Here is a 57,671-nt window from a genome sequence, read left to right on the forward strand (position 1 = left end):
TTTCCTTCTCTTTAAATCTTCTGCTTTCTAAAATCCCTCCCCTACTTATAAGTATTTCACTCATATTTTTATTATAAATTGGACTCTCATATAAGAAATCACCCAGAATTTTATTGTACTCAATATTGGATTGATCATTCATGCCAATGTCATAATAGTAATTAGCCAGATTATATAAATATCCATTGTCGGTTACAGAATAAGAATTTAATATATTTCTAATTTCAAAATAATCACCAATAATGTGCAATAAACGAATCTTCAAATAATTCACTTTGTTACTCTCTGACAAATATAGAAGCTCGGCTCTATCTATTTCCCTTACATTGGTATCATCTACAATATTCTTTACACATTCTGCGATGTGACCGTTTAAGATTGAAGAATTGATATAATTCATTAATATAAATGGGATCTTTAAGTTTTTATAAGATTCATTAGCCCATTTATAATATTGTTTAACATCAGCTTTAGCAAATGTAAGAGATAATAAAGATTCGAGTAGTGGATTATGTGTTTCATTAATGTTCTCCAGCCATCTTTCTCGTAGATCTCCCAACACTAATTCTTCAGAATATTGTTGCGTTTCCCCATTCAAAATTTTAAGTAATTGTTCGCACCTTACAGTCCATGTATTTAATGAAACAAATTCATTCCGTAACTTCCAATCAACTTCTAGATTCAGTGATTTATTTAAAATTTGATTAAATGAATCAAAATCTTGACTTATTTTGATAGAATTCAGTTCAAGTATTAATTCAGGTATATTAGTTGCCACCACGGGTAAACCATTCATTACATATTCGTACAATTTTATTGGATTACAGTTTATGCTTAGTTCAGTATCATCTTTATAAGGTATAATTCCAACATTCATGTGTTGCAAATATGAGCTCAATTCAACATGTTTTTTTTCCCCGAGAATATACAAATTGTCTTCAGCATTGGTCAACATACCTTCTAACGTATTACCTATAACGACAAATGATTTATCTTTATTGCTTCTCACAAGTTTGTAAAATAGTTCCTCATCGAATCGTTCATTTACTGCGCCAATATAACAAATCCGGGGTTCGGGAATGCTAAGTAATTCAGTAGGCATGCTTGCTTCATCCATAAAATCTTCTATGTTAACTGCGTTTCTCATTAAATAGACATTCTCATTATTAATTTTTTTTGTTAAGTATAGAGCTGAACTAGTACAAGTTACAACTTCTGCCCTTCTCAACATCAACTTTTCATTTCCTTGTTCTTTTTTGCTAGTTTGATATGACGGTTCCAGATCAATCTGATCACCTTCGCAATCATAAACTACTTTGAAATTCCCACTCAATCTATCAATAATATTTATCTGAGATGGCAAGTAACAGATAATTATAACCTCTTCTTCTGACTTATCTATTATATTCTGAATAATTTCGTAATAGTTATCAAAGATTGAATTATCTATTTTATTTACAGAAATAGGGGAAATAATGTTCACTAAGTCTATATTTCTAATATTGTTGTTACTATAATCCATCAAATTAGCAATAGAAACATCTCTAATGGAAGGAGTAGCTTTAGCAACTGGTTGGATATATTCGACTGAATAGCCTAATCTAGATAATCCTTTTGATATATGATGAGACCTCTGTAGCACTTCTCCCCAGAAACATGAAGATAGCACTATGAATTTTCTGAACACACTTTTATTCAACAAATGATTATTTTGTATTTTAGCGCCTAATTCCTCTTTGCGGTGTGCATCTGTCGTTTTATGATAAGCGAGATAATTAAAATTAGAAGCCTTGGTGTTCTCTCCCTGAATTTCATATACGTATGCTAAATTAACAAAAGCATCACTATGATGTGAGCTCAAGTTGATAGCTTCCCAGAGCAGTTTTTCTGCGTCTTCTAGATTATTTTCTATAATAGATACAATAGCTTTCATATTCAAAATATCTATATCGTTTCCCTGTAGTTTTTTTTGGAATTCATTAATTAAAATTTTACTATTATCAATGTCACCCTGATTAATGAGGCTTTCAATCTGTCTCTTAATATAGTTTTTTTCTTGTTCGTATTGTTCATTGTTATAATTCATCTTCAATCACGCCCCTTGTATAGCCATTGGTTAAAATACGCGCTCCAGTTAAAACTTATTTTAACCAATGGCACAAATCAAATTTCTCTCGTATAACTTTGGATATACTTATTTTCTCAAATTGATTATTAGACTTTTCATACAAGTCATAAATCCGTTCATAAGAACTATACTCTCCACTTATTGTAAGTAACTTATTATAGAATAACTGTGCATCTTGTATATAATTAGTTTTCAGACAAATATCACCAAGTAACTTTATGATATTTACATTTCTTGGATATTGCTGAAACAACTTCAGTAATAAGTCAATAGAAATTTCACCAAAACCATAATCCGCCAGATGCTCACAAACTTTAATTTTAATTTCAACGCGACCATGCCATATATAATCAAGTATAGTTTCCATTACTTCGAACTCTTGTAAACGAATTAATTGAACTAACATTGTCTCTAAAATGCTTTCCAAATGAATTGTTAAACTCAACTTGTCGAGCGATTCATTCCGTACAACAATTGCTAGAATTTTCTTTTCTTTTTCACTTAGGTTAAGTAGTGGCACCGCCTTCTTGTATAACATCTCATCTTTGAGAAGAATCGCTAACAGCAATATATCTACTCCATTTTGCTCTTCATGATCAGGTAGACTTAACCATTTCTCTCGAGCCTGGCTATAATCCTTGGCGTATTGTTTTGCAACAGCCATAACATGCTCCTGAACCGTTATCTCATACAAGTCCAAATATTTCTGTAAGAGTGGATTTCTCAGCTGATAAAGCGCCTCTAGTATTTTCTCTAGCATTCTACTGTTGGTTATTGAAAATAAATGGTTAGCGTTTGTAAACGTCTCTTCCAGTGAAAGACCTGCTTTTTCTACAATTTCAAAATACTTACCTATCACGGGTAAAAAATCTTCTTTAATCTTAATTGCTTCTGTAATATGCTCATACGCTTTGTTATATTCATTTCGTGTTGTTTGCCACTCTGCAATCCTTAAATGTGCGATGTACGTACCATTACCTTCAGTGAATGAAATACCTTGATCACCAATCTCCAAACATCTATTCATACACGCCATTGCATCTTTATAATAACCAATTTCCATATAGAACAGCGCTTGCAGATGAGACAAATCAACTTCGAGCGGATATATATCTACAGCTTGTTCCAGAACCGCAAGTGCCTCTTCATATCTTTTCAGTTCACCAAGACTTCTGCATAAAGATGCAATCAACTCTGGAGCAATTGTAAGGTTTTTACATAATGGATATGCCTTTTGTAAATATTGAATAGCTTTCTCATGTTCACTCAGCCACATATAGGTTCTACCCATATTAAAAAGATTATATACAGATGGATTCTCCTTCACTTCCACTACCATAAGCGCCAAATTCCTTAAAGCCTTACCTCTGCTTTCCATAATCTCGTCAGTGTAGCCGGTATGCATAATCGTCAAATTGGAATAACCTGCTGTTAACTGATCTTCCTTTTCCCTTGTATTCAAATGTTCATGGAGCCTATTCTGATAACACAATCCTATTCTATTCCTGAAGATGCGGATAGCTAGGTGAGTCATCCCACGATCACCTGACATGAAATTAAAAATTTTCGTAAAATAGTAGTCTGCATTTGATTGTAACTCCTCAGCCAAATTCGTCGCCTGTTCCAAATATTCATCTGCGTCCAGCACAAGAATGTAATCTGTATTCGCATGACGTATGGACTCATTACGAGCCGCTGAGAAATCATTGGTCCACTCTATTTGAACAATATCTTTTGTGAACTCTTTAGCAATTGCGAGTGTATTATCAGTAGAACCTGTATCAACAATGACAATCTGATCAACTTTATCTTTTACGCTGTCCAAACATCTTCTAAGAAATTGCTCTTCATTTTTAACAATCATGCATAACGCAATAGTTTTCGACATGTATTCCCTCTCATTTCGCATTTACGAATCAAATCTATACCTATGTATATCGGTAAAAGTATCAACAATATTTAGAATTCTCGAAGTATTGGAATAAGTAAATAATCCCTATTTAAATACGTGCACAAAAAAACCATCGAGAAGTAATACTCGATGGCTCTTCGTACCAAGATTAACGAAGCAATTGCAGTACAGCTTGCGGTTGTTGATTTGCTTGCGCCAACATCGCTTGAGAAGCTTGTGCAAGGATGTTGTTTTTCGTTTGATTCATCATCTCTTTTGCCATATCTACATCACGAACACGGGATTCCGCAGCAGACAGGTTTTCCGAAGTCGTTCCCAAGTTGTTGATTGTGTGTTCCAGACGATTTTGGTTTGCACCCAGTTTGGAACGTTCCGCAGATACGGATGCGATAGCTGTATCCAAAGTAGCAATTGCAGCGTTCGCACCTGTTTGAGTAGAAATGTTTACTGATGCTGCAGCAACGCCTAGGGAGCCAGCTCCCATGTTACCAATATTCAGCGTAATATTTTGACCTGTGTTAGCTCCGATATGGAAGACTACAGAACTTGCTCCAGTACCGTTCAACAATTTCTTCGTATTGAATTCTGTTGTTGTCGAGATACGATCGATCTCTGCAGTCAATTCTGTTACTTCTTTTTGAAGTTCAACACGGTCAGCATTAGTATTTGTATCATTCGCCGATTGAACAGCCAATTCACGTACACGTTGCAGAATGCTGTGTGTTTCGTTCAATGCACCTTCTGCTGTTTGAATCAAAGAGATACCATCTTGTGCATTTTTGGAAGCCATATCCAAACCGCGGATTTGTCCACGCATTTTTTCGGAGATTGCCAATCCTGCAGCATCATCACCAGCGCGGTTGATCCGCAAGCCGGAAGACAATTTTTCGATCGCTTTGTTCGTGTTTGTTGTGTTCGTGTTCAGTTGGCGATGAGTGTTCATCGCAGCAATATTGTGGTTGATAATCATTGAGTGTTTCCTCCCTGAAATAAGTTAGTTCCACATCCTTGTGGTAAACATTACGTCTCTAAGGCTGACTTACCTTATCGGGCAACATCTTACTTTATATATCGACAGAAACATCAATACTGTTTATAGTGAAATGATTTTTTATTTTATTTTTTTGGAAAGTATTTTGTGACGGCTAGTGCTGTTGCTTCTGAGAGGAAGATAGTTAGAACAAAAAAAATAAAAGAACCTTCGGGATCCCGAAGGTTCTTTTATTTTAAAGATTAACGAAGCAATTGCAGTACAGCTTGTGGCTGTTGATTTGCTTGCGCCAACATCGCTTGTGAAGCTTGTGCAAGGATGTTGTTTTTCGTTTGGTTCATCATTTCTTTCGCCATATCTACGTCACGAACACGGGATTCTGCAGCAGACAGGTTCTCGGAAGTTGTACCCAAGTTGTTGATTGTGTGTTCCAGACGGTTTTGGTTTGCACCCAATTTAGAACGTTCCGCAGATACAGACGCGATTGCTGTATCCAGAGTAGCGATCGCAGCATTCGCACCCGATTGATTACCAATAGCAACTGTTGAAATACCAAGGGAAGTAGCTCCCATGTTACCAATGTTCAGCGTAATACTTTGGCCTGTGTTAGCTCCGATATGGAATACTACAGCAGTTGCGCCAGCACCATCCAACAATTTTTTAGTGTTAAATTCTGTTGTAGTCGAAATACGGTTAATCTCAGCAGTCAGTTCTGTTACTTCTTTTTGAAGTTCAACACGGTCTGCATCTGTGTTTGTATCATTCGCCGATTGAACAGCCAATTCACGCACACGTTGCAGAATGCTATGTGTTTCGTTCAATGCACCTTCAGCTGTTTGAATCAAAGAGATACCATCTTGTGCATTTTTGGAAGCCATATCCAAACCGCGGATTTGTCCACGCATTTTTTCGGAGATTGCCAATCCTGCAGCATCATCACCAGCGCGGTTGATCCGCAAGCCGGAAGACAATTTTTCGATCGCTTTGTTCGTGTTTGTTGTGTTCGTGTTCAGTTGGCGATGAGTGTTCATCGCAGCAATATTGTGGTTGATAATCATTGAGTGTTTCCTCCCTGAAATAAGTTAGTTCCACATCCTTGTGGTAAACATTACGTCTCTAAGGCTGACTTACCTTATCGGGCAACATCTTACTTTATATATCGACAGAAACATCAATACTGTTTATAGTGAAATGATTTTTTATTTTATTTTTCTGGAAAGTATTTTGTGACGGCTAGTGCTGTTGCTTCTGAGAGGAAGATAGTTAGAACAAAAAAATAAAAGAACCTTCGGGATCCCGAAGGTTCTTTTATTTTAAAGATTAACGAAGCAATTGCAGTACAGCTTGTGGCTGTTGATTTGCTTGCGCCAACATCGCTTGTGAAGCTTGTGCAAGGATGTTGTTTTTCGTTTGGTTCATCATTTCTTTTGCCATGTCTACGTCACGAACACGGGATTCCGCAGCAGACAGGTTCTCGGAAGTTGTTCCCAAATTGTTGATGGTGTGCTCCAAACGGTTTTGGTTTGCACCCAATTTGGAACGTTCAGCAGATACCGACGCGATTGCTGTATCCAAAGTAGCGATTGCAGCGTTCGCACCTGTTTGAGTACCAATGGCAACTGATCCAACACCCAGGGAACCGGATCCCATGTTACCAATGTTCAGCGTAATACTTTGGCCTGTATTAGCTCCAATATGGAATACTACAGCAGTTGCGCCAGCACCATCCAACAATTTCTTCGTATTGAACTCAGTTGTTGTCGAGATTCGATCAATTTCAGCAGTCAATTGCGTAACTTCTTTTTGAAGCTCAGCACGGTCTGCATCTGTGTTTGTATCATTCGCCGATTGAACAGCCAATTCACGCACACGTTGCAGAATGCTGTGTGTTTCGTTCAATGCACCTTCAGCTGTTTGAATCAAAGAGATACCGTCTTGTGCATTTTTGGAAGCCATATCCAAACCGCGGATTTGTCCACGCATTTTTTCGGAAATTGCCAATCCTGCAGCATCGTCACCAGCGCGGTTGATACGCAGACCGGAAGACAATTTTTCGATCGCTTTGTTCGTGTTTGTTGTGTTAGTGTTCAGTTGGCGATGAGTGTTCATCGCAGCAATATTGTGATTGATAATCATTGAGTGTTTCCTCCCTGAAATAAGTTAGTTCCACATCCTTGTGGTAAACGTCGCAACACTAAGGTCGGCCGCCCTTCTGAAACAACGTCTATATTATATATCGTCAGATATTCAAAAACTATTATAGTGGAATAGAATATTCACTAATTATCTTTTTCTTTAGTATCACGCACAAACTGCATAAAGGCTTCTACGTCGGACACAGGCGGTGCTGTAGATTCACGATTGGCTTCCTGAATAGAAGCGTACAGTTCTTGGCGAAAGATATCCACATGGTTAGGTGCCGAGATTCCTATCCTCACGGTGTCGCCATCCACAGCAAGCACAGTCACCTCAATATTATCCTGAATAATAATGGATTCTCCTTTTTTTCGTGACAGTACTAGCATAGTTAATCTCCACCTTTCACCGATTGCAGGTTATTTGACCAGATCCGATGTCTGGTTTCATATCCGGATTGGTGAAGCACGACTTGTTTGCCTTTTAGAGTAACAGGATTCATTACAAGCGGTGCCAACAAATTCATAGTTGATTTTACTGTTTCCGACTGAATAGTCACAATCGCATATACAGCTACCTTTTCTTCAAGCTTCAGCTCATCTTTGTCCTCATTACTCAACTCAAAACTATAGTCTTTCTTGAACTCAAACGGACTAACGATTACAAACGAAATTTCTGATTCATTTATAGATTGAAGATAGCTAAAAGGAGTTCCTTCCCATGGAATTAATGCAAAGTCAGTTTCCCGCTCAAATCCAGGCAATCCCTTTTCAAAATGATATACATCCTCTAGAGGTACATCAATTTCACCTAACATACTGGTTCTAATTAAAATAACAAACGCCCCCTTGGCAACAGTTTTGTACAAAAAAAGCTATAGCGGATGCCGAACATAACCGTCTACAGCCTATTATAGCCTTTATAGTCCTATATCTATAGCAGGTGGAGTGAACTGTATAGAAGCATACTGTTTAACGTAAATATCCAACTTACCACGTTGATATTCAATCTCTGGCTTGTTCACAATTACATTCATCTCGGATTCCGCTGCTTCGAAGCGAATGTCTGGTGCTTGCGTAAACACTCGTACATCCACATTATCAGAGGAAGCTGCCGTGCGTGTCTCCGGAAACGGCTTGGCTTGCCAATTCGTTCCTACAATATTTGCAATGGTATTGCCTGGTTTGTGGATGGCTGCCATATCATTCCCCTGTTGCACACGCTCAGCCATATTCTGCATGAATAATTGCTGAATACCCGAATATATTCGGGCATTCATATCGATCATATTCCCACCATGATAGGCAGAAAAAGCCTTGGATTGATCCACGTTCAACTCTATTGCATGGCTTTGCACCGTTAATTTACCAGGCTTGGTATGGAGCTGGACCTCTGCCTTCGGCTGGCGAATCGACTGCTGACCAATGTCTGCATCGATATACAGTACCGTTGGTGTCGTCTGAATCTGCACAATTGGAAGAGTACTCACCAGATAATCTCCCCTTTTATCTCAGAAAATCAACCAATGACTGGGATATAATTTTAGCACCAGCGGAAAGTGAAGCATTGTATATATTTTCTTGAATCTTAGACTTAATGGATAATTCAGCGTAATCTGCATCTTCAACCTTTGCTTGTAAATCCGTTAAGTTCACTTCAAGATCACTTAATCTACCTTGCATGAGTTCGACGCGATTGGTTTTCGCCCCAATCTCTGCACGGATCGCTAGCATTTTGTTTGTTCGAGTATCAATGTTCGCAAGCTGATTAGACACTTCCTTTTGATCCCCACTGGCCAGAGCCTGACTAATCGTATTAAAAATTACAAATAGATTATCAGCTTCCGTAGAATCACCAAATACTTCATTACCGGTTACGTTAATTGGTAATTGGATACTCTCACCCACGATAAAATTAATTTTACCGGAATCAGTAACGACGGAAGCAGCATTTGTTGTATCAAACGAACCGTCAGCACTGGTAGGAAAGTCATAAGGTTTCACATCGTAGGTTTCACCATTGAATACATACTTCCCGTTCAACGTACTGTTTGAAATATCAACAAGTTGCGCTTTTAATTGTTTGACCTCTTCGTTGATGCTATCTAGTGCAGATTGCGGGTTAGTCCCCGTAGCTGCCTGCACCGTCAGTTCTCTCAATCGTTGAACTACACTACCTGCTTGATCCATAACGGTATCATTAAAATCCAACCATGATACCGCGCTATCCACATTTTTTTGATACTGTTCATTGGAAGACAGTTCTGCACGATAGCGAAGGGAGTACGTAATCCCTACCGGATCGTCAGAAGGTTTGTTAATCTTCCGTCCCGTTGCCAGTTGTGTTTGTGTAGTATTCATCTGTTGAGCATTCCGGTTCAGGTTAAGAATCAATTGCGAGCTCAACATATTATTTGTAATTCTCATCGTCTGTTATGTCACTCCTTTCTATTATCTGCCTACTACGCCGGTAGAGTTAATTAATTTATCGAGCAATTGATCATATGTGGTCATAAAACGTGCAGAAGCACTGTAAGCATGCTGGAATTTGATCATGTTGGCCATCTCTTCATCCAACGATACACCACTAACAGACTGACGTCTGGTGTCTACTTGCTCTACCAAGAACTCTGAGTTTGAGGTTTGACGTGCCGCCTCCTGAGATTGAACACCCAACTGTCCAACGATCGCACTAAACTGAGCACCAATCGTTGCATTCCGCAAACCATCAATGGATTTCATCGGAGTATCCTTCAAGTTAGCTAGTAGATTAGCCAGTGTATTGTTACCTTTAATCACCGATTCTGCTCCTGAAGAATCCGTAGTGGTTCGGAGCGAAGTTGCAATCTTATTCGGATCAGCCAAAATTTCAGCATTCAATGAAATATTACCAGCTGTAATGGCTCCCGCCCCACCCGCTGCTGTAAAGAATGGTAATCCACCTGTATTGGTTCCATCCATACTGTATCCAAGCTGATGCAAACCATTTAGGCCTTTGACTGTAACTTTCAGGTCTGTTGCTAGTGTCCGCGCTGCACCTGTGTATGTAACACCATCCAAGACAGTATTATCCGGCAAGACAGAGCCCCCAGGAAGAGTGATTTCAATATCCCCATTGGCAAGTGTATTAGCTAAGTCATCCATTTGCTTCTGATAATCAGTCACCAAAGTGTCTCTAGACTTAATCATGCCGTGGACCTCACCGTTGGTGAGCGTGCCAGCTGTATACGCAGCATTCAGAAAAGCAGGGTCTACCGCAACTTGTACCGCCCCGCCTGTGACGAGTGCCTGTCCATTCATCTGAACTTGGTATCCTTGCGGAGTATCCGTAACGGTAACATTCATGATTCTGGACAACTTGTCCGTCATCAGGTCACGTTGGTCACGCAAATCGTTGGCATTGTCGCCAAGAGACTCGACTTTTACAATGGCACTATTAAGGTTCGCTATGTTACCGAGGTAGCCCTGAATTTCATTGCTTTTCACAGCAATGTTACTATCAAGATCCTCGCTAAGTGCATCCAGTTGACGGCTAATCTGATTCATCGCATCGGTCAGAGCCAACGTCGTTTCTTTTACGATCCGCCGTGCTGTGACATCCTCAGGATTTTTACTCAGATCTGACCATGATTTGTAGAAATTATCCATAACGGTTCGAAAACCAGTGTTTGATGGTTCATTTACAATAGCTTCAAGTTTCTCAAGAGTATCTCGTTGAATGGACCAACTCCCGAAGTTGGTATTTTCATTGCGATACTGGTCATCCAGAAATTTCTCACGCACACGTGTAATGGAGTCAAATTCTACCCCTGTACCGAGCTGTCCTGGTGTTGTACTATGCAGAAATGCGAACGGCTCCATTGGAATAGATGCCTGCATGTTTACCTTTTGGCGTGAGTAGCCTTCCGTGTTGGCATTGGCTATGTTATGGCCTGTTGTGCTAAGAGCTGTCGTCTGTGTGAACAAACTGCGTTTAGCCGTTTCGATTGAATGAAATGTAGATGTCACCTGGTTTCCCCCTAATTAATCAGGCACGCGTGTCAAACAGACCGATTCGCCCTGGATTACCGTTCTTATCAGCAGGATGCTGATATGTGGCATCCTGTTCTGGTCGAGAAGCAAAGATGTCCATAGATAAGTCAATAAACATCAGCGATTGCTCGATCAACTTTTGATTCAGTTGATTAATTTCTTTTAATTCATGCAGTGTTCCCGCCAGCTTTTTCTGGACTTCAAGCAATCGCAGTTTGTCAGCCGGATCAAAAATCAGCTTTGAGATCTCAGTAATGTTCAGGTTCAGCATAGATTTGATTCCACGCTCCTGTAGCAGTTCGTGTACTGCACTCTGCCGTTCGATCTCCAATGGCTCCTGTTGTTTCATGAAACGAGATTCTTTGTTGAGGAGGGCAATGAGTTCATCTACATCATTTTTGACAATAACCTGTCTCTTGACCTCACTGAGTGCCAGCATATCGCGGTGACTTTGTTCCATTTGCTGCAAAACTACAATCAATCTGTCCAGTGCTGCCATTACGTGATCACCTATTCCTTATCAAAAGACTTAAAATACGGCAGCAGCTTGTCAGCAAGCTTGCTACTATCTACCTGATATGTTCCCGAACTCACCTGTTCTTTGAGTTCCTGTATCCGTTGTATGCGTCCTGCATCCTGTGTACGACTTTGTTCCTCAAGCATCTTCATCGCCTCCGGAGAAATGGATACCTCGTCCTTACGGCGGCTCTTCTTGGCATCAGCCTGCTGATTGGATTCAACGTTCCTTTGATATGAATTGATGGCGCCAATTCTACTCGGTTCATTGATTTTCATTTAAAATGCACTTCCTTCCATGATTAGGAATTTATGTTGATATACGTTTTTCTTACTTCAATCTTTATGTTGTCAAAATGATTAGGATAATAAAAAAAACCGATAATCTTTAATAAGTTTATCGGTACGTTTCAAAACATTTGTTATAGCAAAACATGTATTTGAGCCCTCGCTCCTATTAATCGCGTAGTTTGTCGACAGCATTGTAGGTTCGTCCGCCTAAATTGTTGTTATCCTTCTGACCTACTTCACGAGCTGCTCCTGCCAAGTCTTTCGTTAAACGATTACGACAGGAGTCGCACATATGACCTTCACGAATCAATGTTCCGCATACTTCACAAGGATACATCATATTCGGGGCATTCTCGATGGAAATTCGTCCCTCACGGATGAACTTGGTAATGTTTTTAATTGAAACTTCTGTTGCATCAGATAGTTCCTGTATGTTGGTACCCTTGTTTTCGCGCAAATAATCTACACAGATCTGATATTCCTTCTCTATTTCCTTAATACAGTTTGAACATACATCTCGAAAATTCAACGCATATAATTTACCACAGCGAGGACAGTTACCTAGATTCATCGCTAAAACGCCCCTCTCAAACTTCCATTTCCGAATAGATAATAACTATACATTACCTTATTTTCTCTGATGAAGCCATAGTCTATTTGCAAAACAAAAGAGGGGAACAGGATGCACATATACGCAATCCTGCTCCCCATTATATATCACTAATTCAATGTTCTAATACTTAGTACAGATGACCATGCACTTGTGTTCTGATCGTTGAATGCCCGAATACGATATTTATGCGAACTGGACGGTAACAGATCAGAATGAATAAATGTTGCATCACTGACAGTCGCCACAATTTGCCCATCGGCTTCAATTTCGTAAGACGAAGCACCTATAGCCGCGTCCCATGTCAGAATAACGTTTGTTCTGTCCGAAGTTCCCTTCAGCACAGGTGTAGTTAATTGAGTCATTCCCGCTATAATTTCACTCCAAGCTCCTGCACCAGAAACATTTTTAGCACGAATCCGGAAAGTATGCTCCGTATTTGGTGCAAGTCCACTCTTCGTATAAGCAACTCCACTCACGGCAACCACCGTACCATCAATCTCCAGATCATACCCGGTAGCTCCGGTAACAGCACCCCATCTCAGCGCGATAGCCGCTGTTGTTGCTGAGTTAATACTTAAACCTGAGACACTGGCAGGTAACGTAGTTTGGGACAATATTGCTGTCCATGCACTAACATTAGTGTCGGTCAGGGCACGAATACGATATTTATGAATCGTTCCACCAAGTACCCCATTATGGACATACAAGAGATCACTTACTGTAGCAATCACTATGCCATCTGCCTCAATCTCATATTTTGTTGCACCAACAACTTCATTCCATGTCAGCGTAACTGCGGTTTCTTCAGGTACAGCTTTCAGCGTTGTTGGTACATTTAATTGGGTCGAGGCGGTTACAATTTCACTCCAGCTACCGACGCCGGCAGTATTTTTGGCACGAATACGGAATGTATGATCTGTATTGGCCAGAAGTGCTGCTTTGGTATAAGCCAAAGCGGTTACAGCGACTATTTTACCGTCAATTTCCAGATCATATCCTGTTGCTCCCGTAACTCCATTCCACTTCATAGCAATGGCTACTGTTGTTGCAGAATTCATACTCAATCCGGTCACAATGCCCGGGAAAGTGTTTTGAGTCAAGACCGTAGACCAAGCGCTACTGTTCTTATCCGTTAATGCACGCACACGATAGGTGTGCGATATTCCTGCAAGCAAATTACTATGAACATATGAGGGATCGGTTACTGTAGAAACAATTGTTCCATCTGCCTCAATTTCATATTTAGTTGCATCTTTAATATCAAGCCAATTCAAAGTAATAGCTGTTTCCTCTGATGTTGCTTTCAGAGCAGGTGTGTTTAACTGGGTTGTAACATCTGTTACATCTCCCCAAGCTCCAGCCCCAGCAGTATTTTTGGAACGAATACGGAATGTATGATCCGTATTCGCGATAAGTCCCGTTTTGGTGTAAACCACTCCACTAACAGGTACCACCGTACCATCAATTTCAAGGTCATATCCCGTCGCTCCTGAGACTGCGTTCCACTTCAGAGCAACAGCTGTGTTCGTTACACTTGTTACCGTTAGCCCGGTCACAGAACCAGGCAACGTATTTTGTGTCAAGACCGCAGTCCAAGCTCCAACATTGGTTTCGGTCAGAGCGCGTACGCGGTATTTATGTGCTGTTCCAGCTATCAGATTATTGTGAGTATAAGTAGGCACCTTAACAGTACCCACTAAGACTCCGTCCGCTTCAATCTCATATTTGGTTGCATCTTTAACTTCAGGCCATGTCAAGGTGACCGCTTGTTCCTCAGAAGAAGCCTTTAGCACAGGTGTGTTAAGTAAAGTTGTGCCATCTACAATCTCACTCCATATACTTGCACCTGCTGTATTTTTAGAACGAATACGGAACGTGTGATCCGTATTTGTCACAAGCCCACTCTTCGTATAAGCTACTCCCGTTACCGGTACAACTGTACCATCGATCTCAAGATCGTATCCTGTTGCTCCCGTTACTGCCGTCCATTTTAAGGCAATGGCTACGTTCGTAGTTGAACTAACAGTTAATCCTGTCACTGAAGCAGGTATAGTGCTCTGTGTCAGGATTGCTGTCCACGCACTTGTATTGGTATCCGTTAACGCACGAATACGATATTTATGGGCTGTTCCTGAAAGCAGTGTTGTATGAGTAAAGCTAGGTTCCCCTACTGTTGCTACTACTGCTCCATCGACTTCAATCTCATACTTCGTTGCGTCTGCTACCTCAGCCCACGTGAGGTTGATTGCAGTTTCTTCCGATGATGCTTTTAGTAAAGGTGTGTTTAGGAGCGTCGTTCCATTGATGAGTTCACTCCACGCTCCTACACCAGCTGCATTTTTCGAGCGAACACGGAAGGTATGGTCTGTGTTGGCTGCCAGAGCGCTCTTCGTATAGGCTACTCCCGTTACTGGGACAACCGTTCCATCAATCTCCAGATCATATCCCGTTGCTCCCGTCACAGCTGTCCATTTCAAGGCAATGGCTACATTCGTAGCCGAGCTAACAGTTAAGCCTGTCACGGAAGCAGGGATGGTGCTTTGCGTCAGGATTGCTGTCCATGCACTCGTATTGGTCTCCGTCAACGCTCGAATACGATACTTGTGCGCCGTTCCTGGTAGCAATGCTACATGGCTGTAGTTAGGTTCTTCTACTTTTGCCACTACTGCTCCGTCTGCCTCAATCTCATACTTGGTTGCGTCTGTTACATCAGCCCACGTGAGGTTGACTGCGGTTTCTTCTGATGATGCTTTTAATACCGGTGTATTTAGAAGTGTGGTTCCACTAATTAAATCGCTCCATGCCCCTACACCAGCGGCATTTTTCGAGCGAACACGGAAAGTATGATCTGTGTTGGCTGCTAGAGCGCTCTTCGTATAGGCTACTCCCGTTACCGGGACAACGCTACCGTCGATCTCCAGATCATATCCTGTCGCTCCTATAACTGCTGTCCACTTCAAGGCAATGGTTGCATTCGTAGCCGTGCTAACTGTTAATCCGGTAACTGAAGCAGGGATGGTGCTTTGTGTCAGGATTGCTGTCCATGCACTCGTATTGGTCTCCGTCAACGCTCGAATACGATACTTGTGCGCCGTTCCTGGTAACAATGATGTGTGACTGTAGCTAGGCTCTTCTACTGTTGCAACCACTGCTCCGTCTGCCTCAATCTCATACTTGGTTGCGTCTGCTACATCAGCCCATGTCAGATTGATTGCAGTTTCTTCTGATGTTGCTTTCAAGACAGGTGTGTTCAACTGCGTTATTCCGCTGATCAGATCACTCCATGCCCCTGCACCAGCGGCATTCTTTGAGCGAATACGGAAGGTATGATCTGTATTTGCTGCGAGACCATTCTTCGTGTAGGTTACTCCTGTTACAGGGACAACTGTTCCATCGATCTCGAGATCATAACCTGTGGCTCCGGTTACTGCTGTCCATTTCACAGTTACAGCTGCATTGGTCGCTGCACTGACCACCAATCCATTAACGGAATCAGGCAACGTATTCTGTGATTTCACTGCCGACCATGCGCTAATGTTATTGTCACTTATAGCTCGTACACGATACTTATGGGCCGTTCCAGGTTTGAGCCCTGTGTGCATATAGATTGAATCTGATATATCTCCAACGACAACGCCATCCGTCTCAACTTCATATGACGTTGCACCATCAACTGGTGACCAGATGAGAACAACTTCTTCTTGTGAAGGGTTGGACTGAATAACGGGTGTACTCATCTGGGTGATTCCTGTAGTTACATCACTCCAGCTTCCTGCACCACCAGCATTTTTAGGTCTGATTCTAAAGGTATACTCTGTATTGGCTGTAAGTCCAGTTTTACTATATGTGGTGCCGGTTACAGCAACATTAGTGCCATCAATCTCCAAATCATATCCGGTAGCACCCTTTACTGCAGTCCAAGTTACGGTTAGTTTATTAAATGTAGCATCAGTAACCTTCAACCCGTCGGCACGGTCAGGTACTGTTAACTGACTCACCAATTTACTCCACGTGCTCTCATTATTAGATGAGAAAGCTTTTAGCACATAAGTATGCGTTGAATTCGCTTCTAGGCCTTCATGCACATATGAGGTGAAGTTCCCGAGTTCAATTGGCGTCCCCCCATCAATCTGTAGCTGGTACCGATCTGCAAATTCAACCGCCTTCCACTGTACCGTATTCTTGCTTTCTTCTGAGGTTACGGTCAGAACGGGTTTCTCAAGCAAGGTTGTGATTGCAACCGGCTCACTCCACTCACTAGCCCCTAGTTGGTTAACTCCACGTACTCTATAGGTATATGTAGTATTGGGTATAAGTGATGAACTTGTATAATTAATTCCGTAAAAAGGCCCTTTGACTACGCCATTCTCTTCAATCTCATATTGGACAGCTTGTGGAGCAGAAGACCAATTGAGATTAATAGCTACATCATTGGCATCAGTCATTAAATTAGTTGGAACAGCTGGAACCGTAGTAATAGGCTGTGTTGGCCCCGGCTCTTTTACAAAACTGAATGATTCCGCTTTCCGTATGTAATACGGATTCAGGTTAGATACAAAATCGACTACCGCTCCTGTATCTGCGTTAATTACGAGACTTAGCTGTGTTGCCTCGTAGCTTTGCACATATCTTGGCGTAGTCATTCCAAACTCATCAACGGTGGAATTTTTCCATACTCCAACATTGGTTCCGGATTGTCTGTATTCCATAGTCGTGTAATACTCCCATACCTCAGCAAAGTCGACGATAAAGGCATTGGTAACTTTGCCGGTATACGTAGATGTGTAGGAGCCAAATGAAATCTTGGTTATGTCTCCAACTGCCCCATTGATCGATTGACTTCTCCTAAAAGAATATCCTGATGTTGAAATCTCGTATGATCTCGCCCAACTCAGATTAACTGATTTTTGATTCACCTGTAATTGGCCGTTGTTGTTGGTCAACACATATTGGTAATCATTACTTGATGAGACTATCCCGCTTCCTACTGCTGCATGTGCCCGGTTCCCCCCGTACACGCCAAACTGTCCGAATACCAGCATGAATACTAGTAGACGGACAGTCCATAAGTAAAATCCATTTTTTCTTTTTCCTGCGACCACTTTTGTTCTCCCCTTCAACAGATATGTTGTGCCACTCCCTATGCTGTCACCTGTGGTGAACGGCAAAACTATCTATTCTGCGCGAGAAAACCAATTCCTCTTTTTTACATGTAAAAAATTTCTTATTACGCTTTCATTATAATTTCATCAAACAACTATATTTCAATCGGTAAAAATGGAATGGAGACACGCATTAACGTACCAATGATTAATAAAGGACATACTCTCCTGTCTGCTATTAATATGAATGTTTAGATTCCCCACCTAGAGTGGCTAAGAATACTGGACCGTCATTTATTATTTAGATTCAGCTTCTAGGATCTTGCCAGTGTCAGTGTGTAAATCTCGACGGGAATCTCCATTCTGAAGCCAGCATTTAGAATACCCCGCCCACAAGCGTCCAACGTGCTCCCTGTTGTGTATATATCATCAATCAGCAGTATCTGTATGGGTTTGGCATGTGACATGCCCTTTTGTGTTGGCAGATGAGATCCCCTGTATAGCTCTTCAATTAGATGCATACCATCCGGGTTGATGGAAAAAGCGTTCTTCATCGTTTCAATACGCTCACCGCGTGATTTGAAGCTTTGTTTGGTGGTGTTGATCTGGCGCTGCAACAGATCCACGATGGGTAGGCGGCAGGCGGTGGCGAGCCCAGCAGCCAGCCGCTCCGCCTGATTGAAGCCACGCTCGGCCAGGCGCTCGCCGCTCACCGGGACATAGGTGACCACGTCAGGCCGCCATTGTGGCTTCGTTTGTTGAGCATGTGTGGCGGGATGAGCCACGGGGGCTGGGGGTTCTTTTGCCAAAGCAGAATTCTGCTCCTCACTCATCGCTTGAAAGGCATGAATCAACAAAGCGGTTAAGAGCGGTGCGTAGCGTTCATGGCCTCTGAATTTGTACATGCCTATCCATTCTTTCATAAGAGTGTTGTATTGTACGGCGCTGCGATTGGAGATAAAAGAACGGTTTTGCATGTGTGGACGAGCACAGTCCGGGCATCCGACATCCCGACCACAACGCAGACAGCGGATAGAACGAATCCATGGAATCTGCTTCACACAACGTAGGCATATGCCTGGATAGATAGAAGACAGAATCGCTCGAGTCCCACATGTCAGACAAGTCGCTCCCGGCGGGGCGAGCAGGTGGTGGAGACGTTGGGTCAGGTGTTGCGCCTGATCGGATATGTTACTGAGCCAATTGAACATAGGGGGCATACCTCCAGTCTCGGGAATGTATTGTGACATGTGGATACGAACATGGCAGATGGCAATTAGGTTTGGGATGGTGGATGCAGGTAACCTTTGCGACGAGCGATGGTGTTCATTTTTCGAATCTGGGCAACGGCCTTCACCTGTGAACGTGTCCGACGAGATGATGCAAAAACTACTCTACCTGCCGGGTCATCCATGGAACGCCCAGCTCTGCCTGCCATCTGAACCAGTGATGCTTCATCAAAGAGACCATTGTCTGCATCCAATATAAAAACATCGCTGCGTGGAATGGTCACGCCACGCTCCAGAATTGTTGTCGTTACGAGCAAACGAATTGTGCGCTCACGAAAGGCTATAACTTTACTAGCGCGATCGGGGTCCTGAGATGAGGTTCCTTCGATATGGATTCCGGGAAAAGTACGACGCATCAGATTCACAAACGCCTCAATCTGGGCAATGCGTGTTACAAAGACAAATACCTGAGCGTCACGCTTCAATGAAATTTGGATGTTAGTCCTCAAGGCAGAAGGAAAATTTCGTTTCTTAATACACTCAGCAACGGTAACCATTTTGATCAATCTTGGCACGGGCAAAGGATGACGGTGGAAACGTACTGGAACTTTGGCATGATTGAGTTTCCCCCGTGCTGCTTCCCTCTGCAGCCGAGCAGGCGGTGTGGCAGATAGATAGACAAAATTCCCGTCCGTTTTACAGGAGGATGCCGCCGCGTGAGCGAGCATGGGATCGTTGTGATAGGGAAAAGCATCCAGTTCGTCGATAATGACGAGATCGAACCCTTGATAAAAACGCATCAATTGATGTGTGGTCGCAAGCGTGAGCTGAGCGTCTTTCCAGCGTTCGTCACTGCCTCCGTAAAGGGTAGCGAGTGAGGTGTCCGGAAAAGCTTTGGCCAGACGCGGAGCCAGTTCCAGCACCACGTCTCTGCGCGGCGTAGCGACCAAAGCTCGTCCCCCACGATCCAATGTATGTTGGAGCAATGGAAAAATCATTTCGGTCTTGCCGGCCCCGGTCACGGCCCACAGCAAGAACCGCCCCGGCCCATCCCCTGCGGGTGGCCGGGCCAAAAACGCAAGCGCCGCGGCAGCTGCCGCGCTCTGCGCTGCGCTAAGCCCCCACCGGGCGATCCCGCCGCCGGTGGGGGCCAAGGCCATGCCACGCGGTGCTTCGCCGCGTCGTGGCACGGCCCCTTGCGCTGCACTGCGTAGCAGCAGCGCACAGGCACGGCTGCGCCCCAGCGCGAGGCAAGCCTCGCAGTAGGCGCACGCCGCCAGGCCGCAGGCAGCGCAGGGCACGCGCTGCCTGGCTTCGCTGCCACAACGGTGGCAGCGGGGCGCGCTCCGCGCGCGTCCAAGCCACGCGTGCCGGCGGCGCGTGGCAGGCCCTTCGAGGGCGGCTGTGATACTCAGCCGCCCGTGCAAGCGCGCGAGCTGCGCAGCCGCGCGCCACTCCTTTGGCGGCTGGGCGGTATCCGCCAGCAACGCCTCTGCCTCGGCCGCCAGTAATTGGCGGCCGCTGATCCGCTCAGCCAGCAGGGCCGCGTCCCGCTCCAGCTGAGCCCACTGCCCGGCGGGATACGGCTCGGGCATCCCGTCTACCCGATTGCCACGCACAGCGGCACTTCCCGCTTTGCCCGCTATACCTTTTCTGGCCTCTGCTTCCCCCGAGGCCAATTCATACACATCCAGCTTCCTCGAAAGATAGCTTTGCCATTCGCGCTCACCCCACTGATCCATGCGCCGCTCCATCTCAAAATGTTCAACCAACCAGGATGCCTGACTCAACGGCAACGCCGGATCTAACAGCAGCCAGCGCAGCACATGTCGCCCACTTCCTCCCTCTAGCCACCAAGCCACATCCACTCGAACATTGAGGGACAAGATCATACTCCACCCTTCCTCTACACGGCATACATATAAGGCAACTTTCATTTACTCTCCTCCCCCATGGTACTGTCTCCTGAACGCAAAAAAGCACATGCCAACCCGGCAGTTCGCCGGAGCATGTGCTTCATGTCCATATTCCATCTTCGTATGATTAATCTACTTATCACTATACCAATTGAACCTTTACATCACAACATTAGTTACACAACATGAGTCCATCATACAATTCTGCTAATAACCAGAATCTTTCTTTAAAATTGCGAAACTTTTTCCAATCTGAATCGTCTATACTTTTAAATTAAGAGTTCTGACTTCGAAAAGTTTATTTTAGTGTTCAAGAACTCCTCATACCCAGACAATAACCATAGATTGCATAAAAACCCATTTTTAATTTAAAAGCAGACTTGGCTACAATTACAAAAAAAGACTACAGCTTCTGCTGTAATCTTTTCACTGTAGATCTGCGAAATGATAATCCCATTTCCCGTTCACATGCTGATTTATTGCTCTGACTCACGCAAATCAATCAGGCGAAACGTGTGATCGGTCTGTGCTACCCGTTCAATATCAGCAGGGACAGCAGGCAGATAAGATGTCTCCATGCCTTGCCTTTGCATAAGCTTTTCAATAATCGTAATCGTTTCCGCTTCTGTACGATCAGCAACAACGGTTAATCTGAAGCTCTTACCACGATATAACAATTCCCGGCAAAGTTCTCTTACAATGCCTTCGATCCGCCCTGCCTGATTGGAAGGGATGAGCAGGATCTGCTCGAAACCTTCAGATTCCGGACGGGAAAGATGGCGCTGGTGCATGGCATGAACGGCCATTGCCGCCAGGAAGTATATGAGCAGAATCATAGTCAGATGAGCAACCATGGCAACTGCACCTCCTCGGAAGGTCATGCTCACCCATGGCGAACATCCCTGTATACAACAAGTATATGCTGTACTTCCTGAAGGGTTACACTTGCATTTCCTATCGCTCATATTCCACTCTGATCGACACCGGACGAAGAAAGACAGGCCAGGTCATTCATTCACGCCTAAGCTTGAACATATGTTCCGCACAACCTTACACTTTGCTCATTTGCAGTGATAAAGTCCATTAACCCGCAGACCAATCCAACATTCTGGAAAGGGCGCGAGTGAACACCAATCTATACTTCGTCTAGGTTGAATCAACCAATGGACTGACTTACCGTAAGAATACCGCTTTACGAAAAACATAAGGTATTAGAGCGTAACCCAACCATATTTAATCGAATTGATAACGGCTTGTGTACGGTCATCCACTTCCATCTTCTGCAGAATACTGCTGACATGGTTTTTTACTGTTTTTTCACTGATGAACAGGAATTCACCAATCATTTTATTGCTCTTACCTTCTGCCATCAAGCGAAGTACTTCAGCCTCACGACGTGTGAGCGGGTTATTGTCGCCAGCGACAAATTTAACGCCTGCTTCCTTCGAAGCTCCTTCACTCATTGCCCCTGTTTCATTAAGATACGTCATACGACGCAGCTGCATGATCAGTTTGCCGGTTACTTTCGGATGAATAAACGCATGTCCTTCATGCACGGAACGAATCGCATTGATCAGAGACTCGGCCTCCATATCCTTCAGCAAGTACCCGTTAGCCCCTTTACGAAGCGTCTCAAATACATAACTTTCATCATCATGGATGGACAAGATAATCACTTTGACATCAGGGAACAGCTCACGCAATTTCTCCGTTGCCTCAACCCCATTTTCGATCGGCATGTTAATATCCATCAATACGATATCAGGTTTATCCTGATTGCAGAATTCGAGCACTTGTATACCATCGCCGCATTCGCCGATGACCTCAATGTCGTCCTCCATATTTAAAATGCGTTTCAGTCCCTCACGGAACAGCTGATGATCATCAGCCAAAAGAACTTTAATCGATGCTTTACCAGTATCACGGTTTTCCATCATCCTGCTACTCCTTTCCCTTATCCACGTTTGTCGGGATATGAATCACTATTTTGGTTCCTTGATTTTCTCCGGATTCAATCTCTATTCTTCCTTCTAACAGTTCAACCCGTTCTCTCATCCCAATCAGACCGAAGTGGGTATGATCCTTGCTTTTCTTGGCAAGAAGCTCCGGTTTGAACCCAAGCCCATTGTCCTGAACGACAATTTTGACGAGCTGAGCCTGGTATGTAATCTCCACCACAACATATGTGGGATAAGCATGCTTTGCAGCATTCGACAGACCTTCCTGTACGAGGCGGTAGATCGCAGCCTCCATCGCGGAAGATAAACGGTGTTCTTTACCTCTTGTTTCAAAAAGCGACCGGATTTTCGTTTTTACCTCAAAATCCTGCACGTACTTCCGAAGCGTTGGAATCAGTCCCAGATCATCCAGTGCCATAGGACGCAGATTGAAAATAACTTTTCTCATTTCTTCAAGACTGGAACGAACCTGGCCTTTCAAATCTACTATTTCGGCCTGGACCATCTTAAAATCCTGCTTAATGAGCATTCTTTCTACAATTTCCGTCCTAAGCACTAGATTGGCGAGCATCTGGGCAGGCCCGTCATGAATTTCACGAGCAATACGTTTCCGCTCTTCTTCCTGGGCCAAAATTATTTTCAAACCAATCATTTGTCGATTTTTGGCAGATTCGATGATCCGGGTCACTTGACCCAGTTCACCTGACAGGTATTCGAGTACAACACCCATCTGCGAACCGATGGTCTCGGCACGCTCCACAGAAGCTTCCACATTTTTGGCACGCTTCTGCAGATCATCCCGACGGGCCTTCAGATACATTTCCTTCTCACGATAAATCATCAGATCCAGCTGCAGCTGTGTTGCTTTCTCATACGCCTGCTTGATATCATGCTCGGAATAACGGACAAAGTCGCGGCTAACCTCAGTCAGCCGGATCCGGGAACGGCGGTAGTTCAGCTCCAATTGATCTACTTTCTCGATCGTTTCCGCCGTTTCCTTCAGCACCGACTTTAACTCCTCGTTGAGTGTTTTCAGCTCATCGCGAGTTGCGTCCATAATTTCGAACATTTGATATTTGCTGTTTTCCATGACTTGTATGGCGTTTTTAATGACGCGGTCTATGGCATCGGCTTGTAAATCCACGTTTGTTCGACTCCATTTCTATCGTTTCCGGTATATATCATACCATATCACGATGAGATGGTAACGGTCTTCGTTTTCTGTTCCCATTTTACAGTCAGACCAAGTTGCTCGGAAACGAGTCTAAGTGGGACTAAAGTCCTGCCACCCGTTACGTATGGTGCAACAGTTGCGCTCTGTCTTTTACCATTCAGAATGAATTCTTTCTGCCCTACAACCAGATCAATCAGCTTGCCACCACGTAATACCGTGATTCGCTGATTTTTGCTATCCCAGCTTGCCTGACCACCAAAAGCGTCCAAAACATGTTTGATTGGCACATACGTTGTACCATTTTTCAGGACTGGTGCTGCATCAATCGCTTTTTTCGTTCCGTTCACCGTCATCGATTTCTGTCCAAGCACAAGCGAAGCTGTACCCGTAGGCAATCCTACTTCACTGGACTTGGAAGGCATCGTGAATGCGATATTGTCAAAAGCAACCGTGCCTGATTTCGCACGCTCATCCTGACCTTCTTCCACGTTCACTACATAGACCCGCTTCAGCTTCGCCGGATAGGCGATGTTCAGTCCGTTTAGGTCCACGCTCAGCTTCTTCCACCCGTTCCAGTCAATTGCCTTGGCGAGATCGGCATATACCGTTTTGCCATTGGCATCTGTGAATTCGGCACGTAGCCAGTTCAGACTTTTATCTCCCATAACATCCATTGACATCGATGTAGCTGCAGCAGATACCTCTCTACCGGTAGAGCCATTCAGTTGTGCATAAGCGTACATTTTGCCTGTTCCAGCAGTCATATCATAACCGAGTTGCAGTACATTGGAGCCGGCTTTCTCATCTGTTCCTACTGTAACGGTTGCCGTACCAGTTACACCCGCTGCATTCGTCGTGAAGTTGATCGGATAATTCACATTCTCGAAGTTCTCCCAGATCGTTTCGCTGGCAGATGCCGAGAGTACTACGACTGTGCTGTAACCATCATAGCGACCAATGGCATATCCCACTTGTGCACCAGAATTGACTGAAGATACCGTTAATTGGTCAGCAGTCACTTTACCTTTGAACCCGATAAATTCCCATGTCAGCGAGTCTGCCGGAACCGTAACACTTTGTCCACTCTTCGTTGTTGCCGTTACAGGAATGGACATCGTTGTGCCTGCATTGAGCGAACCGAGACCCGATCCTGCTGTCAGGGAAGCCAATTCACTTCCACCCAATACCGATACTTTAATAGAAGATGAAGCTCCATTGCTCGTTGCCGTCAGCGTTGCTGTACCTGGCTTCACGCCTTTGATCGTGCCGTTGCTGACACTCACGATGCTGTTGTTGCTGGACTTCCAGGACATGCTGATATCGCCTGTTGCAATCGGGTTGTAGTAGGTGTCATATCCTTTGGCTGTGTACTTGCCCTCTTGCCCCACCAGCAACGTTTGACTGCCACTCACGGCAAAGCCCTTCAGTTTACCTACAGGAGCCGTAGAGAACACACCTAGTGTGTTTACAACCTGACGTTGCTCGGTGCCATACTCTGTGTTGAACGTCAGACCAGCGGTTTGCTCACCCAACGGACGTGTTACCATTGTTGTGGAGCCGCCTCCATCCAGGTTCATGCCTTTCCAGACACCCACACTGGTCATAAAGGATTGCAGTTCCGTCAGCGACATCCCGCTGCTGTTACTGTTTTTCTCCGCTGCGATGATGTAGACATACCGACCATCCTGGGAGTACCCTACTGCCGTTCTTGCACGAATGCCACCAATGCCGGAAGATGCGATATCACGGGAAAAGGAAGCTGCCTTGCCACCGTTTACCAAAATGGTGTGACCGCCAATCATCATCTCCAGGTTACTGGGATCGACCGATTGCCCAGTTGTTTTAGCTTTCAGTTTGTAATCCGCATCCAAGGTTTGGCCAACGGATAGATGGCTCATGATCCATGTCGCCGCTGTTCCATGCGCACGCAAAATGTACCCATCCTTCGGCACCGTCATGTTTAGCGCTTTTTTATCCGAGATTTGGGTGATTACTCCGTTCTGCACGAGAACCTCTGTTGGAGTTGTGGAAGGATCATTTGGACGTTTGGAGGAGGTCCATGCCGGTGTATAAATATACATCGAGTTGGCATGACTATACTTCACCGCACCCGACTCTACCGTATAATCCTCTTTATTTATCCCACGCAAAGCGAAGGTTGAACCATCCTGCGCCTTCACTGTTCCGTCAAAGGAATACTCATCGATCATCGGTTTTCCATCTTTGGTCACCGTGAGGGCATACATACCCGACAGCTCAGAAGGTGTGGAGACCAGTACGCCATCGGAGACCTGTCCACCAATAGGGGCGAGCTCTCCGGATACATTGAAGTAATCGCCATTCACAGCGGCTACTGCACCATTTTCCTTAGCCATGGCACCTGTGCTCTGTTTGCTGTTTAGATTACCGCCCTTGCCTGTCATCACATCCAGCTTCACATAGGGGTTCTGCAAATCCACCTGGATTACATCCGCCAGTACGTTGACCTTGGAACCGGAACGTGTTGTTGTATATCTGTATTTCATGAGCTTCGCACCCGAAGTCAGAATTTCTTCACTCAACTTGCTTGTATTCGTAGATGCTGCAGCGGCCACCGATTGCCACGAAGTGCCTGACCACATCTGCCCGCCTGCGCTCATCACCGGTGCAATCCAGATCACACCCGCCAGCGTCACAATCGCCCATTTCTTCACCTTACTGCCCTTAACGTCTTCCAGCTGTTTCTCATGTTTCCCCAGCATGTCTGAAACGTCTCTCCCATCTTGTATATCAATCTTAGACATCACGAACACTGCCAAGTAGGCAGCCGATAGCGAGATCTCTAGTATACTCTTCTATTAATAGACTGCTTTTTGTGGAAAAAGTTACGCCCTCAGCCAAGATTGAGGTATATATTGGTTAATCAATTCCATACGATTCTGCTATGTAGTTAAACTAATCAAAAAATAGACTTCTGTTGTGCACGAGTAAGCACAACAGAAGTCCATTTATGATTCATATATTTCCTTCCCAAGGATTGGATGAAGAGTCTTGATAAACGAATGATAATTTTCGAAGTCGTTCATATAATACTTTTTTGAGTATCTTAGTAATGTTCAAAAAAAGTCATCCTTTCTATAAAACTTCAGCTCTCTTTAGTCCTTTATCTAATTATATAAAAAGAACACCTCAAGAAATGAGCTTCCTTGAAGTGTTCCTATTAATTTATAGATATCCTAATTTGTCCAGTACCCGTTTCAACATCACTGCTGCCTGAGCGCGAGTCGCGTTCCCTTGGGGTTCGAATGTTCTCGCTGTCATGCCTTGAATGATCCCCTCCTCCACCGCTTTGGCAACAGAATCCTTGGACTGGATTTTGTTGCTGTCCTTGAACTTGGATAGAGTGCTAGCAGCCGAAGATTGAAGAGAGACTGTTTTCCCACCGTAGTTCATCGCACGTACCATCATAAGTGCCATCTGCTCACGCGTAATGGGACGATCCGGCTTAAACGTACCATCGGTATTCCCCGTAATGATCCCCGCTTCAGCTGCAGCACCGATATAGGCACTTGTTACACTACCGCTACGAACATCCTGGAAACGACTTGCTGCAGTAGGTTCTCCATTCAGTCCTAGACCTCTAGCGACCAATTCAGCAAATTCCGCACGTGTAATGTTCTCATTCGGTCGGTAGAAGGAACCACCTGGTGTGTTAATTATCCATTTGGCAGAGAGCTCCTTAATGACCTCACTAGCCCAGTGTGACGCCGTATCCGGATAACTAACGATGTTGTTAACAGGGACTACCGACTGATTGCCATTCAGCTGTCCTTGAACAACTACACCACCTGTCGTATTTTTAAAGGAACTAGGTACATTGGATAACCTAAATGTAACTGGATCGATATACGTAAATCCGGATGTTACACTTGGGGTATTGGCAGCCAATTGCATGGCCAGTTGGCTTTTGACATTCTGATCTACACGTTGATCGTTTGTTCCATTACCGGTATACAAATATACGTCCGTATAGTTGCCAAGCTTCTGCGCTCCTGCACCTGCAATCAAGCCTTCCATCGTTCCCGATGAAGACACAGGTACCGTCTCTAACTGAACGTATAAGGATGGGACCGCTGCTCCTGTCGTAGTACTTGTGTTTGATGTTCCTACACTCCGACTCATAGCCGCCATATCTAAATTAGACAGTGGCACCGTCCAGAGAAGATCGCCATATTTCACACCAATAGTGCCAGTGCGATAACTTGCAGCAATCTGAGTCAGTGCATTTAATGGGAATCCAACATACGCAGCCGATTCACTGTCCGGAATCTCAAATACCACCGGCTGAGTCAATTTCCCGTTTGCTCCAGCGTATTCAAAGGACTGAATCAACTTGGTTGCATCCACGTTGAATTGACGAGTCGGGCGATTATAGTGGGACATCGCAGATACAGCAGAAGCCGTAGTGTTATTCATCACAAGTAAAGACTGACCATAGCTCGATGCATCCAATTCTGCCAACCAGGAAGGACGGTTTCCCGACTGATTATTGTTCGAACTATTATTCGTCTGTTGTAACGTAAGTGGGCCAAATGCTGTTATCGTGACATTCGACGCATCCCGCAACGGCAAAGCCCCAGGTACATAACTCACCGTTCCCGTCTGAGTAGCTGTCGATGTTACTGCTGAAGTATCCACTTTCAACGTCACCACAGAGCCAGAAGCTGAAGCAGACAATACAGTTGTGGTTGAATTACCAATCACTACACTGAACTGAGATGCTGTTAGTGCAGCCTGGGACTGGATTGAATCACGAAAATTAATCTGAACCGTGTCTCCCTGAAGCGTAGCCGAAAGAATTTTGCCATTTCCATATGTGTACGTTACTGGAGTCAGATTGAGATATCCTGCTGGGTTATTGTTCAGATCCGTTAATCGCAATGCTCCAGGTACATATGATAGCGATATATTTTGTGTATCCTTCACCGCTGAAGCCAGCGTTAACGTAACCAGATCATTTTCGATCTCGGAATCATTAACGAAGACTGGCTTACCATCGACCAGAACAGAATATTGGCTATTGAGCGGTTTATTCGTCGTGTTCAGTGGTTCATTGTAACGCATCCATAACTTGTTACCACTCACCTCAGCACTCTTAAACTCAGGTGGTTTGGTATCAATTGAATTGCGGACATAGAAGCCGCTGAATCCAGCAAGGGCCTGTCCACGTGTATCTTTTACAGGCCATGAACCTGGCGTGTATGCAACCTGAACGACTTCACCATCCGTAATGGATCGACTAAGATTCAACGTCACCACAGAGCTGCCATTGATCGATATGCTATTGATGCCTACAGCCGACTGATCCGCAGTTACACTGAATTGTCTTGCTGCATCACTTGAAGTGATATATACCGTCTCAGGGTAGTACAACGTCATTGTACTGTAATACACGTTACCTTCTCGCGGCTTGGACATGACAGAATCTAAACCGTTCTCCACATCTCTTGCGCCAAAAGCAGCCGCAGCATTGGAAGATTGATCTGTAAGACGATTACCTGTAGTACCGGGTGCATATGCGATCCGCACAACTTGCCCTACCGCTACACCCGTATCCAAGACAACATATACACTGTCACCTGAGATATAACTGGAACTAACGTTTCGATTCTCTCCATTCACGGTAACGGTATAACTGCTGCTCAGTGGGCTGATGCTACTAAGCCACTTGTCGTACGTTAGACGAATCGTGTTGTTACTATGCATCTTGGCACTCTTAATTACAGGTAATGTTGTATCTCTGCTTAAGGTTTTGAAAGCCCATGATGTAGATCCATTCAAACCTGCGAATGTATTACCTGCTTGATCACGAAACATATTGGCAGGAATATCGACAACATAGTTCATATTATTCTCTAATGTGCTTGTTGGCGTAATAATCAGTTGTCTGTTGTTCGAACTAAAAGTTGTCCTCGAATCAACCGTTGCTCCATTCGCTTTCTTGAGAATGGCTTGACCTGGGAAGCTACGGTCCAGTTCCTTGTTGAACGTCACTGTTAGGTTGCCCGACAAAGGCGCATTCGTGGTGCCATTGGTAGGAGACAAGGTGGACACCGTTAGGGAAGTTGGGTCCGACTGCACATTGAATCCCCAATCCATGCCGCTGATTCCACGGATGTCATTCCCCTGCTGATCTCGTAAAAAACCTTCAGGTATCACGATATAATATGTACTATTGTTATTGAAATTTTTTACAGGATCAATTGTAATCGTCTTAGTGCCAAGACCAGTAATTCGTGGTGATCCTTTAGACGTGATTGGAATTGCTTCAAATAAAGTTTCTGTTCCGCTCCCTTGATAAATTTGAAGTGTGCCTGCTCCAGCAACAACCGGTAGACTAAACGACACTGTCAAATGATCCGAAGGTTTCACCTGAACAGCTGCGTTCTGGGGTATCTTGCCTGTAACTGCCGGCAAGCCTATATTTTGAGTACTAAACGTCCACGCTTTGTTCAATAATCCTGGAAATAAAGTAAGATTCTCACCATCCATGTAAGCAAATGCATTTGCATCAATTTGAACGTAATATGTTCCACCAGGAAGAATATTTCCTTCTGGGAGTTGGATGCTTACAAATTTCCCTTCAGGTGGTGGTGAAGCTGTATCTTCTCCTGTAGACGGTTCGGTATCGTTCATAGGTACAGAAGGATTCGTGATTGGCCCTAAGCTTTCAATCGTTACCAGTTCACTGGATACGTCTACAGAAACAACCTCTGAATCATCGTTGACACGTTTAATGGATATCTTACTTTCCGGACCGATTACTTTTGAAACCGGTCTCGCAAATTCAATACGTAACGGCAATGATCCATCGACGTTTTTGCCGTTCACCGCAGGAACAGTATTCGTTATTCCATTTGCACTTAATTCATTGGCCGCATATGCTTCCTGCTCGACTCCACTCCAACCCGTAAGCCAACCTTGAGCCGTCAGCATAACAATTAAGATTCCGAGCATGCCTTTTCTTGCAATTCTCTTCAATTCCACTGATCTTCCCCCTTATCTGCATTTCTTCTCCTGTCTGATGTACAGACCTCATTATGTATTTCGGTTGGAGAAGGGATTTCATTTAGTTATTTGGGGATATATTCCATAATTTTTCCTTTGTCCATGACAAGCAGTGAAATCGATGGAAGCACAAAAAAGCCCTTAATTCCTTAACGGAATCAAGGGCTTCATTACTATTGCACCTAACTTACAGACCTGCTTGAGTTTTCAAAAGCTCTACTTTGTCCACTTGTTCCCAAGGTACATCCAGATCTGTACGGCCGAAGTGACCGTAAGCAGCGGTTTGTTTGTAGATTGGGCGACGCAGATCCAGCATACGAATGATGCCAGCCGGACGAAGATCAAAGTTGTTGCGAACAAGCTCAACCAATTTCTCTTCGCTGACTTTGCCAGTTCCGTATGTATCCACGTTGATCGATACCGGGTTGGCTACACCAATCGCGTAAGCGAGCTGGATTTCCACTTTATCTGCAAGACCTGCGGCTACAAGGTTTTTCGCTACGTAACGAGCCGCATATGCTGCAGAGCGGTCTACTTTAGTTGGATCTTTACCAGAGAACGCACCACCGCCGTGACGTGCATAACCGCCGTAGGTATCTACGATGATCTTACGTCCAGTAAGGCCCGCATCTCCCTGAGGTCCGCCAATAACGAAACGTCCTGTTGGGTTGATGAAATATTTAGTCTGCTCATCCAGCAATTCAGCTGGAACGACAGGCAAGATTACATGTTCTTTGATGTCTTTTTGGATCTGCTCAAGTGTAGTCTCTTCAGCGTGCTGAGTAGACACAACGATTGTATCCACACGTACCGGCTTGTCACCGTCGTATTCAATCGTTACTTGAGTTTTACCATCCGGACGAAGATATTCCAATGTACCGTTCTTACGCACTTCCGCCAGACGGCGTGCGATACGGTGGGACAAAGCGATTGGCAAAGGCATGAGTTCTGGTGTTTCGTTCGTTGCAAAACCGAACATCAGACCTTGGTCACCTGCACCAATGTTTTCTGTTTCACGAGCGACTTGTTCCGGGTCACGATTCTCAAGCGCTGCGTTAACGCCTTGGGCAATATCAGCGGACTGCTCATTCAGAGAAGTCAGAACTGCACAAGTGTTATAATCAAAACCGAACTTGGCACGTGTGTAGCCAATATCCTTAATTGTATTACGAACGATGGACGGAATGTCCACGTATTCAGAAGCTGAACTGATTTCACCGATGACAAGCACTAAGCCTGTGGCTACGGAAACTTCGCAAGCTACGCGAGCATTAGGATCGTTCGCCAGGAACGCGTCCAATACGGCGTCTGAGATCTGATCGCAGATTTTATCCGGATGTCCTTCGGTTACAGACTCCGATGTAAATAGATGCCGGCCTTTAACAGACATGAAGTTTCAACCTCCCATAACTAGTAGTATGGCGATTGCCCGAACAAAACATGACAGCGATTCGTTCACTGTACCCTCGAAGCTTTCCAAAATGGAATAAGGACGCAGGGTCCGCAGTACCGAAGATAAGGATTTTTCAGGTAATTGCCTCAAACGAAAATCAACCTTTCCCTAGTGGAAAAGGTTGCATACCTCAAGTGCCATCTTAACGTATTTGTCAAGACGTGTCAAACGAAATGGGGTAAGGAAAATGCCCTATAAGTGCTGTTCTGCCTGGCGAATTAGCCTTTTGGTGATCTCTCCACCAACCGATCCATTCTCGCGGGAAGTCAGATGTCCCCACCCTTTGTATTGCCCATAAGAGTGATCACTCACTTCACCCAGTTCAGATCCAAATTCTGTATCCGCACCAGCTAAACCTCTGCCACCATAACCTACATTGAGACCAAACTCTGCAGCAATCTCATACTTCATTTGATCCAGCATTTGACGACTTTCGGGTACCACCTTGCGATTGCTTCTAGCCATGATTCCTGCACCTCCATTAATTGATTGTCAACAGTTATAGAGTGAGCAGGAACAAGGTTGGCTAGCCGTATTAATGTTTGTTAGAACTGGGTAATCTGAGCAAATGAAATGCATGACTAATGAATAATTCCTTTAACAGCTACAAAACCTATTTCAGAGTATATCCACCACGTACCATTACGGTTAAGCTGTATTTGTTTCCTTCCAAGACCGTGATCCCCCGTCCGTCCCTTGGAAAAGAGAGCAGGTGATTGGTCGGTGCTGCCTGTCCATTCGTCAGGTCAATCCCGTCCGTCAGATCAGCTACACCATTCGTACCTTCACTGACGATCACAGCTTTGCCGCTACGTACAATGAACTCCGCGCCAGACTTACCGATCAGCTGTTGCCCCGGCTTCACGGTTACGATCTCAACGGCTTCAGAAGCGCCCGAGACCAGTGGAGGAAGAGAAGTGTCTCCACCTGTACTACCTGAGTTCCCGGTTCCCGTAGATCCGGAATTATTACCGGATGAGTTGCCAGAACCCGTGCTAACGCCACCACCCATTGCTTTTTGAATCTGCTGGTCTACATAACTCTTCGTTACAACCGGATCGTCTGCTGTTCCTGGCTGGCTTGTACCTGCACCGATGGCTGTATTGCTGTATACCGACCCAACCCATACGCCAACACCAATGGCAAGCGCGGCGAGGGATACTTTCATATAAGGTTTCATGTGAATCATTTTCCTCCTCTGGTAATCTATTAACTTTAACTATAGAGAAAAAATAGGGATGCGACAAGCAAAACCTCGTTTCCGTTGGGGTGGAAACGAGGTTTTGTGGATAATTATAGTGCTGCCTGTTCTATTTCAAAACCCATCCGATGGGAACGTAGGGAACTCCGGTTCTTCTTTTGGAAGCTTAGAAATGTCGTATCCATAACTTTGCTCTGCAAGACGGATACGTTGTCCTTGAAATTGATCATATACTGTCAAACGATAAGAACCACCACGCAACTTCTCGAAGAAGCTGTCTTCTACGCTCCAGCTCAGTGTCTGGTTGGTTCCCACTTTCAGATCGGTTCCTAAGGTCAGCTCTTTTTCATATGATTTACCTGCTTGATCGGTCATTGTAAGGATTAACTTGTGCTCGTTCTCACCCATCTCAATCTCTTCATTACGGGATAAGCTGTAATTCATCTCGATCTGTACAGACGAGCTGCCTGCCAGATATGCTCTTACACTGTTGGCAGTCCAGGAGTAAGGATAGAGATTAATATTGGTCAGCGTGCCTTGAACACTAATGGAAGTTGGCGGTACTTCGAATGCCAAAGCATTCACATAAGCAGTCGCTTCCCCTTCACCGGTTACAAACTTGCTGTCTGCAATGCCTTCACCCACTATTAGGCGCAGGTCTGAGAAGGTAACGGACTTCGGAATCTTAGCCCAGAACGTAACAATTGACTTCTGACCCGGCCCAGGCAGACGCTCTGCTTGTTTCGCAGTTGCTCTGTAATACTGGCCATCCGATGTTTTGTAGTAACCTACCAGTTTACCGAGACCACTTTGACGCAATGATTTGTTCGTCATTTCGAATTCGGTATATACGATGTCCGATGATGTTCCCGGATAACGAATCGTTCTCCGCACACCCATTTCCGTCTCTTTATCAGCAGTACCCGAAGTGTATGTCTTGCCGCTTCCAACATAAGATAAGGGTGGAATTAATCCGGACGTATTTAACGTGATCCACTCATTCGTCTCTTCTTCACTAACTTTCTCGTTCAAACTTAGTTCCAGACGAGATATACGCAATTCGGAAGGAATCTTGGTTAACAGGTAAGCCTCTGTTGTCATGCCGGCTCCAATTAACTTTCCACTTTGTGTGTAGATTAGCTTCTTGTCTCCTTCAATCTCAGCAGAATCAATCATAAACATCGCTTCAAGCTCAGGAAGTTGAACTGTTTTGTTACCTGCATTACGAATGGTCACTTTTGCGGCAATAATATCACTATCAAGCCACGGCAACCGCTGTAACGATCCAAAAGACACACCAAATGTACCTTTGTTATTCTTAATGACCGTTTCGGTCGTCAACCCATCTCCGCTGGATACCGATTCAGGAATACCATAGACACCTACAGGATAGGAGAAGACAAATCCATTCGTAGGAGAAGACGTTGTGGATTCTGTGCTTTCATTTTTGTCTACCGGACTCATTACATAAAGCTTGATTTTGCTTGTATTACCATCACCCTGAAGGGTTGTACTGAGCTTAATTGTCTTAATATCGCCTGGGTTCAACTTCAATGTATCCAATGCTTTGGTTTCGATTGGATAGACTGTTCCGTCTGTACTCCGTACCTCAAAGGTATACATCGGCACCTTAATGACTTTCTTGCCTTCATTCTTGAGCTTCATTTGAAGATTAAGGCTATACTCACCATCATCGATTCGGACTTTAGCGGATTCAAGCAATGTGGACAGTCGTTGTCCTTCAACTGAAATCATGTTTGGTTGATTGGCAGCGACTTCTACATTCGTTTTACTAGCCTCTGGCAATTGCAATGCAGCAACAGGCAGAACACTTTTCTCTTCACCCTGTTCCTCTACTAGCAACAGCTCAGACTTTTGCAGCTTCACTGACGTAGGAAGAGATGCGATCAGACTGAGGGCCTTATTAGCTTGAGCCTGGATACTGACACTCGTACTGTCTTTATCCGGAGTTAACGGATAATTGGTACCACTTGGTGTACGCAAGATCCATTTGATATTCGGATTTTCAAGCAATTTATAACTAATATTGTTTAAATTCACGCCAATTTTCACATACTGATTCTTATCTTCACCTGGAAACACTTTAATGCCAGATACTTTCACCTTCACCGCAGAGTCGCTTAGACGAACCGTCTTTGGTTTACCTATAGGTGTAGTAATACTATAGGATGCGGGCACGTTAAACTTACCCAGCGTACGTTCATAGTTAGCCTGACTGAAATCCCATTTCACGATGAGGAAGTTCAGATCACTGAGTTTCACCTCGCGACCCACTTTCATGACATAGGTCAACTCAACTGTTGATCCAGGCGAGACTGTTTTCTTTTCCTGATCTTTTGCGATCAGTTTGGGCGAGAATGATGTTCCACCCTTGGTTTTCACTTTGCTCCAGTAATCGAGCATCATCATTGGGGTGCTGTCATTGTTCTTGTAAGACAATGTATATGTAACCACATTCCCATCGTCCTGCGCCAAGATATTTACATCTGTTAACCTTACCGAACTTCGTGCTGTCACTTTAACAGCCGATAGGTTACCGAGTGTATGTACAACCTTCTGCATTGTTGTCGTTTTCTTCGATGTACTGCTATTTGAATTGGTGGCAGACGTTTTATTGGTTGTGCTCGCTGCCATGGTAATGCCAGCCGTTGAACTGATCAACAAGACACTCGCGAGCAAGCTCACAAACATTTTCTTTTGATTCACTCCCAAACCTCCCATAAGTTGCTTGTTGCTCTTATAGTATAAACGTTTGGAAAGGAGAGAAAGTTACGATGTTGTTGTCTATCAACAATTTAAAAGTTCTCTAAGTTAAATATAATCGAGAGGGAGGACTCTCATTAATTGAGTAGCCTACCTCTCAACTCTCGTACGTAGCATTCGGCATACGGTGATTCACCATTTGAGCGCAATCATCAGTACCTCAAGCGGGTGATTTCCTACTGTTAAACTATTTCAGACTAACCGCCAATTTATTACCCCTGCAAGGCGAAAAAAAAACAGCCTTGCATCTATAAAGATGCAAGGCTGTTTTAGTAAGATATAAATTACAGCTCTTTACCGAATGAGAACTCATCCAATGCATTGCCGTTTGCGTCGTTAATAGCTTTTGCTGCTTTGTTTTTAGCACCGTCGAATTTAACAGTTGCTACTTTTCCATCTGTATTACCAGCTACTGTTGCAGTAACTGTAATTGTTCTTGCATCAGTACCGATAGAAGCACCTGTAACTGTTGTAGTCACGCCGCTACCCGCATCAATGCTGAACAATCCTTGGATGTAAGCCGCACCATAGTTGCCATCTTGAGTAAGAGCTTCAGAAGCGTATACAGTTACTGTAACCGTGTTACCAGTTCTAACGATATCTTTCAAAGTTACCGTTGGAGCAATACCATCTTTTACGGTTGCAGTGAACGCTTGAAGTTTGTTACCGAAGCTATCTTGAGTGCTAGGGTTAGTAGCTTTCAAAGTATAACCAGCAACATCATTAGAGATTGTGTTGTCAGCAAACTTCAGAACTACAGTTTTGTTAGAATCAGCCATTGTGTAGCTTGTAGGGCGAATTCCGTTCAGATCGAAGTCTCCCAAGTTAACATTCGACAACGCTGTGTTGAATTTAACTTTAACTTCGTTACGGCTTGTAGCATATACATCGTTAGTTGTCGCAAGTACTTCGGAAGAACCAACGTTAGATCCTACAGTGTAGTTACCACTGTTGAAGTATTTACCTTCGGAATCTTTAATGTAGCTCGCGGATACTTTAACGCCTTGAGTCCAGTCAATGCTAGAATTATTTGTAACAGCGATTCTAACAGTGTTTGTTGAAATCAATGTGATGTCATTGTTTTCTTTAGCAATTTGTTGAGCTGTTCCAGTAGCAACACCATTAGCATCAACATTTACTGCCATATATTTAGCTGCATCCAGAGCATTACCGTCACCGGAAGTAGCCAAAGTTTTGTTGAATTGAACATACACGTAACGAACACCGTTAGTCACATCAGACCATACACGTGTCACACTACCGTTTTGAGCTGTGTTAGCGTTCAGTGTCGCAGTGTAAGGCAACAATACATTTCCGATGTAAGCAGTATCGATAACACCAGATACAGTCAGAGTGTAAGTTGCATCAGATTTCAAGCTGCTTCCCAGGTTAACTTTAACAGTTTTATTGTTATCAGTATAAACTGGTGTGATTACTGGGTGACCTTTAGAAGTCAATCCAGAAGCAGTTACAACTTTACCATCTGCATCTTTGAGAACATAGTTCTCTGGGTTTTGTGCGGAATCCAATTTCAGTGATTTGCTGAATTGAACTTCAGCAATGTAGTTACCATTTTCCATTTTGAATTTAGTATCTACAACTGTTGGACGAACTGTGTCCAATGTTGGAGTTACTTTAGTATCAACGGAAGCAGAGTTGTTGCTATAGTCGGATACTGCAGTCAAGTAAACTGTGTTTTCCGATACATTCAACGGATTGTTGAATTTCAATGTAACTTTGTTGTCGTTGATTTCAATGGATTGTGCAGTGTTGCCTGTAGTGTTAGCATATGCACTTGCAACGCTTTTCACTGTTTCGTCGAACTCAACAGTTACTTCTTTCAAGTCGTTGGATTTAACACCAACTACTTTAGGAGCAGCTGTATCTTCAGTTGCTGTGAATTTGCTTTCCACTGGAACGATGGACAGACCAGAGTAGTCCTGTACGCCGCTCACACGCAATGTGTGCTCACCAGCAGTCAGATCTGTAGTTACAATTGCAGTGTTAGGATAAACGTATTTTACAGAAGCTGCAATTACGTTGTTATCTACACGGAAAGAAGTAGCGTTTACAGATTCTGGTTTAACCGGCTCGCTGAATACTACTTTGAAAGCTTTTGTTCCCAAAGCTTTAACTTCTTTTACTTCTGGAACTGCAACATCAAGTGGAGTAAACTCTACTTTTTGTGTGAATGTTTTAGTTGCATCAGCATTTTTAACGTTGTTGATTTGAAGACTAGTGGATCTTTGGTTAGTCAAAGAAGTGTTACCTTCAGATACCAACAAAGTTACAGTAGTTTTGTCTTCAGACAATGTAGCGCTTTTGAAAGTCAATCCGCTAACAACATAGTTATTAGTGCTTTCAGCAGAGTTTGGATCTACAGTACCATCAAACTTAACTGTAATTTCTTTCAAGTTTGTAGCAGATACGGAAGATACCGCTTGAGCTACTGTAGTTACATAAGTAACTTTTTCAGTGAACTCTTTATCTTTGTAAGTAAATTTCACTTCAGTTTCTTTGTTAGCTTCGAGAGCTTTATCCAAAGTTACTTTTACTGTTTCGCCGTCGCTGATTTTGAACTCAACAACTTTACCAGCTTCAGTTACTGTGTAAGAAGATACTTTCAAGCTTTGAGCTTGATCGATTGCGAAAGCTGCACCTACCAACAATTCGCGGGAAGCGTTAGCTGTGAAGTTAGTGTTTGCATCAACCAAACCAGCGTTGATTGCTGCTTGAACATAACCTTTAGCCCAAGCTGGAGCAGTGTTGTTTGTTTCAGTTGGGATTTCAAGATCCAATGCACGAGTCAGGATTGTAGCCATCTCGGACACAGTCACTTTACCGTTGAAGTCGAAGATTTTCTTCTCAACGTTTTTACCTTCCATGATACCCGCAGCAGTTACTGCTTCGATGTAAGGTACAGCCCAGTTTTTAGCTGTGTAGTTTTTGTCAGTGTAAGAAAGAGTTCCAGTGATCTCTTTCAGACCCAGCAATTTAGTGATAACTTTTGCAAACTCAGCGCGAGTCATGTCTTTGTCAAGACCTGCTGTACCATCCGGATAACCGTTGAAGATACCTTTTGCTTTCAATGCATCAAACTGTTGTTGTGCGGAAACTGCTGTGTCACCGAATGCTACAGATGCAAACATTGAGAATGCCATTGCTGTAGACAATGCTACGGATAAAATTTTCTTCATAACCTTTTTTTCTCCTCCTTGGGCGTTCATAACATTTGAATTTTCTTTTTTAATAGGGTCGCTCGTATTCCTCATATATTGTTGCACCCCCTTCCCAGAGTTGTGAGCAAGTTAATATAAATGATGTCTGTGAGCATATCACAGAAACTTGTAAACTAGTTTGTAAAGCAGAATCACACGTAAATAGAGTAGTTTCCTAATCCTACCTTACGTATTATACAATGGGTCCCTCGTGCCGTAAAGCAATTTTTTCTAAAAAATAGACAAGATTCTTCACGAGGTCATTCTTGGTAACAGGCCCAATGTTTTCGACTCTACACTTTAAACGCAATAGATTTCAAAAAGTTGCGGATTGCACAAAAAAAGTTTCGATTTTTTTTATGTATAGGTACAGTGCGGGTATTGAAGCCATTCAAAACCTTTTCAAACCGTTGATACAGCAGTGAATCTGGAATTGTGATCTCTGGTTTGTCTGTGCTACCAACGTTTATTTATACCCGCAACTTCAACCTATGAAGCGACAAAATTCACAAAAAATAAAATAAAAAAGCACCCCTATTGGGATGCTTTTCCTGCAGTTCTGGAAATATAAGTTATTTAATCTTCATCGCGAGTTCAATAATTTGGGCACGCATATTTGGATCGCTGTTCAATCTCAGATACATATCGTCAATTGGTTGTCTGTTCTCACGGTACGTTTTCTCATGCTTCATCGTTGTATGAGACCATTCAATCAACTCATTCTCAGCCAGCACCAGATTGTTGTACGCATCATGGAAGCCAGTGGACTGTACAAGCCCTTCCATAACTTCCTGAGAGATTTCCTGAGTCTTACGTGTATCTTCCAACTTTTTCTCCAGAATGACTGCCTGCTTCTCAAACTGTGTCTTTGCCTTCATGTAGCCCAGCTGGGCTTTTGAATAAATCGGTTTCATTAGCTAACTTCACCCTCTAGATCATTGTGTATTTACCGTTATTGTATCTTATACTCTAGCAAATTACAAAAATAGTTATTGGTAAAAATTCTGTTTCTTCTATTATAGAAGTACTCTATGTCAATTCATTGACAGCCATGAAAAGGACCTGCCCCTTTAGAGTAAGGGACAGGTCCTTCCTAAATTGCATCGATGTATCAAATGAATTAACTCAAGGTTTTAGGGAATACTTTTGTGCTCTTTTTAAGCAATTCAACTGCAATTTTACCCGCTTCTGCACGTGTCAGATTACCTTTCGGGTTGAATGCATATTGCGGCTTCTTCTGTCCAGCCACTGTAACCGGAGAACCCTCCATGATCTTGGCTTTCGTCACAGCTTGTACCGCTGGTCCAGCATAACTCTCCATGCTGCCGGAATCGATGAATGCCTTAGCAAGTGCACTTTGAAGCTTGCTATCATTAGCAACCATTTTCAGTTCTAGTGCCCGAGCAATCATCACTGCAGCCTGTTCACGTGTCAGCGGACGATCCGGTCCGAACACACCATCTGTCAGGCCAGTAATGATACCCGCTCTCGCTGCGGTCTCGATACTGTCATAATCCCATGTAAATGAACTTGTACCTGGTGCAACATCCGTGAATGTTCTTCTGCTATCGGACGTAATTGGTAAATTCAAACCTTTCACAAGAAGAGTCGCAAACTCTCCACGCGAAGTACGGTCATCTGTACCGAATTGTTCAAAGCGCAATGGAGCCATGAACCCTTTAGCATAGAGTGCATTTAGAATATTTCTTGCCCACCCATGGTTGGTGATATCGTTATAACTTCTTCTCAGCTTCATTACTTTATAATAACCAAACTCATCAAAAGGAACGGTCACTGTATGCTTCTTCGAATCCACTTCGCCGCCAATCCGTCTCCACTCTCTGCTTGGAGAATAGTAAAATACGGAAATGGTTGAACCAGCATCATCTACTACATTTGGATCATAAGCAAGAGTTAATGTACCCCGTTGTGAAGGCTTGATTTTTCGCTCTGCAGGCGTCAAAGGATTACCGTATAAGGAATCTACAGTATAAGGGCCAATTCCATTCGTTGGCTCTTTGTAATTATTATCTCCTCTTGTACCGGACTCCCCAAGGCCGCCGCTTACCCAGTAAATTTCGGAAACTGGACTAAAGTTTACAGAGTCCCCTACAATTGCGGAGAACCTTCTATAATAGTCATCGGGAACGCTTAATGGATTCGGGTCCTCTGCTTCTGTTCTGAAACCAACGATGCTTCCATAGTCGTTCTTCCGCTCCACAATTCCTGTGTTCGGGTCAGCAATACCAAACAGCAGCTTGTTGTTTGGATAGAATTTAGCAATCCCGCTGAGGTCCGTGCTTTGCATTACCGTGCCTTTCGGGAAACTCAGTTCCAGCTTTTTATTGAATGCTGAATATTTGTTGGCTACCTTAGGCGCCATATACTGAGAGTCAACACCAGTGTTGCTTGTATAGTACACTTCCACTGTATCATTTGTTTTGACACCATTTCGATCAATCGTCAACTTGATTTTATTCACTTTGTCAGCCTTGAGCCCCACATAATCCAAAGCAAAACGATCTGTTTCTGTGCCTTGAAGCTTTTTAGCCGTTTCTTTGTCAATAACAACGGAAGTAGCTCCTTCAGCCTCAATATCAAAATGAACAAAGTTTTTGCTTACAACAATTTGGCTGCCTGAAGTAGGACGTGGAGCCAAGATGCGATAACCCGCTGCTTCTCTGACCACTTCTACCTTTTGGCTCGTTTTTGCACCTGTTTTGTTATACAAATCCAGTGTGTAGATATATGTTCCTGGTGTCTCCGCTTTTAAGTCTCTTAACCGCACCACAAAGTCCTTCTGACTTCCGGAACGATCCACAATAACATTACCATTGTTCAGTGCATACTCAGGAGAGATTATTGGATCTTGCCAAGTTGTATTAGTTGCCGATCCATCTGGTATGTTCAAGTCAAAAATCGTTTGAGTACCCATACTCAAGCTCATTCGAGTCGCCCCTGCACCACGGATAGCCAAGTCAAAGTTTTTCAGGCTGGTCGTATATTTCTTGTCCGCAAATGTGAAATCCGTGGAAAGGTTAAACAGGTTTTTCACCCATTGGTCATCCGGATTATATGGATCAAGGAATGTCGAGCGATTTTTACTTGGTGCAGGTTGAAAATTATTGATTGTAGATACATTGTTATCATTGATGTAAATACGCAATTCTTTAGTTACTTCATTCAGTTGGCCTTTATCTCCAGTTCCTGTTCCCGTTAATACAATACGGTTTTCCCCAAAGAATAATGGTCCTGTGTCCCCATCGATATCAATCTCAACATCCTCGAAACTTCCATCAGCACCCAAAGTCAATTGTTTTTGCTTTGTGTTCGCTGCAGGATGTGTTGAATACACTTTAACTCCGTTCGCAAAAATCTCTGCTACAAAGTATTTGCTATCTAATGTGGCAAAATCAACGTACTTACCTTCAAGCAACAATTTATCTGTTTTTTTGGAATTCATATCATATGTTTGGCCATCCGTCAGGTTGCTCACAAAAATATAGTTTTTGGACGCAAACGAAATCGTTGCGTTTTTGCTTGATTTTGATCCAGTAAATTTAAACTGAACCGTTTGATTTCCGTTTTTGAAACCTTTAATTTGATAAATATATTTCGTTGGAGATACCTGTATAGGCGTTGTTGACAGTTCAATTGGGCTTGTGCTCCTTGGAAGATATTCCGCTGTCAACAGGCTTCCATTAGGATTTCTGCTAGTCTCTACAAGGATATAGAAATCTGCAGAAGTGACACTAGAACCCGAAAGTGGTACCCCTTCTGGTGCATCACCAGAACCGCTGTAGTCTTTAAGGTATCTTAAATCCGTAATTACCGTTTCGTTCTCTAGATATTGAAAATTCATGTTTGCACTGGCTGTGTTTTTTCCATATTTGACAGTCAACGAATGATTCTGTAAAGAATCAATCGAAGTGACTGGAGGTGTGCCAGTTGCTGATTCTGTAAACTTCAAAGATGGAATTTCGAATGAAAACAGAGAATATGAAGGTGTGTTGATCCCCACACTAGGAATGGGTTCAATCTTGGGAACAATATTAGTCAACACACCATCCACAGAGATTTCAGGAACAGCAGTGGTTTTATCATCCGGCAAAAGCAATTCAACCATTACACGGGCTTGTGCAGGATCCCCCCCATACGTAGGCCGATCAGTTAACATACTCTGAGACAGCCCATCTGAGCCCTCTTTCAGATCGAGTTGAGAGAACGGATTTTCTTCATCATAGTAGAGCAGAGAATACGTGAATTTATTTTTGTCTACGCCGCTTTCAATCGTTACAACCAGATCATTCTTACCTGATTTTAATCGAAGCATAGGTGAGAAGAATGTACCATCTTGTGTCGATAAAGATGTTGGTAAAGCCTCACCATTATTCAGTGTTACTGTTACTTTGGAGGAGTTGTGAGCTACACCTTGAATCGTCACATCACCTGTATCCACAACAACCTGCGATCCTTCATTTAGATCGAGATTATCCGCTCCACCCAAAACCTGCAGTTTCTCAATGTAAGGTATAGAGTCATACAAAATATAAAAACTTTCGGAACGCTCACTTGGACCTTGGGAACCGGTAAACGTTACTTTGTTCATTCCAGGGAACAAAGTAAGTGTTGCGTTAAAGCGATTATCCGGGCGATTAGGATCAACTGTGACAACAGCTGGTGCTAATCTTGAACTGTCTGGAACCCATGTTCCATCTTTTAAATTCAATAGCTGTACGTTGGCACCTAACGTAGAGCCAGTAACATTCGTAAACGTGCCTGTTACAGCTTGCTCCGCGCTAGTTACCACAAAAGCAGTCGAACGAGAAAGAACATCAGAGCCTGTTCCAGTCATTTTGAGTCCTACTGTACTTTTCAATGGAACGTTGGCTGTATTATCAGGAGTAAAGTAACTTGTCTGTCCCGCCGCCGATGCGACTGGTGCAAGGCCAGCTGGTATTAGAGATACAACCAGCGCCACCATCATCAGCCAGATTAACGGCTTCTTCGTACGTTGCATTCAATCATCTCTCCTCTTTTAAGTCAGTTACCTTTATATATCGGCAAAAGGTTCCAATTATTTAGTAAAAATCTCAAAATAAACAAAAAACCTTATCCACTAGGGATAAGGTTGGGTCTGGAATAATATTCAAGAATAGCTGTAACCATTACATTTATCTATTTATGATTTCGAACGGGTCTCCGGATTCAACTTGACGCGCATGCGCATCAGAAAGTTAATAACCGGTCTTCTCGTTTTGCTAACAAGTCCGATGACTTCTGCTCCCACCTGGAGGAAGAACATCATGATACAGATGACCACGAACGTTACCCAGTTCGCTTCGAACATGGCAGCGGATGATTGGATAATCGCCAAAACTCCGAAGAATGCGGCAATTCCATAAATGATCAGTACCGTCTGGCGGTGACTGAATCCAAGTTCACGCAAGCAGTGATGCAGGTGACCTTTATCCGGTGCGAAAATCGGTTTCCGTTGTACCGCACGACGGATAATCGCGAAGAAGGTATCCGAGAGTGGCACACCGATAATGATCAGCGGTGTAATAAAGGACACGATAGCAATTTGTTTGAATCCCAGCATGGATAGCATCGCCAGAGAGAAACCAAGGAATAGCGATCCGGTATCCCCCATGAAGATCTTGGCTGGGTGGAAGTTGAAAAACAGGAATCCAATGATGCTACCCAACAACACAAGGCACATCAAGGCAATCATCATGTTACCCATCAGGAAGGACATCACGGCAATGGTACCAATTGCAATACCAGATACACCGGCAGCCAGACCATCCAGGCCGTCAATCAGGTTAATCGCATTCGTTACACCAACGATCCAGAAGATCGTCAGCGGAATGGATACCCAAGCTTCGAGTGAAGAATAGGAATCCTGAAAAGGAATGTTAACGAAATCTACCCGGATGTTAAATCCGAATACAACGACAGAAGCAGCAATAATCTGACCAAGCAACTTCACTTTGGCCGACAGTTCAAACCGATCATCCAATGCTCCAATCAGCACGATAATTGTTCCACCAATCAGAAACGCACTGACAAAACTCATGTCCCGAGTTGTGAACCATGCCGATACAAACGGAAGCAATGCAGCAACTGTAATAATAAAGGCCAGGAATATCCCCAGACCACCAAGACGAGGCATAATCCGTGTGTGTACTTTACGTGCATTCGGCGTATCCATTGCGCCAATGCGGACTGCGAACTTTTTGACAAGTGGTGTCAGGGCAAGAGCCAGTCCCATTGACACGATAAATCCAATGATAAAGATCGCTACCATTTGAACATTCGACCCCCAATTATAATACCTGTACGAAATTATAAATCCCCTGATCTCTTTTTATATATAAAAATTATTTGTTAGTCACTTTTGATGAAAAATGCAATTTGCACCAGAACGGAGAGGGCAGAAATAACCTGTAGAAGCGAAGCGTTCGCCTTTATCGCGGGATTTCAACCTTGTAAAGGTGGATAAAAGAAATCCAGAGATAACAGCGATCAAAAGGTTATTCTGACATCGAAGTGGCCGTGTGCAACAACTTCCGTTTTTCATGGAGTGGCACACATGTAATCCGGAATGAATTATACGCTCATCACACCCGAAAAGCCATCCTCAATTTCTAGCAAAAACACGCATTTATCTCGCAATTACCTGTTTTTAACGGACTTTCGTCACGTTTTCTTTGTCACGCATCACCTTAACAGCGAATTTCGGAAGCGCAAGCATCCGGCCTGCCCGGCTTGGTTCACGCAATAAGCGATAGAACCACTCCAGCCTTAACTTTTGGAACAGCATAGGCGCACGTTTGGTTTTGCCCGAAATCACATCAAAGCTACCGCCAACGCCCATGGTTACGGGAACCTGTAATGCATCTTTGTGCTTGTGAATCCACGGTTCTTGGGTGTCCGTCCCACGTGCTACAAACAACAGATCAGGTGCCGCTTCCCGAATGGAAGCGATGACCTGTTCATCCTCAGCCGGACCAAAATAACCGTCGCGATAACCCACAATTCGAATCGCCGGATATTGCTGTTGTAACCGAACTGCCGTTTCTTGAATCACCTCAGGGGTGGAACCAAGCAGATATACGCCCCATCGATAGTTTTCTCCAACACGCAGCAATTCATGTAAAAGCTCAAATCCCGGCACTCGCTCAGCTACAGGATCTCCACAATAATTCGCAGCCCATACGACACCTGTTCCATCAGGAACAATTAATTCCGCAGCTTGCATGACTTCCATGATTGCGGGATTTTCCAATGCAGCCATGACCATAATCGGATTGGCTGTAATGACCTGATGTGGTGTCTGCTTGGACAGCACAGCTTCCTGGAGAACCTTCACCGTTTCTTTCATCGTCAGTTTGGAAAAAGGAATGCCGTAGATCGAAACGGTAGGTATTGATCCGGTCTGACTCATCTTTATCTCATCCTTTGCGGCCTAAATAGTTGATAATCTGCTGTGCAGGCACTCTGGCTTCCTGCTTCAGTTGGGTGATGCCTTCTTCATGTTCCTTCAACCATTGTGAACGTTGATCCAGCAGTCCAACAACAGTCTTAGCGAGTTTGTTGCCATCGAGTGTATCCGTATTGCCTGCTGGTTCACTATCCAGACGAAGCAGGAATTGATCAATTTTCGGATCATACGAGATACCCACCGGAGGCACATATTGCGAAGCTGCATAGATCAGACTGTGCAGACGCATACCGATGACGAGATCACACTTGCTGACTTCCTCCAGCATAAGCTGAGGGTCGGTCAGATCTTCTGTGATGCTAATCTCGCTGCCTTTGCTGGTCACATCACCGAGCATTTCAATAAGGAATCGTGATGCCTGTTCATCATTCGGCAAATGAAATGGTAGAAAACGCAAGTGCACGGCTCTTTTGGAGCACAACTTTTTCAATCCTGCAGCAATAGCCGTAAGCTCCTTGCGGTCTGACTCCCAGAATCGTACCGATATGCCGATCACAGGAAGCTTGGTATGTCCTCCAGATGAAGGTTCCACTCGATTAGCTTGAGTAGCAGCATCTGCTGAGACAGCACCTGCGCCACTCTCCACTTTTGCTTCAGGTAATGGCAAGCCCATTACTGGGTCGGGTACGACATGGATCTGATTCCACTGTAACCCGAGCCCACGCAGGTAGTCCGCAGATTGTTCATCCCGAACGGATACATAGGTGCAGGCCTTGAAGACCGATTTGATCATTGGATTGAAAATTTTACGATTCACAGGGCCAATCCCCTGTGCATAGATAAACGTTGGTTTTTTCAACCACTGGGCCAGCTTGATCACACCCAGATAATAAGGAATGGATTTCAGTCCAGTTACATCCTGCAATAGACTTCCTCCACCACTGATTAATCCGTCACTCTCCTTAAGAGCTTCACGGACTTCCTTCAGTTTCATACGATGCACAGAGCGCACACCGTACATGGAGGTTGTCCACTCGGGATCACCCGAGAGTACAATCGGTTCAATAGTGACGTTTGACCGTTGACTTTCCTCTTCCAGCGCTGTCAAAATCGACTTCAGCACCGCTTCGTCTCCGCTGTTGCGGAATCCGTAATACCCCGAGATGACTAACTTTTGAGAAGTGGTGACCATTTTTTCCAACATCCTTCCGCTACTTGCCACACACCCACAGCAATGATACCGAAGATTAAGCCAAGTCCCAATCCCATCACTCCACGAATGAGTGACAATACAGCCGGCGTATGGATATGCGCAAACGTATCCACCATGGACAACTGTCCAATCGCTGCAATAATGAGCACAAAGACGACTTTACGATATTTTAAAGCGGCGAACACGCCAACGATAAACAGCGGGTGTCCCAGCATAAATTCTTTGAATCTCGGCCGTACACCGAACGTATCTTCCAGCGTGGTACGCAGGAACATCTCGAACGGGGTAACCGATCCTGCATTACCTGTACGGGTTAAATAATAATAACCAACCGCGGCAGCAAATACACCTAACACAACCATTAATACATTAATCGGTGTACGCAGCAGATCCTTGACTTGCTTGATAGAGAAGGAACCCGAACCACGATAAAACACAATGTAGATCGCTACCAGTGCCATAGGTGCAAAGTGCAACAGACTTACGCCGCGGAACTGGTTAATGACCAGACTGTACGTAATACTGTTAAGCAGCGCGATGACAAAAGGTACCGCCAGGAACGACAGAATTGACGTTCTTACATATAAAATTAAAGTCTGCTTCAATCGACGACCCGCAGATGCGTCGGGTTGACGCTGCTGCTGATAGTTCACTGTACGAACAGCCAGCACCATCGCGATGGTCGGCGCAGCTATCGCCACAAGCAAGGCAATTCCTTGCTCCAGCAGCGTTGGTTTCAAAAGGAACAATCCGGCACTGCCCACCAGAGCAACTACAAATGCGATCAATGTCAGTAGTGGGACAAAATATGAAACCATAAGTGCAATCATGGCAATCGCACCAACGAGAGCAACCAGCTTGGCATAACGCTGAATCGAAGAATCCTTAACTGTGAATGCTTCAGCCTGTCCAAGTTCAAATCCATGCTTTGCCATGCGTTCTACCGCATGCCCCGGTTCACCCAGGCTGTTGATCAGATTCTCAATTGGATCTGTAATCATAGCCTTTGCTGTATTCCGGCTTGGTGATGCATTCATATAGAGCATACGAATGTTGCGATCCTTGGTTGCGAGAACAAAACGGTCAGCAATCGTATCTACGTCCAGATTGGCATCTCCATCACTAAGCGAGTACAGACGCGTAACGTTGTAATCCGTTTTATACGCAAGAGTCTGGAAACCAGACTGTGGTTTCTTCAAGTTCTCGATGGCTGCAAGACCAATATTGTGCTTGTTCAGCAACTGTGCGAATTGGTCGAGACTTTTCATCTCTTCATTATCATTGTACCCTTTCACAGCATCACCATCAAACAAGATGCGCTTTACGCCATTCTCTTCGAAGAAGGTAAGCAAGCGCTCCATCGATTCTTGGCTGTATGGCACACTGTCTGAGATCCGCGGCAAAATGTAGAACCCTTTATCACGCAGCATCTTCACGGCAACCGGATCGGGCTGCAAAGGCTGCATGTTGGCATTCTCCGGAGGAGTCTGCAATATTAAGCCGCTACGACCTTCATATTCCCATGGTACAACCGGAATCTGCCGATCAGCGAACGTTTGTTCAATAATAGGGGTATACGTCTGTGCGTTTTCCTCTGATGTAAATAACACATACGTGTAATTTGCATTAGAAGGGATCACATCTTTGGTCAGGTTCGCGAGATCCTGGCCGTTATATACCATTAGTCGGCGTGTCTTTCTCAGCTCGTCCAATGTACTTTCGAACACAGCCATCGTTGTTACGCCTGCATCTTTTAGACGAGTCAATTGTTCATTCATGAAATCTTGCGGATGTGCCTGATACGCTGAGATATCCAGTAGTCCTCGATAGTTAAAGACAAGCTCCACCTTTTTGGCAGAAGATTCTGTCTGCACCCGATCACTGATTACAGGGATGGACGCAACCAGACCGATAATAACGACGAGCCACAACCACTTCCGAGAAGCGTTATTCCAATAAAGCCATTTTTGACGCACTACATGTACCTCCTCAAGTGTTGGAACCAAATGCACGTTCAGCTCAAGTAATTCGTTCATTTAACATTCATACAATAATAGGATACAAACAGCTTGTGTCAACAAGCCTTCTTATATGCTAGAACCATCTACACTTTTATTTCAAAGAAAAACCCCTCCGCCAACCAACCTTACGGTGCGGAGAGGCCTTCTCTTGTCCTTGTTCATTGTTGCATTCGTATTATTGTGCGTCTACACGCGACATCACTGTAGTCACCAGACGATCGATCCGGCTCTCCGCATCTTCCAAACTCTCTCCACGTACGGCGAAGTATACTTTGATCTTCGGTTCTGTTCCTGAAGGACGCAAGCAGAACCATGAACCGTCTGCCAAAATGAACTTCAGTACGTTCTCCTTGGGAAGACCGTCCAGACCAAGGGAGTAGTCCAGTACATCTTGTACCGCAATTCCCGCTACTTCTTGTGGCGGATTGGAACGCCAGTCCGTCATTTTGGCTTGAATCTGAGCCACGCCGTCTTTGCCTTTTAGCGTACGGGACTCCAGCTTCTCCAAGAAGTATCCGAATTGGTTGTACAGCTCTTGCAAGACATCATACAGCGTCTTGCCCTGGCTCTTATAATACGCAGCTGCTTCAGCAATCAGCATCGAGGCAAGGACAGCATCCTTGTCACGGGCATAGTTACCGGAAAGGTAGCCATAACTCTCTTCATATCCGAACAAGAAAGTATGACTGCCTGTTGCTTCGAACTGGTTCATTTTTTCACCGATATATTTGAAGCCTGTCAGTGTGTTCATCACTTCTGCACCGTAATGTTCAGCAATGACAGCACCCATCTCACTTGTTACGATTGTTTTGACAACTGCACCGTTACTTGGCAGTGTTCCGGTCTCTTGAAGACGGCTCAACAGGTAATGTACCATAATGGCACCAGACTGGTTACCGGACAAGACGAAATATTTGCCATCGTTGTCTTTCACCACAGCACCCATACGGTCTGCATCCGGATCTGTTCCGATCAGAATATCAGCACCAACAGATTCTCCTAGCTTCATTGCGAGCGTAAACGCCTCGCGTTCTTCCGGGTTAGGGGATTTCACGGTAGAGAACTCAGCATCCGGCTGTTCTTGTTCAGCTACAATATGCACTTGCTCGAATCCGATCTGCTCCAGTACGCGACGTACAGGGATGTTACCTGTCCCGTGCAGCGGTGTGTAGACGATCTTGAAATCACGGCCTATGCCGGATTGAATCAGTTCGCGGCTCAGACTGCGGCTTGCTACGATATCTACAAACGCTTGGTCTTGGTCTTCACCCAACCAGATCAGGAGCCCTTGAGCTTCTGCTTCTTCTTGCGTCAGTTTCTTCACGTCAGCAAGGGAAGGCACTTCCTGGATGTACTGAATGACCTTTTCCGCTTCAGCCGGTACCAATTGACCGCCCTCATGATTGTAAACTTTATATCCGTTATATTCCGGTGGGTTATGACTCGCCGTTACAACGATTCCGCCAGTTGCCTTCTGATGACGCACTGCAAATGACAACTCAGGAGTTGAACGCAGGGATGGGAACAGCTTGGCTACAATGCCGTTTCCAGCCAGTACAAGCGCAGCATCCAGTGTGAATTCAGGTGAGAAATGACGGGAATCATGAGCAATGACAACAGAAGGTTTGCCTTCTTGGTCACCATGCTGCTCAAGCAAATAACGCGCAAATCCTTGCGTTGCCCGACCTACGGTGTAACGGTTCATCCGGTTGCTTCCGGCACCAATGACTCCGCGCAATCCCCCTGTACCAAACTCCAGGTTTCTGTAAAAACGTTCCTCCAGCTCTTTCGGCTGATCCTGCAAGTCACGAAGCTCCTGTTTCGTTGCTTCATCAATCGAAGCATCCTCCAACCATTGCTGCAACGTCTCTGCTGCTGTTGTGCTTAACTGTTCCATTCCGATAAACCCCTTCCGTCTATATAAATTCAGGTGTGCTGAGTTACTTCAGCATCTCGCATCATTCGGTCCATCTACGTTCCTGCATGATGTCAATGCTCACGTATGTAATCAGCTTGGGTCAGACAGTGCAAACATAATCTCGCCTTCAGCGACCACTTTGTCGTTCACTCGGGCAGTTGCTTTACCTTTACCGATAGAACCCTTCAGACGTGTAATCTCCACTTCCAGAATCAACGTATCTCCGGGCACAACTTGTCCACGGAATCGGAAGTTGTCCAGTCCCGCCAAAAAGCCGATTTTTCCTTTGTTGCCTTCCAAATTCAGAATGGCTACCGCACCAACTTGAGCTAGTGCTTCTGTAATCAATACACCCGGCATTACCGGATACTCTGGGAAATGACCAATGAAGAAAGGTTCGTTGATGGTTACGTTTTTCAAACCAACGGCACGTTTGCCATCCTCAATCTCTAGAATCTTGTCCACCAGCAGAAACGGGGGACGGTGCGGGATGATCTCTTGAATCTGTTTGATATCGAGCACAGTGTAATCTCCTCTCAGGATGTTTATATGAGCGTTCTTCATCATGGATTTTTCATGTGCGCATAGGTGACCGTTACGGTTACGGATCGTTCTTTCGATCGCTGTTGTTTCCTAATGTTTCTGAACTATTTTTCAGATGGGTAACATTCGGAAACAAAGGCGAGCGCTTCGCTTCTTTCGAACGATTCCGTTCCCTTCACTGACTTTAGTGCGGACATGGAAAACCTGATTATGATCAAGTCGAAGCTCATATAAAAGGTTTTTAATTTTAAATTTTGTATGGAAAGCATATTTTCGGTTAACACTAGTTATATCCTTCATGACTGCAGTAGTGAAGGTTAAGATAAGGGGTCTCTCTTCGCGATGACGAATGTCTTTCGCAGGGGAGGCCTCTTTTGCTATGAAACGTCATCCATCATTATACTGTTTTCAACGTCAAAAAGAAAACTCCTGCCTGCGCAGGAGTTTTCGCTTAACTCGTTACATTATGGAGCGAATACCAGATTATATACATGTTCCCATGTACTCCATTGCCATACGGAACCGATATCCTGTTTGCCCAGTACCACATATCCAGCTACCATTCCGCCAGCAAGGGCAAGAACAAGCAGGACCGGAACCAGGAACCATCTTGCGATGCGCCATCCACTCTTCTTCTTCTTGACTTCCTTTTTCTCCGGCTTACTGTTCTGCTGCTGTGTTTCTGTCATCACATTCACCTTTTACGCTCTCATATTGTTGGCAAGACCCAACATGGAATCACTTGAAGTTAGCGCCTTTGCCGCCAGCTGATATGTCCGCTGTCCTTGCATAAGCAAAGACATCTCCTGTGTCAGATCAACATTGGATTGCTCCAGAAATCCTGGTCGGATCAAGGCCGCTGCTTGACGTGTAGCTGCATTAGCGCCAAATACATCATCCTCAGTTAATCCCGCATCCAGACCAAACAGGTTATCCGCATACTGTACCAGCCCCTCAGGGCGTTCAATGTCTACCACTTGCATCTGTGCTCCAATGGTTGCGTTTGCCGCATTACCGCGTCGGATTAACAGGTTGCCATTTTCATCAAAAGCAACTTTGCTATTATTCGGTGCCGTAATACGATTGCCTTGACGATCCAGGGCAAAGTGGCCTTCGCCATTGACCATCACCATCATATCAGGTGAATTCGGAGTAGGCTTAGGTCTTGTATCAGGTACAAAATGAAATGCACCCTGACGTGTCCACATTTTCTCCCCATTCGCTTCAACTGCAAACATCGCATTTCCTTCAATGGCCAGATCGGTCGGAAGACCAGTCTCGTTCAAGGGGCCTTGAGACATATCCTTCGTTACATCTGCCAAGCGAGCACCAAAACCGAGGTTATATCCCATCGGTGTGGAACGCCCATCCAGTTTGTACTTGTCCGGTTGTTGTTGAACCCGGGTGAGCACATCCTCGAAGGCCGCTTGCTTGCTCTTATAGCCTGCCGTATTCACGTTTGCAATATTATCGGAAATGACATCCAGACGCTGCTGTATGGCAGTCATGGAAACCTTGGCACTAATCATGGAATTATTCATTGGTGGTATACCCTCCCTTGGTTCCTGTCCACCCTCCCAAACCCTCCCTAGTAGGGAGGGCCCCAGATGGCGCTGCCCTCTGGACTCCCGAAACAGGCGGATTAGGTAAGTGGAGTACGATCTTGCTAAGTGGCGGTGGTGTGTGCGCCGCGACTGCCGTGCTATGATTCCCGCCATCGTTTCACATGGCTGAATCATAGCACGGCACGCTCTTTATGCGGCGTGTAGCTCCGCGGGGTCTCTTCCCTGCTTTTGCTCCGCAAAGGGCTGTCGAGACCGTCGCTTCGCTCAGGTACTGCTACGCATTCCTCGCATAAGCTCGGCTGCGTCTAGGCTCTTGAGCTCCGCGGGGTCTCTTCCTTGCTTTGCTTCGCAAAGGGCTGTTGAGACCGTCGCTTCGCTCAGGTACTGCTACGCAATCCTCGCATAGGCTCGGTTGCGTCTAGGCTCTTGCGCTCCGCGGGGTCTCTTCCCTGCTTTGCTCCGCAAAGGGCTGTCGAGACCGTCGCTTCGCTCAAGTGCTGCTACGCAATCCTCGCATAGGCTCGGCTGCGCTTTGTTTGCACTTCGCGTGAGCCTCTCTGCTTTGCTGCGCAAAGGACGCTTGGCTCTCCGCTGCGCGGTTATATTTAAACGTCGGCGTTATACACGCCCGACTTCATTGACGGCTTTATCCAGACTGCGGTCGTAGAATTGTACGATCTTCTGGTTCGCTTCATACGCACGGAATGCGGCGTTCATATCAACCGTTGCCTGTGAGGCATCAACATTGGAACCTTCCAGGTATCCCTGACGGATCTGCACATTATCTCCTGCAGCCATCATCCGGGACGTTGCCCCGTTTGCATCGCTGAGACTGAAATTGCCATTACCTTGTCGAACCAGTTGATTCGGCTGGTCAATGACACTAATGCCAAGAGTAACTCCTGTTGGTGCACCTGTTGCTGCATCCACCAAACGGCCTTGCTCATCCACTTTAAATTGCTCTACGGAACCTGTCAACACTACAGGTTGTCCATTATTATCCAACACTTGTGAACCTGTTGAACTCAGCAATTGTCCCGTTCCAGTGATCTCGAAGTGACCATCGCGTGTATATCCGGTGTTACCTTCTGCATCCTGAACTGTAAAATACGCCTGGGGCTGGTAAGTCACCGTGCCGTCGGCCCGTACAAATTTGCCTGATGCGTCAAACGGGATAGGTTGTCCAGTCTGCGGATCATTGACCGTCATATTGGATGAAATGGAAAAATCATTTTTCTGCCCAGTCTCCATAATGGTCCCCTGCAAATTCATGGACAAACTCTCTTCCGCGAACACCCCCGTGTTCAGCTTGCCCAGCCGCTTTGTTGGAAGATTTGCATCTCCGCCTACCAAAGTAATGAGCATTTCCGGGAAGGAACGGCTTACGCTGTTCACCTGTTTGTATCCCGTGGTGTTCATATTTACGATATTCTGTGTTGCTGTGTCATGGCGGCGTTGTTGCGTAATCATTCCCGCAGTAGCGGTGTACAGACCTCTTAACATGAATTAACCCCTCTCCTCAAGCGCCTGAACTGCATTACAGGTTGGCTGCTTGTCCGTTCTGCTTTCCGAGCATGGCGAACCTTTGCTATTTATATCGGCAGATTAGAACTTTTTCTTAACCACCTGATCCAAATTATTAAGCATTATGCCTGTCCCCTTCACGACACAGTGCATTGGATCTTCCGCCACCCATACCGGTACATGCAATTCATTGGACAAAAGCTCGTCCAGTCCGTTCAGCAATGCACCTCCGCCAGTCAATACAACACCACGGTCGATAATGTCCGCTGACAATTCAGGCGGTGTACGTTCCAATACCGATTTGGCTGCCACGATGATGGATTGTACGGAATCCCAAAGCGCTTCCTGTACTTCATTTCCCGATATCGTTACGGTAACAGGAAGGCCGGATACCATATCGCGTCCGCGAATGTCCATCTCCGTTTGATGTCCACCCGGATGTACGGTACCAATCGCAATTTTGATATCTTCAGCGGTCCGTTCACCGATCATGAGCTTGTACTTGGCTTTGATAAACTTGATAATGGCTTCGTCGAACTTGTCCCCTGCGACTTTAATAGAAGAGGCGGTGACCACGTCGCCCATAGAAAGGACTGCAACGTCAGTCGTACCGCCGCCGATATCCACGACCATATTGCCGCTCGGCTGAAAAATATCCATTCCCGCACCGATCGCTGCCGCTTTCGGCTCTTCTTCCAGAAACACTTCTTTGGCACCACTGCGTTCTGCCGCCTCACGGATGGCCTTCTGCTCCACGGAAGTAATGTTCGTTGGTGCACAGATCAAAATCCGAGGGTGGCTGTACCAGCTTCTTGCACCCACACGATTAATGAAATGTCTGAGCATCGCTTCTGTAATCTCGAAGTCCGCAATAACGCCGTCACGCAGCGGTCTAATGGCAACAATGTTACCTGGAGTACGCCCCACCATACGACGCGCTTCTTCCCCAACAGCAAGGACACGCTTCGTATCTCTTTCAATGGTCACGACGGAAGGTTCATCGAGGACAACCCCACTTCCTTTCACGTGAATAAGCACGTTGGCCGTGCCAAGATCAATACCGATATCCTTGCTAAACATAAAAGAGCCCCCAAAGTGATATTATTTGGTCAGCGTATCCTGTGAAAAAGAGTCCCTTATCACGTCACCGCTCGTTCGACAAAGTGCAACATATATATGTAAAAATCGGGCTGATAAGATGTCATAATTCGATCCTGTACCAGCATTTAACATATCATACTTCAGGGGAGGGATTCAATGCATGTGTGAGCTTTTTGGCCTACGTCTTTGTGAAGATGCTTACGATTTGGCGGAAGCCAGCACCTCACGTTTCTTGCCACTCGTTTTTTTGTATTTGATTTTGGTCGCCTCACCGCCCCGCAAATGGCGGATCGACTTGTGATACTCCAAAATGTGTTTCACCTGGTCAGCAAGATCAGGGTTGATTTCCGGCAGACGCTCCGTCAGATCCTTATGCACAGTACTCTTTGACACGCCGAATTCCTTGGCAATGGTACGGACCGTATTCCTCGTCTCAACAATGCAGCGACCAATTTTGATGGTCCGTTCCTTGATGTAATCGTGCACGCTCCCGCCTCCCTACTGTGTGGATAGTTTGGTACATTATATGAGGAGCATGCCTATATATTCGCGGTTTAGAGGTGTGACAAGCTTCGAAGGTCCCATTATTTTCTGAAAAGCACAAAAAGAGCAGAGGTTTAACCCCCTGCCCGTCATGTT

39 protein-coding genes (1 of these 39 cut by a window edge) are annotated in these 57,671 nt (G+C 44.6%); all 39 read right to left on the reverse strand.

All coding sequences use genetic code 11. The annotated features are described in order from the left end of the window. A protein-coding gene (locus NST33_RS28160; RefSeq protein ID WP_221823973.1) for a glycosyltransferase crosses the window boundary here: on the reverse strand, positions 1 to 2,086 show its 5' portion. Its footprint begins 1,232 nt before the window's first position; the window shows 2,086 of its 3,318 coding nt (coding positions 1-2,086); the start codon lies at positions 2,084 to 2,086; its stop codon lies beyond the left edge, outside the window. 55 nt (positions 2,087 to 2,141) lie between these two features. Beyond that, the gene (locus tag NST33_RS28165) at positions 2,142 to 4,016 is read right to left on the reverse strand and encodes a glycosyltransferase family 2 protein (RefSeq protein WP_221823971.1); all 1,875 of its coding nucleotides are present in this window, start codon (positions 4,014 to 4,016) and stop codon (positions 2,142 to 2,144) included. 172 nt (positions 4,017 to 4,188) lie between these two features. Beyond that, positions 4,189 to 5,010, reverse strand: coding sequence for a flagellin Hag (gene hag, locus NST33_RS28170; RefSeq protein WP_100528427.1), 822 nt, complete (start codon positions 5,008 to 5,010; stop codon positions 4,189 to 4,191). A gap of 263 nt (positions 5,011 to 5,273) precedes the next feature. Next, the gene (locus NST33_RS28175) at positions 5,274 to 6,089 is read right to left on the reverse strand and encodes a flagellin (RefSeq protein WP_339305875.1); all 816 of its coding nucleotides are present in this window, start codon (positions 6,087 to 6,089) and stop codon (positions 5,274 to 5,276) included. Positions 6,090 to 6,351: 262 nt separating this feature from the next. Further along, entirely contained in the window at positions 6,352 to 7,167 is an 816-nt protein-coding gene (gene hag, locus NST33_RS28180) for a flagellin Hag (RefSeq protein ID WP_221821794.1), read from the reverse strand. A gap of 143 nt (positions 7,168 to 7,310) precedes the next feature. Beyond that, a complete protein-coding gene (gene csrA, locus NST33_RS28185) occupies positions 7,311 to 7,556 on the reverse strand; it encodes a carbon storage regulator CsrA (RefSeq protein WP_221821796.1) in 246 nt (81 codons plus the stop codon). Positions 7,557 to 7,558: 2 nt separating this feature from the next. Beyond that, positions 7,559 to 7,984 (reverse strand): flagellar assembly protein FliW, encoded by a 426-nt coding sequence (locus tag NST33_RS28190; protein ID WP_221821799.1) that lies wholly within the window; start codon positions 7,982 to 7,984, stop codon positions 7,559 to 7,561. 102 nt (positions 7,985 to 8,086) lie between these two features. After that, positions 8,087 to 8,656 (reverse strand): DUF6470 family protein, encoded by a 570-nt coding sequence (locus tag NST33_RS28195; protein ID WP_221821800.1) that lies wholly within the window; start codon positions 8,654 to 8,656, stop codon positions 8,087 to 8,089. Between the two features lie 16 nt (positions 8,657 to 8,672). Beyond that, positions 8,673 to 9,593 (reverse strand): flagellar hook-associated protein FlgL, encoded by a 921-nt coding sequence (gene flgL / locus NST33_RS28200; RefSeq protein WP_221821801.1) that lies wholly within the window; start codon positions 9,591 to 9,593, stop codon positions 8,673 to 8,675. Positions 9,594 to 9,617: 24 nt separating this feature from the next. Beyond that, positions 9,618 to 11,174, reverse strand: coding sequence for a flagellar hook-associated protein FlgK (gene flgK, locus NST33_RS28205; RefSeq protein ID WP_221821802.1), 1,557 nt, complete (start codon positions 11,172 to 11,174; stop codon positions 9,618 to 9,620). 19 nt (positions 11,175 to 11,193) lie between these two features. Beyond that, entirely contained in the window at positions 11,194 to 11,697 is a 504-nt protein-coding gene (locus tag NST33_RS28210) for a flagellar protein FlgN (protein WP_221821803.1), read from the reverse strand. An 11-nt stretch (positions 11,698 to 11,708) separates the two neighbouring features. Further along, positions 11,709 to 11,993 (reverse strand): flagellar biosynthesis anti-sigma factor FlgM, encoded by a 285-nt coding sequence (gene flgM / locus NST33_RS28215; RefSeq protein WP_047840678.1) that lies wholly within the window; start codon positions 11,991 to 11,993, stop codon positions 11,709 to 11,711. 178 nt (positions 11,994 to 12,171) lie between these two features. Beyond that, complete coding sequence (locus tag NST33_RS28220; RefSeq protein ID WP_047840679.1) at positions 12,172 to 12,576, reverse strand: TIGR03826 family flagellar region protein; 405 nt, start codon at positions 12,574 to 12,576, stop codon at positions 12,172 to 12,174. Positions 12,577 to 12,725: 149 nt separating this feature from the next. Further along, positions 12,726 to 17,660, reverse strand: coding sequence for a hypothetical protein (locus NST33_RS28225; RefSeq protein WP_339305880.1), 4,935 nt, complete (start codon positions 17,658 to 17,660; stop codon positions 12,726 to 12,728). A 374-nt stretch (positions 17,661 to 18,034) separates the two neighbouring features. Next, on the reverse strand, positions 18,035 to 18,931 hold the full coding sequence (locus NST33_RS28230) for a ComF family protein (RefSeq protein ID WP_221821805.1): 897 nt from the start codon (positions 18,929 to 18,931) through the stop codon (positions 18,035 to 18,037). A gap of 65 nt (positions 18,932 to 18,996) precedes the next feature. Beyond that, positions 18,997 to 20,250 (reverse strand): helicase-related protein, encoded by a 1,254-nt coding sequence (locus tag NST33_RS28235; RefSeq protein ID WP_313771465.1) that lies wholly within the window; start codon positions 20,248 to 20,250, stop codon positions 18,997 to 18,999. A 1,091-nt stretch (positions 20,251 to 21,341) separates the two neighbouring features. Then, positions 21,342 to 21,719: a hypothetical protein gene (locus tag NST33_RS28240; RefSeq protein ID WP_036612497.1), complete on the reverse strand. Its 378-nt coding sequence runs from the start codon at positions 21,717 to 21,719 to the stop codon at positions 21,342 to 21,344. Between the two features lie 357 nt (positions 21,720 to 22,076). After that, positions 22,077 to 22,799, reverse strand: coding sequence for a response regulator transcription factor (locus NST33_RS28245; protein ID WP_026081439.1), 723 nt, complete (start codon positions 22,797 to 22,799; stop codon positions 22,077 to 22,079). A 7-nt stretch (positions 22,800 to 22,806) separates the two neighbouring features. Further along, positions 22,807 to 23,967, reverse strand: coding sequence for a sensor histidine kinase (locus NST33_RS28250; protein WP_074092506.1), 1,161 nt, complete (start codon positions 23,965 to 23,967; stop codon positions 22,807 to 22,809). 47 nt (positions 23,968 to 24,014) lie between these two features. Further along, positions 24,015 to 26,738, reverse strand: coding sequence for a stalk domain-containing protein (locus NST33_RS28255; RefSeq protein ID WP_221821852.1), 2,724 nt, complete (start codon positions 26,736 to 26,738; stop codon positions 24,015 to 24,017). Between the two features lie 463 nt (positions 26,739 to 27,201). After that, positions 27,202 to 31,023: a SwmB domain-containing protein gene (locus NST33_RS28260; protein WP_221821808.1), complete on the reverse strand. Its 3,822-nt coding sequence runs from the start codon at positions 31,021 to 31,023 to the stop codon at positions 27,202 to 27,204. A 208-nt stretch (positions 31,024 to 31,231) separates the two neighbouring features. Further along, positions 31,232 to 32,434: a methionine adenosyltransferase gene (metK, locus tag NST33_RS28265; RefSeq protein WP_221821809.1), complete on the reverse strand. Its 1,203-nt coding sequence runs from the start codon at positions 32,432 to 32,434 to the stop codon at positions 31,232 to 31,234. A gap of 255 nt (positions 32,435 to 32,689) precedes the next feature. Beyond that, positions 32,690 to 32,962: an alpha/beta-type small acid-soluble spore protein gene (locus NST33_RS28270; RefSeq protein WP_017691962.1), complete on the reverse strand. Its 273-nt coding sequence runs from the start codon at positions 32,960 to 32,962 to the stop codon at positions 32,690 to 32,692. 148 nt (positions 32,963 to 33,110) lie between these two features. After that, positions 33,111 to 33,677, reverse strand: a complete 567-nt coding sequence (locus NST33_RS28275; protein ID WP_221821810.1) for a hypothetical protein — start codon at positions 33,675 to 33,677, stop codon at positions 33,111 to 33,113. 135 nt (positions 33,678 to 33,812) lie between these two features. After that, the gene (locus NST33_RS28280) at positions 33,813 to 36,425 is read right to left on the reverse strand and encodes a hypothetical protein (protein ID WP_339305884.1); all 2,613 of its coding nucleotides are present in this window, start codon (positions 36,423 to 36,425) and stop codon (positions 33,813 to 33,815) included. Between the two features lie 341 nt (positions 36,426 to 36,766). Then, on the reverse strand, positions 36,767 to 39,754 hold the full coding sequence (locus NST33_RS28285) for an S-layer homology domain-containing protein (RefSeq protein ID WP_221821812.1): 2,988 nt from the start codon (positions 39,752 to 39,754) through the stop codon (positions 36,767 to 36,769). Positions 39,755 to 40,272: 518 nt separating this feature from the next. Next, entirely contained in the window at positions 40,273 to 40,614 is a 342-nt protein-coding gene (locus tag NST33_RS28290) for a hypothetical protein (protein ID WP_036612519.1), read from the reverse strand. Positions 40,615 to 40,820: 206 nt separating this feature from the next. Next, complete coding sequence (locus NST33_RS28295; RefSeq protein WP_221821813.1) at positions 40,821 to 44,720, reverse strand: S-layer homology domain-containing protein; 3,900 nt, start codon at positions 44,718 to 44,720, stop codon at positions 40,821 to 40,823. Positions 44,721 to 44,882: 162 nt separating this feature from the next. Continuing rightward, positions 44,883 to 46,010 (reverse strand): MraY family glycosyltransferase, encoded by a 1,128-nt coding sequence (locus NST33_RS28300; protein ID WP_221821814.1) that lies wholly within the window; start codon positions 46,008 to 46,010, stop codon positions 44,883 to 44,885. 378 nt (positions 46,011 to 46,388) lie between these two features. Next, a complete protein-coding gene (locus NST33_RS28305; RefSeq protein ID WP_339305887.1) occupies positions 46,389 to 47,150 on the reverse strand; it encodes a WecB/TagA/CpsF family glycosyltransferase in 762 nt (253 codons plus the stop codon). 7 nt (positions 47,151 to 47,157) lie between these two features. Continuing rightward, positions 47,158 to 48,339, reverse strand: coding sequence for a polysaccharide pyruvyl transferase CsaB (gene csaB, locus NST33_RS28310; RefSeq protein ID WP_339305889.1), 1,182 nt, complete (start codon positions 48,337 to 48,339; stop codon positions 47,158 to 47,160). Next, positions 48,315 to 50,336 (reverse strand): DUF5693 family protein, encoded by a 2,022-nt coding sequence (locus NST33_RS28315; RefSeq protein WP_339305891.1) that lies wholly within the window; start codon positions 50,334 to 50,336, stop codon positions 48,315 to 48,317. Before NST33_RS28315 ends, csaB begins: the two co-directional genes overlap by 25 nt. Before the next feature lie 220 nt (positions 50,337 to 50,556). After that, entirely contained in the window at positions 50,557 to 52,278 is a 1,722-nt protein-coding gene (locus NST33_RS28320) for a phospho-sugar mutase (RefSeq protein WP_221821818.1), read from the reverse strand. A 111-nt stretch (positions 52,279 to 52,389) separates the two neighbouring features. Further along, positions 52,390 to 52,821, reverse strand: a complete 432-nt coding sequence (gene fabZ / locus NST33_RS28325; protein ID WP_036613058.1) for a 3-hydroxyacyl-ACP dehydratase FabZ — start codon at positions 52,819 to 52,821, stop codon at positions 52,390 to 52,392. Between the two features lie 485 nt (positions 52,822 to 53,306). After that, positions 53,307 to 53,531 carry a DNA-directed RNA polymerase subunit beta gene (locus NST33_RS28330; protein ID WP_017691949.1) on the reverse strand — a complete coding sequence of 75 codons (225 nt, stop codon included), beginning with the start codon at positions 53,529 to 53,531 and terminating at the stop codon, positions 53,307 to 53,309. Between the two features lie 12 nt (positions 53,532 to 53,543). Then, positions 53,544 to 54,383, reverse strand: coding sequence for a flagellar hook-basal body protein (locus tag NST33_RS28335; protein WP_221821819.1), 840 nt, complete (start codon positions 54,381 to 54,383; stop codon positions 53,544 to 53,546). Between the two features lie 642 nt (positions 54,384 to 55,025). Then, a complete protein-coding gene (locus NST33_RS28340) occupies positions 55,026 to 55,910 on the reverse strand; it encodes a flagellar hook-basal body protein (protein WP_339305894.1) in 885 nt (294 codons plus the stop codon). Between the two features lie 102 nt (positions 55,911 to 56,012). Then, a complete protein-coding gene (locus NST33_RS28345; RefSeq protein ID WP_036612542.1) occupies positions 56,013 to 57,011 on the reverse strand; it encodes a rod shape-determining protein in 999 nt (332 codons plus the stop codon). 219 nt (positions 57,012 to 57,230) lie between these two features. After that, positions 57,231 to 57,518, reverse strand: a complete 288-nt coding sequence (gene spoIIID, locus NST33_RS28350; RefSeq protein ID WP_024632710.1) for a sporulation transcriptional regulator SpoIIID — start codon at positions 57,516 to 57,518, stop codon at positions 57,231 to 57,233. Positions 57,519 to 57,671: the final 153 nt, after the last annotated feature.

Source organism: Paenibacillus sp. FSL L8-0435, assembly GCF_037965655.1.
Taxonomy (GTDB): Bacteria; Bacillota; Bacilli; order Paenibacillales; family Paenibacillaceae; genus Paenibacillus.

What these genes read in the sequence shown, in the direction of transcription:
- NST33_RS28345 (WP_036612542.1), bottom strand. Translation starts at nt 57,011, where the DNA reads ATGTTTAGCAAGGATATCGGTATTGATCTTGGCACGGCCAACGTGCTT.
- NST33_RS28190 (WP_221821799.1), bottom strand. Translation starts at nt 7,984, where the DNA reads ATGTTAGGTGAAATTGATGTACCTCTAGAGGATGTATATCATTTTGAA.
- NST33_RS28230 (WP_221821805.1), bottom strand. Translation starts at nt 18,931, where the DNA reads ATGTTCAATTGGCTCAGTAACATATCCGATCAGGCGCAACACCTGACC.
- NST33_RS28290 (WP_036612519.1), bottom strand. Translation starts at nt 40,614, where the DNA reads ATGAAACCGATTTATTCAAAAGCCCAGCTGGGCTACATGAAGGCAAAG.
- NST33_RS28175 (WP_339305875.1), bottom strand. Translation starts at nt 6,089, where the DNA reads ATGATTATCAACCACAATATTGCTGCGATGAACACTCATCGCCAACTG.
- NST33_RS28330 (WP_017691949.1), bottom strand. Translation starts at nt 53,531, where the DNA reads ATGACAGAAACACAGCAGCAGAACAGTAAGCCGGAGAAAAAGGAAGTC.
- NST33_RS28300 (WP_221821814.1), bottom strand. Translation starts at nt 46,010, where the DNA reads ATGGTAGCGATCTTTATCATTGGATTTATCGTGTCAATGGGACTGGCT.
- hag (WP_100528427.1), bottom strand. Translation starts at nt 5,010, where the DNA reads ATGATTATCAACCACAATATTGCTGCGATGAACACTCATCGCCAACTG.
- flgL (WP_221821801.1), bottom strand. Translation starts at nt 9,593, where the DNA reads ATGAGAATTACAAATAATATGTTGAGCTCGCAATTGATTCTTAACCTG.
- metK (WP_221821809.1), bottom strand. Translation starts at nt 32,434, where the DNA reads ATGTCTGTTAAAGGCCGGCATCTATTTACATCGGAGTCTGTAACCGAA.
- NST33_RS28220 (WP_047840679.1), bottom strand. Translation starts at nt 12,576, where the DNA reads ATGAATCTAGGTAACTGTCCTCGCTGTGGTAAATTATATGCGTTGAAT.
- csaB (WP_339305889.1), bottom strand. Translation starts at nt 48,339, where the DNA reads ATGGTCACCACTTCTCAAAAGTTAGTCATCTCGGGGTATTACGGATTC.
- csrA (WP_221821796.1), bottom strand. Translation starts at nt 7,556, where the DNA reads ATGCTAGTACTGTCACGAAAAAAAGGAGAATCCATTATTATTCAGGAT.
- NST33_RS28275 (WP_221821810.1), bottom strand. Translation starts at nt 33,677, where the DNA reads ATGAAACCTTATATGAAAGTATCCCTCGCCGCGCTTGCCATTGGTGTT.
- NST33_RS28320 (WP_221821818.1), bottom strand. Translation starts at nt 52,278, where the DNA reads ATGGAACAGTTAAGCACAACAGCAGCAGAGACGTTGCAGCAATGGTTG.
- NST33_RS28285 (WP_221821812.1), bottom strand. Translation starts at nt 39,754, where the DNA reads ATGAGGAATACGAGCGACCCTATTAAAAAAGAAAATTCAAATGTTATG.
- NST33_RS28305 (WP_339305887.1), bottom strand. Translation starts at nt 47,150, where the DNA reads ATGAGTCAGACCGGATCAATACCTACCGTTTCGATCTACGGCATTCCT.
- NST33_RS28225 (WP_339305880.1), bottom strand. Translation starts at nt 17,660, where the DNA reads ATGCTGGTATTCGGACAGTTTGGCGTGTACGGGGGGAACCGGGCACAT.
- NST33_RS28295 (WP_221821813.1), bottom strand. Translation starts at nt 44,720, where the DNA reads ATGCAACGTACGAAGAAGCCGTTAATCTGGCTGATGATGGTGGCGCTG.
- NST33_RS28270 (WP_017691962.1), bottom strand. Translation starts at nt 32,962, where the DNA reads ATGGCTAGAAGCAATCGCAAGGTGGTACCCGAAAGTCGTCAAATGCTG.
- NST33_RS28165 (WP_221823971.1), bottom strand. Translation starts at nt 4,016, where the DNA reads ATGTCGAAAACTATTGCGTTATGCATGATTGTTAAAAATGAAGAGCAA.
- hag (WP_221821794.1), bottom strand. Translation starts at nt 7,167, where the DNA reads ATGATTATCAATCACAATATTGCTGCGATGAACACTCATCGCCAACTG.
- NST33_RS28335 (WP_221821819.1), bottom strand. Translation starts at nt 54,383, where the DNA reads ATGAATAATTCCATGATTAGTGCCAAGGTTTCCATGACTGCCATACAG.
- NST33_RS28340 (WP_339305894.1), bottom strand. Translation starts at nt 55,910, where the DNA reads ATGTTAAGAGGTCTGTACACCGCTACTGCGGGAATGATTACGCAACAA.
- NST33_RS28210 (WP_221821803.1), bottom strand. Translation starts at nt 11,697, where the DNA reads ATGGCAGCACTGGACAGATTGATTGTAGTTTTGCAGCAAATGGAACAA.
- flgM (WP_047840678.1), bottom strand. Translation starts at nt 11,993, where the DNA reads ATGAAAATCAATGAACCGAGTAGAATTGGCGCCATCAATTCATATCAA.
- NST33_RS28245 (WP_026081439.1), bottom strand. Translation starts at nt 22,799, where the DNA reads ATGGAAAACCGTGATACTGGTAAAGCATCGATTAAAGTTCTTTTGGCT.
- NST33_RS28240 (WP_036612497.1), bottom strand. Translation starts at nt 21,719, where the DNA reads ATGGTTGCTCATCTGACTATGATTCTGCTCATATACTTCCTGGCGGCA.
- NST33_RS28255 (WP_221821852.1), bottom strand. Translation starts at nt 26,738, where the DNA reads ATGCTGGGGAAACATGAGAAACAGCTGGAAGACGTTAAGGGCAGTAAG.